Source organism: Bacteroides sp. MSK.18.37, assembly GCF_019129155.2.
Classification (GTDB): domain Bacteria; phylum Bacteroidota; class Bacteroidia; order Bacteroidales; family Bacteroidaceae; genus Bacteroides; species Bacteroides ovatus.
In genome coordinates this window covers 1,441,788-1,499,458 of record NZ_JAHOIB020000001.1, presented here as the reverse complement: position 1 = coordinate 1,499,458, position 57,671 = coordinate 1,441,788, and the positions used below count along the sequence as shown (strand labels likewise).

Below are 57,671 nucleotides of genomic sequence, written 5' to 3'. Positions count from 1 at the left end.
TGGAGTTGGTGCAGCTCATTCACGAAGAATTATTGAAATCGGCGGAACTGACAGGTATTTGGGAAAAGAAGCTTCGCGAAATTGAAAAGAAGACATACGATGCCCGCCAGTTTCTCGAAGAACTGAAACAGATGGTTTCGGAAATAGTGATGAGTGTACTTTCTGATAATACAAACCGACGCATTACTATTCAGGATGCAGTAGCTGCAAAGGCTGAAGAGAAAGAAAAGAAAGAAACTAAAAAGCGAGAACGTAAACCGAGTGCACCGAAAGAAAAGAAACCGAAAACAGAAAAAGCGGCAAGTGGAGTGAGTTCTAATTCGGCACCTTCTCCGGCTCCGGTTACTACTCCTGCTTCAACTCCTTCTGCTACAGGTGATGTAGATACGTTTGTAGGTCAGCCATGTCCGCTTTGTGGTAAGGGAATTATTATTAAAGGAAAAACCGCTTACGGATGTTCGGAATGGAGAAATGGATGTACTTTCCGGAAAAACTTCTAATAGAAAAGGGATAAGATAATTGGAAGTAAAAAGTCCGTCATATCACGAAGAGAGTGAGAGATGGAGGTGCTGCAATTAGCAGGTTAGATTTAATCTGCATTATATGAATGCGGTCTCTTTATTATGTTGTATTGAGATAAATTAAGTGCGTTTGCATTCCAGGCAAATTTCCTATCTTACTATTGCTTTTTACTGATTTATTTTGTATCTTTAGTGATTTTCATCCTTTCAGAGATAGATGGTCACCTTATAGAATGATTAATATCACCTTATAAAGTGACGTTAGTCATTCTATAAGGTGACCATTGTTCCGTTATAACGTGACGACTACTCGAGTGCATAAAAGATTCTAAGTTTCTGCATAGAAAATCTTAAATCTATGCACTGAATAATCTTAGATACAATAAAGGTTATGGAGATATTATTTGATGGAAGTAGAATATCTTACTCCATTTTTATACGAATTTTACTTCGTTCCATAGCTGTTATCTTGCGATTAATGTCTTCTTGTACTGGTGAATTTCATTTTATATACTGCCATACGATAACAAGGTAAAGTACACTGCTGAAAATAGTTAAGTGAAAAACTATTTGGTTCGTTGAAAAATACTATATTTGTACACAACTCTAAATATTCTATTTATGAAACACGACTGTCAACCAAATCCCATTGATACGGATTATATGGTATTGGTGCATGATATGGCACAATTATCAGAACAAATAGCTCGAAATATACACAATATGGGCAGGACTTGTATGTTTTGCCATCAATAAGTTATAAGCATGAACCGTTTTATAAACTACTACAAGAAGATATTCTCACAAGAGTATATGGATCGCACCATTTCGGGGGGTATCAAGTCTCAGCTCACCCTGCTACTCGTTACTATTGCTACGGTGCTGGCTATCTTTTTTATCATCGTGATGTTCTTTTCTATCCAACTGTATGGACATGAGGAATGGGGCGAAAGGCTCTGGGTGGTGTACAACAACTTTGTGGATCCTGGTAACCAAATGAACGAGACAGCTTGGTCCAGCAGGCTATTGCTGGGAATTGTTAGCTTTTCGGGATCCATTTTATTGGGTGGTGTGCTCATCTCTACCATTTCCAACATAATAGAGCGGCGTGTGGATGTGGTAAACACGGGGCGAATGACTTACCGCAACATAACTCAACACTATGTATTGATAGGCTTCAATGAACTAACTATCAATATGATACGCGAACTATATAACGAATGTCCTTCGGCACGTATCTTGCTGATGAGCGGTATAGAGGCGGCAACGGTACGCCATCGCATACAGTCTGCCTTGCCCGTCGAAATAGAGCGGCAAGTGCTTGTTTACTTTGGCAACATTGAGTCGATCGAAGAACTTCAGCGGTTGAACATAGCGAGCGCGAGTGAAGTGTATGTACTGGGTGATGAAGAACGTTGCGGACGCGATGCTAAAAATATAGCGATTGTGCATTTGGTGAGTGCTCTGCGTGGCAAATGTTCCGATGGCAAGGTGATGCCTGTATATGTGCAGTTCGACAGTATCCCTTCGTACTCTAACATACAGAAAATGAATCTGCCGCCGGAGGTGTTTTGCATTGAGGGGAAACCTAATATTTTTTTCCGTCCCTTTAACCTCCACGAGAATTTGGCCCGGCAACTATGGAGTCTCTATGCTGCCGATAGTGAAAGATATTATGATCCGCTAGACTATCGCCCCATAAGCATAACGCAACAACCTGATGGAAACTGGACTGCTACTAGTCAAGACTATGTGCATCTGGTTATTGTGGGATTCAATCGGATGGGACGCTCGTTGCTGCTTGAAGCACTACGTATCTGCCATTATGCCAATTACGATGACCGTCTGCCGACAGATGAGCGCATACGTACCCACATCACTTTAGTAGATCGAGAGATGGAATCACAGAAAGACTACTTCAAAGCTCAATTTCCTTATATAGAGAGTCAGATAGGCGATATTGAGGTAGAATATTGCCATGACGACATTTGTAGTACTGCTATGCGCACCCGTCTACAACAATGGGCACAAAATAAACACTGTATGCTTACAGTGGCTATTTGCGTGCATGATCCCGATTTGAGTCTCTCATTAGGACTCAACTTGCCGCATGAGGTTTATCAGCATCAATGTCGTGTACTTATCCGTCAGGATTTCAATAACGATTTGTCGTCGATAGTGGACGATGAGCAAGGGCGTTATCGTTATGTCAAGGTGTTTGGTATGGTAGATAGGGGGATGAAGAAAAATATCTTGCAGGATAAACTGGCTTTGTATGTGAATTACCTCTACGATTGCTGCTATACAGATGAAAGCCTCAAGCAGAAAGAGGTGTTGAAGAAGATGTATGAATCTTATGGCAACCACTCTGCCGATTTCATTTTGATGAATCATCAGGCACAGTTTCTGTGGAACAAATTGAGCGAGCCGTTACGTTGGGCTAACCGCTATCAACTGGATGCCTATAGTGTATTTTGTCGTACGCTAGGCTACGGTATTAAGCGGAGCGACCGTTCGCCGGCACGCATATCCGGATCTATGTTCAATGAGAATCTACCGTCTCAAGTTTTGTATCTACTGGTGCGCATGGAGAAATACCGATGGAATGCCGAACGTACGGTAGCTGGTTGGAGACGTGCCGAGGTGAAAGATAAGGTTTTCTTGCAACATCCTCTCATTATGCCTTTCAACGAATTGCTGCAAAAGTACCCCGAAGAGGTAGAGAAGGATGCCGACGTTATTCTTAATCTGCCTTATGTACTGGCATTGGGAGGATATGAACTCTATAAACTGGCCGATCAATAAGTCGACTTGACATTTGTATATAATAACAGTATTTAGAACAATGAGGAGCTAAAATAATACAGTGAATAATATGCTCCTCTTTTAATTTGGTAGTGACATTACCAACCGTAATCCGTAATCAATATCCCATCGTTGCGGGTTAACTCCGTAGCGGCTGGTGACTTTACAATATTTCTCGAAGGTATAATAACTACCTCCACGCAACACTTTATGCGTATCTTTTTCGCTTATAACCGGAGCGATGTTTCCGGTAAAAGGAACCTTTCTGTCATACCAGTCCATGCACCATTCATATACGTTTCCACTCATGTCATAAAGTCCCAGTTCGTTGGGCTTCTTCGTTCCTGTTTCTTTGGATACGTAAGTATTGTAATATTTTTCTCTAAACCAGGCAACCTGTTCTGCATTATTGCTGCCGGCATAGATGAAATTCTTGGTTTTTAGTCCCCCACGTGCTGCATATTCCCATTCTGCTTCGAAGGGGAGACGGAAGGGTAGACCGCTTAATTGAGAAAGTTTTTGGGTAAATCGTTGAGCGTTGAACCAATTGACTTGGTCTACCGGATAGTTACGTCTGTGTTGGTTAGAAGGATTTTCTCCCATAATGACATACCATTCATCCTGACTAACTTCATATCGGTTGATGAAAAAAGAGGCTACATCCACGGGATAGTTGTTGTTGTCTCCGAGATTGGCTGTACCACCTTCCACATAAACCATATTCCATAGTATATAGCGTATAACCTCTTTTTGTTCTTTATTTATTGTCGGCGACCAGTGCAAGGCTTTTTCCAATTTGGAGGGGAGAGTGTCAATAATACTTGCTTCTCTTCGACATTTATCGTGGTATCGTTGCCACATTTGTTGTTCTTGCGCTCTGCTTGATAATGCGATTCCTTGTAATAGAAAGCAAATGATTATAGTTTGTTTGGTGTACCCTTTTATCATGATAATTGTATGTTTATTTATTGGACGAACTAAAGTAGCAATGACTGCAATATTAACACTTAAATTTATTTAATATTTTTCGCTAAGAAATGATCTTTGTGATGATAACCCTCATACGTTGAAAACCCAAAATTTCTTCCTGCATTGAATAAATGCCTTTTTTTCATTAAAATCCTCTTTCTTTTAGGCAATAATCGTGGCGCGTTTGTTATTTATAAATAAGAAGATCAATTATTTAAATAGAATGAACATGAAGAAAAAATTAGCAGGAGTTGCATTGGTGTTGGCTGCCGTCTCTTTGATGAGTGTACAGCCTGTAGAAGCATGTACGCGTGCAGTGTATATAGGCCCTGACCAGATGGTGGTAACAGGACGTACAATGGACTGGAAGGAAGATATCATGACGAATATCTATGTATTTCCGCGTGGCATCCAACGTATGGGACATAACAAAGAGAAAACTGTGAACTGGACTTCCAAATATGGAAGTGTGATTGCTACAGGATATGATATAGGTACTTGTGACGGAATGAACGAGAAAGGATTAGTGGCTAGCCTGCTTTTCTTGCCGGAATCCATTTACTCTCTTCCCGGCGATACCCGTCCGGCAATGGGCATCAGCATTTGGACACAGTATGTGCTTGATAACTTTGCCACGGTACGCGAAGCGGTGGATGAATTGAAAAAGGAGACTTTCCGCATTGATGCTCCCCGTATGCCGAATGGAGGACCGGAGTCTACCTTACATCTGGCCATAACCGATGAAACAGGCAATACGGCTGTATTGGAATATCTGGATGGGAAATTAAGTATTCACGAAGGAAAAGAATACCGGGTGATGACAAATTCTCCTCGATATGAACAGCAGTTGGCCATTAATGATTACTGGAAGGAAATCGGTGGCTTACAGATGTTACCGGGAACCAACCGAGCAAGCGACCGTTTTGTACGGGCTTCATTCTACATTCATGCTATTCCACAAATTGCGGATGCAAAAATTGCAGTTCCCAGCGTATTGAGTGTGATGCGTAATGTTTCCGTGCCATTTGGTATTAATACACCGGAGAAGCCTTATATATCTTCTACCCGTTGGCGTTCCGTATCCGATCAGAAGAATAAGGTATATTATTTCGAATCTACCCTGACTCCGAATTTGTTTTGGCTGGATTTGAAGAAAATTGATTTTAGTCCGAAAGCCGGCATTAAGAAACTGTCTCTGACAAAGGGCGAAATTTATGCGGGTGATGCAGTGAAGGATTTGAAAGACAGCCAATCATTTACCTTCCTTTTTGAGACTCCGGTCATGTAATTTGTCGGTGTGGTAGATATATAAAAGAGTGGTGGATAAATGCTTGTAATCAAGCTTATCCACCACTCTTTTATATGTATCGTTTATAACTTGGTTGTTATTTATCCGCTTTATCGTCTGGCATATTCCTGATGAAACTCTATGACTGCCTCTATCCCTTTCCGGAAGATATCCAATGAGCAGTTCTCGTTCGGAGAATGGATCGCATTCGATTCGAGTCCAAATCCCATCAATACGGTTTTGATTCCCAATACCTGTTCGAAAGTAGAGATGATGGGAATACTTCCGCCACGGCGTACCGCCAACGGCTTTTTCCCGAAAGCGATCTCGAAACCTTTCTCTGCTGCCTGATAGGCAGGAAGTGAAATCGGGCACACATATCCTTGTCCCCCGTGCATGGGAGTCACTTTTACCTGTACTGTATCAGGCGCGATACTAAGAATATAATCTGCGAACATTTGCGAAATCTTATGGTGATCCTGATGCGGTACTAACCGGCAAGATACTTTAGCATAAGCCTTTGAAGGCAGTACGGTTTTAGAACCTTCTCCTGTATATCCGCCCCAAATGCCACATACGTCAAAAGACGGACGGCAACTGTTACGTTCCAATGTGCTATATCCTTTTTCTCCGAAAAGCTCTTTTACACCGATTGCTTCTTTGTATTTCTTTTCGTCAAAAGGAATATGGGCTATCATTTCCCGTTCGGTTTGCGGCACTTCTTCCACATCATCGTAGAATCCGGGAACAGTGATACGTCCGTCGGCATCCGTTACTTTGCTAATAATCTGGCAAAGCGCGTTGATCGGATTGGCTACCGCACCCCCGAAATGTCCGGAATGCAAGTCACGATTCGGTCCCGTCACTTCTATTTCCCAATAAGCCAGCCCGCGCAGACCAGTAGTCAATGAGGGCAGTTCAGCTCCTAGCATACTCGTATCCGACACCAGAATAACGTCTGCTTTCAGCAATTCTTTATGTTCTTCGCAGAAAGCTTCCAGACTGGGTGAACCTATTTCTTCTTCACCCTCGAAGATGAACTTCACATTATTCTTCAGTAATCCGTTTTTGACGAGATATTCAAATGCTTTCACCTGAATGAACGATTGTCCTTTGTCATCATCCGCTCCACGTGCCCAGATATGTCCGTCACGTATTTCCGGTTCAAACGGTTCGCTTTTCCAGAGTTCCAATGGTTCGGCCGGCATCACATCGTAATGAGCGTAGATTAATACAGTCTTTGCATCCGGGTTCACGATCTTTTGAGCGAAAACAACCGGATTGCCCTGTGAGGGCATTACCAATGCTTCGTCCACACCTGCTTCCAATAACAGTTGTGCCCAGCGTTCCGCACAAGCCAGCATATCGTCGTGGTGCTCTGGCAGAGCACTGATACTGGGAATGCGAATAAGGCTGAACAAGTCATCCATCATCTTTGGTTCGTGTGCCGCTATGTATTTCTGAATCTCGTTCATTAGAGTTGCGTCGTTTTATCCAGTAAGTAATAATCGAGTATGGTCATGGCAGCCATTGCTTCTACGATAGGTACGGCACGAGGTAATACACAAGCGTCATGACGTCCGCGTGCTTTCAGAGTGGTGTCGACGCCATCAATGTTGACAGTTTCCTGTTCCATCAGCAGCGTGGCAATCGGTTTGAACACTACACGGAAATAGATATCCTGACCATTACTCAATCCTCCCTGAATACCTCCGGAGTGATTGGTGTGCGTCTCGATCCGTCCGTTATTGTTATAGAAAACATCGTTCTGTTCGGAACCTTTCATTTTCAATCCCTTGAATCCTTCACCGTATTCGAATGCTTTGGCAGCGTTGATGCTTAACATGGCGTTACCCAGGGCAGCATGAAGTTTACCGAAAACAGGTTGTCCCAATCCGATGGGGCATCCCTTAATGACACAGGTCAGTGTACCTCCGATGGTATCGCCTTCACCTTTTACCTTATATATAAGGTCTGCCATTTCTTTTGCTTTTTCAGGGTCCGGACAACGTACATCGTTGGTTTCTATCAGGTCGAAATTATAGTCCGAGTAAGTACCCTCCAGTTTGATAGGACCTACCTGCGAGGTATAGGCAGTGATGTTGACTCCCAATTGGCGGAGTGCCAGCTTAGCCAATGCGCCGGCTACCACGCGCGAAATCGTTTCGCGTGCGGAAGAACGTCCGCCGCCACGGTGGTCACGGATTCCGTACTTCACTGTGTACGTGTAATCAGCGTGTGAAGGACGATATACATTTTTCAGATTGTTGTAGTCATTGGAGTGTTGGTTTTCATTCCAAACGATAAAACCAATAGGGCATCCGGTGGATTTCCCCTCAAAAATACCTGAAAGAAACTCAACTTTATCAGCTTCTTTACGTGCAGTGGTAAGAATGGATTGTCCCGGACGGCGACGATTAAGTTCTTGTTGTACAAATTCTTCGTCGATGACAATTCCTGCCGGAAATCCGTCAATCACTCCTCCAACTCCTTTTCCATGAGACTCACCGAAACTTGTGAGCCGAAAGATATTGCCAAATGAATTAAACATAGTTGTGGCTTTTTTAAAATTACTATATGCAAATATAACAAAGTTTTCGATAAGAAAGTTGTGAACTCGAAATATCTTCGAAAAAGGAAGCATATTGAACCTTTTTTCTTCTTTTTAGTTTATAAGGGACGAATTTATTATAATAACTAAACCAAAGACGTATGAAAAAGAATCTATTGTATTTATTGGCATTGGTCTGCTCTCTTACTTTCTTTGCTGCTTGTAGCAGTGACGATGACGACAGTGATAACAAGGATAATGGGAATCCTCCTGAAGAGGAAGCTGTGATAACGGCTCCGGATGTAGTCGGAACGTATTGGGGAAATCTGGATATATCCATGATACCGGATGGTTCTGACCAGGAAATTGTCATAGGAGATGGAATAGAGAAGTTTATTACCCTATCGCAGGTCAGCAATACGGAAGTGAAGATTGAACTGAAGGAGTTTGAATTGTTCATCAATCAACAGATTCTGAAGTTTGGAGATATTGTTGTTGATAAGTGTGAAGTGAAGAAAGGGGAAGGTGTGTCTACATTTACCGGACAGCAAGACCTTACGTTTGAGGGAAATGCCGCTGCTTTGGGTACTTGTCCTGTAACTGTTACAGGAACGGTAGAAGATGGAAATGCAGACATGACCATTAACGTGAAAGTGCCTACATTGCAACAGACTGTAAAGGTGACCTACTCCGGAGTGAAACAGGTGGCAGAGTCTGGTGGAAATTAATTTCTTGTTCACCACAGATTACACAGATTATTTATATTGATAGTCTATGACTTATAAATCAATCTGTGTTAATCTGTGTAATCTGTGGTGAGACTTAAAATGCGTACCCAAAACCTATATTCAAATAGATAGGATACATTGCAAAAGTGATTGTATTAAAATCGCTTTTAAATATATCGTTCAATCCCCAGGTGAGATCAGCATACACATTGAGGTGCTTGAAAGCTCGCCATCCGGCTCCCACCTGTAATCCCCACTGGAAATGTCTCAAGTCGTCCGAGAAATCGTAGGTTGCAATTTTGTCGTCGGTAAATTCTACTTTCGGACCGGTGGGATCATCTTCCCGCAAATATCCTTCGTACACATGACCTGAAAATTCTCTTGAAAGCAGATACGAGAAATAAGGTCCGGCTTTGATGTTCCATCGGTTACTTAGTTTGTAGGTAGCCATTAGAGGTATAGTTAGTCCGGCGGTATGTACTTTGGTTTTCACTCCGCCCGTCCATACTCCGCTGATTCTTTCACCTCCTTGTCCGAGAATTTCCATATTGTAATTTTTTACGGTGGCTTCGGTGGTCATTGCTTTGTTTTCGAGCCGGAGTCCGACTATGATCCCGAGTTTGTTCTGAACGGCAATCCATTTGGTTACTTCGCCCCCTATGCTGATGGCCAGTGTCGGGTTATATCCGTCAATCGAACGGATTTCTACCGGAAGGGGAAGCGGGGCTGTGCCGCCAATGCTGAAACCTGCTTTGATTTCATATTCCAGTCCGTGAAGGGCGGAACGGATCAGTGTTTCATTTCGGTCTACCTGTGAATAGCCGGGGAGAGCTATTCCTATACAGGCTAGTAAACTGAATATATACGGATAGATTCTTATCATTATGATTGTTATAAAGTTATTTAATTCCGTTCGTTTGATAATGTGCACGTTTTGTATGAGTACATTGCTTGAGCGCATTATCAGCGTATTGCTATGGGAAATTCTTCTTCGAAATCCCGCTAATTTTCCGAGCGATAGATTAACTCTGCCTCGTCGATCAGTAATGTACTTCCGATTGCTCCGTTAAAATGATCTCCTTCCAGGCTTGAGGTGAACACGATGGCTATATTATATTTCCCATCCCTTAGCTTCTCCTTATCAATGAATTTTCCGGGGAGAGTGATGAAAGGAAGTTTAAAGTAAGTCCATTCGTTCGTTTCTTTGGCATTATTAATCCGTGCTGTTGAAATCAGGTTCGGACTGGTGAATGCATTCGTTCCGTCAAGAGTAGGAACAGATTCGCTGGTTTCGTACATGATGGCATATATGTCACAGATGTCCCGTTTCCCGTTCACTGGCTTTCCTCCTTCTGTAAACTGATCTCCCGCTTTGTATTTATAATAACCTGCCAGATAAGTGGGTACATGCCGGAAAGGGAGGCCGAATTTGGTTGCTTTCAGAGGATTGCTCATAGCGTTATTCACATCGAAAGAGCCGATAAACAGATTTCCTGCCGCAATAGGCATTCCTGCTATCTGGCCGAAGAATCCGGTACTGCGTGTCACTAAGGAGAGGCATTTGCCGGCTTTTCCGTCTGTTATTTGGAAAGTGGGATAATCATCGGCTGTTTTAGCTACTCCGGTCATGGCATAACCCGCATTTCCGCTGGCCCATTCCATGACGACCTTATCTCCTTCGCGTTCCACAAATATATAGTACTTCTTTCCGCCCAGTGTATCTTCGAAATTATAGTTCGTGGCAAGTTCCGTGTCGATCACTGATACGGTATACATTTTCTTCCAAACACCATCGGCAGCTGTGACAGTATATTCCTGTGGGGTATTGAAGTTTCGTTCCGTGCCGCTAAGCGGACTGATCGCAGCTCCCGGAGTCAGTGTAAATTCAGGCTTGAGTTCTGAAATATCAGTTCCCGGACCAACAAAGATAGTTATGGAATTATTGTTAATAATAGGACTGGTTGTCATGGCTACTCCCGGTAGTATACAACTTAATATGTCTGCTTCTGCATTGAGAGCTTCTTCGCGGATACATGAAGAGGAAACAATAGCTAGTAGCAAATAAACAACTATGTGTTTTGCTTTCATTTTTCTATCAATTCTTTCTGTTAAAGTTTGGTGTATGGGAGGTTTTATAACAATATGAGATTTTATTTGTTCATTATAGAATGTTGGAAAAGAAAGAATTTCCTATTTTTGTGGAACCAAAACTTATAAGTCCATGACTGAATCAGAAAGAAGGCAAATTATAGAATTGATTAAGAAGGAGGTCATTCCGGCTATCGGATGTACGGAACCTATCGCAGTAGCGCTTTGTGTAGCTAAAGCTGCCGAAACACTGGGAGCGAAACCGGAAAAGATAGAAGTCCTGTTAAGTGCTAATATATTAAAGAATGCCATGGGAGTCGGAATACCGGGAACGGGTATGGTCGGGCTTCCCATAGCGGTTGCTTTGGGTGCGTTGATTGGCAAATCAGATTATCAGTTGGAGGTATTGAGGGATTGTACGCCGGAAGCGGTGGAGCAGGGAAAACAATTCATCGCAGAAAAACGGATTTGTATTTCTCTAAAAGAAGATATTACGGAAAAGCTGTATATCGAAGTGATTTGTAAAACGGAAGATAAAACGGCTAAAGCCATCATTGCCGGTGGACATACTACCTTTATATATATAGCCAAAAATGAACAAACGTTGCTCGACAAGCAACAGACAGTCAGCGAGGAAGAGGAAGAGGCTTCGCCCGAACTAAACTTGCGTAAAGTATATGACTTTGCACTGACTGCTCCGCTGGATGAAATCCGTTTCATCCTTGACACAGCCCATTTGAACAAAGCTGCTGCCGAGCAAGCCTTTAAAGGTAACTACGGACATTCTTTAGGGAAAATGCTTCGGGGAACTTATGAGCATAAAGTGATGGGGGATAGCGTGTTTTCTCATATCCTCTCTTATACGTCGGCTGCCTGTGACGCCCGTATGGCCGGTGCTATGATTCCTGTAATGAGTAATTCCGGCAGTGGTAATCAGGGGATATCCGCTACACTTCCTGTCGTTGTCTTTGCAGAAGAAAACGGAAAAAGTGAAGAAGAACTGATCCGTGCTTTAATGCTTAGCCATCTCACTGTTATATATATCAAACAAAGTTTGGGACGTTTGTCTGCTTTGTGTGGTTGTGTGGTAGCTGCCACAGGTTCCAGTTGTGGAATCACCTGGTTAATGGGAGGAAACTACAATCAGGTTGCTTTCGCTGTTCAAAACATGATTGCCAATTTGACAGGAATGATTTGTGACGGTGCAAAACCGAGTTGTGCCTTGAAGGTAACCACCGGAGTTTCGACAGCCGTACTGTCTGCCATGATGGCAATGGAAGACCGTTGTGTGACTTCCGTAGAAGGAATTATAGATGAAGATGTAGACCAAAGTATCCGTAACCTGACAAGAATCGGCTCGCAAGCCATGAACGAAACGGATAAAATGGTACTTGACATCATGACGCACAAAGGATGCTGATTTTAAGTATTAAGTATCAAGTATTAAGTATTAGGCATTAAGTATTAGCCGGAATGACGGCATAAAAAAAGTATTAAGTATTAAAACTCCGGTTATATCCGCACGGAATTAATACTTAATACTTTATACTTAATACTTCAATTAATGACAGTGTCCGCCTTCGCAACCGCAGTCGTCGCCACAGCCATCACCGCAGCTGTCGCATCCGCAACCGCAACCACCTTCGCCACTCATCATTTTCACCAATTCCTGGATTTCTTCGTTAGTAGCAGGACGGCTTTCCAGTATTTCACCTTCGAAAATCAGGTCGGCACCAGCCAACGGGTGATTGAGGTCAACTACTACAACATCCGGTTTGATTTCTACTACGCTGGCATTTACGCGCTGACCGTCGCCAGTCATCAAAGGTACGATGTTACCTTCTTTAATACGTTCGCTATCAAACTTGCCATCTATTTCAAAAATATTTTTGGGGAGGTCAATAACGTGTTGTTCGTCATATTGTCCGTAAGCCTTATCTGCCGGAATGGTAAAATCAAATTTATCACCTTTAGAAAGAGCAGTTATCTGATTTTCGAAATCTTCGAGTGTTGTTCCTAATCCTGAAATGAATTGAAAGGGATGTTCTGCTTTTGCTTCTTCGAACAACTCTTTTTCACCATCTTCCATTGTATATAGTTTGTATGCAACGGTAATGTACTTGTTTTCTACTGTTTCCATCTGATCTTTTTTGTTTCTGATTAATAATTCCCGTAAATACGGGTCTACAAAGATACGAATTATTTGCTTGTACTCCGGTATAGGGAGGGTAAATTTCAGATTATTAAGTGCTTTTGTCAGAAAAAGAAAGTGAGGCGCGCAGTTAGATAATAGTTGTAAATTCAACCTTTAAGTGATAAAATAGAGAAATAATACCTCTCTTTTCTTACAATTATTCGCTTTTAAGTGATTTTTTTCTTCGATTTGTTTGGATATAATAAAAAAGCCCTTACCTTTGCAGCACGAAAATAAAGAAAAGAAGATATGAATATGTTACATACATCTATTAACCTAGCAGTCCTGCATATTATTCGCGTCGTGGTGGTCCCATCAAGAGCGTGAGAAAGGTTTTTGTGTTGTATGTGTTCGTACCATAAAAGATAGAATTTAGAGCCTTTCTCACTTGTGTGAGGAAGGCTCTTTAATTAAAAGATAGATTGAAATGAAAAAGCAATTACGCAGTTCGTTTAGTACACAAGGCCGTCGGATGGCGGGAGCCCGTGCATTGTGGGCAGCCAACGGCATGAAGAAGAATCAGATGGGTAAACCCATTATCGCTATCGTCAATTCGTTCACACAGTTTGTCCCGGGGCATGTACACCTACATGAAATCGGTCAGCTGGTGAAGGCAGAGATTGAGAAGCTAGGATGCTTCGCTGCGGAATTCAATACAATAGCTATCGACGACGGTATAGCAATGGGACATGACGGTATGCTTTATTCGCTTCCTTCACGTGACATCATTGCAGACAGCGTAGAATATATGGTCAATGCGCACAAGGCAGATGCAATGGTATGCATCAGCAATTGCGATAAGATCACTCCCGGAATGTTGATGGCGGCTATGCGTCTGAATATCCCTGCCGTATTTGTATCGGGTGGTCCGATGGAAGCGGGAGAATGGAATGGCCAGCACCTGGATTTGATCGATGCGATGATTAAATCGGCCGACGAAAGTGTTAGCGATCAGGAAGTAGCGAATATCGAGCAAAATGCTTGTCCTACTTGCGGATGCTGCTCCGGTATGTTTACCGCCAACTCGATGAACTGCCTGAATGAAGCAATCGGACTGGCTCTTCCCGGCAACGGAACCATTGTAGCGACACACGAAAACCGTACGCAACTTTTCAAAGACGCTGCGGAACTGATCGTGAAAAATGCAAAATTATATTATGAAGAAGGAGACGAAAGTGTACTTCCCCGTAGCATCGCTACCCGTCAGGCTTTCCTGAACGCCATGACGCTGGATATAGCAATGGGGGGATCTACCAATACGGTTCTTCACTTGTTGGCTGTTGCTCACGAAGCAGAGGTAGACTTCAAGATGGATGATATCGACATGCTTTCCCGCAAGGCTCCTTGCCTCTGCAAGGTGGCTCCCAATACACAGAAATATCATATTCAGGATGTAAACCGTGCCGGTGGTATCATTGCCATTATGGACGAACTGGCAAAGGGCGGTTTGATAGATACATCCGTTCGCCGGGTAGACGGAATGTCACTGGCAGAAGCTATTAATGAATATTCAATCACCAGCCCGAATGTGAGCGAAAAAGCAATTAAGAAATATTCGAGCGCAGCCGGAAATAAATTCAATCTCGTACTTGGTTCACAAGGTATGTACTATAAGGAACTGGATAAGGACCGTGCAAACGGATGTATCCGTGACTTGGAACATGCTTACAGTAAAGACGGCGGACTGGCCGTATTGAAAGGCAATATTGCTCAAGACGGTTGTGTAGTAAAAACAGCAGGTGTAGACGAAAGTATCTGGAAGTTTACCGGACCTGCCAAAGTATTTGATTCGCAAGAAGCAGCCTGTGAAGGCATCCTCGGAGGTCGAGTCGTCAGTGGAGACGTCGTCGTCATCACGCACGAAGGTCCGAAGGGTGGTCCCGGTATGCAGGAAATGCTTTATCCTACCTCTTATATAAAATCCCGTCATCTCGGAAAAGAATGTGCTTTGATTACCGACGGACGTTTCAGCGGTGGAACTTCCGGATTGAGTATCGGACATATTTCTCCTGAAGCGGCAGCTGGAGGCAATATCGGAAAAATTGTAGACGGAGACATTATCGAAATCGATATTCCGGCCCGGAAGATTAACGTGCGACTGACGGATGAAGAACTGGCGGCCCGTCCGATGACTCCTGTCACTCGTGACCGTTATGTACCGAAGAGCCTGAAGGCGTATGCCAGCATGGTAAGCTCTGCCGATAAGGGAGCAGTGAGAATTATATAATATAGTTGGTGATAGTTGATAGGTAATAGTTAGCTGCGCAGCACTTAGCGCAATGATTGTAAACCATTCATTTTCAACTGTCATTTCTCAACTATCATTTATCATTTATCAACTATCAACTAATATGAAAGATTTAATAACAGGTGCAGAGGCTTTGATGCGCTCCTTGGAACATCAGGGAGTGACTACCATCTTTGGTTACCCCGGTGGTTCTATTATGCCGGTATTCGATGCCTTGTACGATCATCAAAATATATTGAACCATATCTTGGTTCGTCACGAACAGGGAGCTGCCCATGCCGCACAGGGTTATGCCCGTGTATCGGGTGATGTAGGTGTTTGCCTGGTGACGAGCGGTCCCGGAGCAACCAATACGGTAACAGGCATTGCAGATGCGATGATCGATAGTACGCCTATCGTGGTGATTGCCGGACAGGTAGGAACAGGCTTTCTTGGGACGGATGCTTTTCAGGAAGTTGACTTGGTAGGTATCACCCAGCCAATCACTAAATGGAGTTATCAGATTCGCCGTGCGGAAGATGTAGCCTGGGCGGTAGCACGTGCGTTTTACATTGCTCGTAGTGGTCGTCCGGGGCCGGTGGTACTGGACTTTGCCAAAAATGCGCAAGTAGAGAAAACGAAATACGAACCGACGAAAGTCGATTTTATCCGTAGTTATGTTCCTGTTCCCGATACGGACGAGGAGACTGTACAGGCTGCTGCCGAACTGATTAATAACGCTGAACGTCCGCTTGTATTGGTTGGACAAGGTGTTGAACTGGGAAATGCACAGAGCGAATTGCGCGAGTTTATCGAAAAAGCGGATATGCCTGCGGGTTGTACGCTGCTCGGGCTTTCGGCTTTGCCGACAGAACATCCGTTGAATAAAGGTATGTTGGGTATGCACGGCAATCTGGGACCGAATATCAATACCAATAAATGTGATGTGCTGATTGCTGTCGGTATGCGTTTTGACGACCGTGTGACCGGTAATTTGGCTACTTATGCCAAACAGGCAAAAGTGATTCATTTTGATATCGATCCTGCGGAAGTTAATAAGAATGTAAAGGTAGATGTAGCTGTATTGGGAGATTGCAAGGAAACACTGGCTTCTGTGACGAAACTCCTGAAAAAGAACACTCATACCGAATGGATTGATAGCTTCAAAGAATATGAGAAAGTAGAGGAGGAAAAAGTAATCCGTCCTGAACTTCATCCTGCCACAAACTCGTTGAGTATGGGGGAAGTGGTACGTGCGGTTAGTGATGCTACTCACCATGAAGCTGTTTTGGTAACAGATGTAGGTCAAAATCAGATGATATCTGCACGCTACTTTAAATATACGAAAGAACGCAGTATCATTACTTCTGGAGGACTTGGAACAATGGGCTTCGGGCTTCCCGCAGCTATTGGGGCAACTTTCGGAGCACCGGAACGTACCGTATGCGTATTTATGGGAGATGGCGGACTGCAAATGAATATTCAGGAACTGGGTACGATTATGGAGCAGAAGGCTCCGGTGAAGATTATCTGCCTGAACAATAATTATCTCGGAAACGTACGTCAGTGGCAAGCTATGTTTTTCAACCGTCGCTATTCGTTTACCCCGATGTTGAATCCGGATTATATGAAAGTGGCCTCGGCTTATGATATTCCTTCCAAGCGTGTTTTCACTCGTGAAGAACTGAAGGAAGCTATTGCTGAAATGCTGGCAACGGATGGTCCGTTCCTGCTCGAAGCTTGCGTGGTGGAAGAAGGCAATGTTTTGCCGATGACTCCTCCGGGGGGGTCGGTAAACCAGATGTTGCTGGAGTGCTAGGAGAAGTTGAGAATGGAGAGTTGAGAGTTCGCATTTAAAAAATTGGAGTTATGAGTGATAAAACGTTATATACAATCATTGTTCATTCGGAGAATATAGCTGGATTGCTGAATCAGGTAACTGCTGTATTTACCCGTCGGCAAATAAATATTGAGAGTCTGAATGTATCTGCTTCTTCTATTAAAGGTGTACATAAGTATACAATAACAGCCTGGACTGATAAGGACATCATTGAGAAGGTAGTGAAACAGATCGAAAAGAAGATCGACGTGATTCAGGCACATTATTTCACAGAGGATGAGATTTATTTCCACGAGATTGCATTATATAAGGTGTCTACTCCTGCTTTTCAGGAGAATCCGGAAGCATCCAAGCTGATTCGTAGATACAATGCACGTATAGTGGAAGTCAATCCGGTATTTTCTATTGTCGAGAAAAATGGAATGAGCGAAGATATAACTTCGCTCTATGGTGAACTGAAGGCTTTGAATTGTGTTTTGCAGTTTGTTCGTTCAGGACGTGTAGCGATTACTACCAGCTGTTTTGAACGGGTGAATGAGTTTCTCGATGGACGGGAAGCTATGTATAACCAAAGTAAAAACCAATAAGAATAATGAGTGAAGAAAATAGAATAGGGACTTATCAGTTTGTGGCAGAACCGTTCCATGTTGACTTCAACGGACGTCTGACTATGGGGGTACTGGGAAATCATCTACTGAATTGTGCAGGTTTTCACGCCAATGACCGTGGTTTTGGTATTGCAACGCTGAATGAGGACAATTATACATGGGTGCTTTCACGTCTGGCTATTGAGTTGGATGAAATGCCTTATCAGTATGAGAATTTCTCGGTTCAGACGTGGGTGGAAAATGTCTACCGTTTGTTTACGGACCGTAATTTTGCTATTATTGATAAGGATGGGAAGAAGATTGGCTACGCACGTTCCGTATGGGCAATGATTAATCTTAATACCCGCAAGCCTGCCGACTTGTTGACTTTGCATGGGGGAAGTATCGTAAACTATGTCTGTGATGAGCCTTGTCCGATTGAAAAGCCTTCACGTATCAAAGTGACAAGCGATCAGTCGATAGCTACCCTGACGGCAAAGTACAGTGATATAGATATCAATGGTCATGTAAACAGCATCCGTTACATCGAACATATCCTTGATTTGTTCCCGATTGAATTGTATAAGACCAAACGTATCCGTCGTTTTGAAATGGCGTATGTGGCGGAAAGCTATTTTGGTGATGAACTCTCTTTCTTCTGCGATGAAGTGAATGCAAACGAGTTTCACGTAGAAGTGAAGAAGAATGGCAACGAAGTTGTTTGCCGCTCGAAAGTGATATTTGAATAAATGTGAGAATATAAAATCAATTAATAACAGATGGCGTAAGTCATCAAAAACTAAAAACAAAAAGAAAATGGCACAGTTGAATTTTGGAGGTACTACTGAAACTGTAGTAATCCGTGACGAATTTCCATTGGAAAAAGCTCGTGAAGTATTGAAAAATGAAACAATCGCTGTAATCGGTTATGGCGTACAGGGTCCTGGACAGGCACTGAACTTGCGTGATAACGGTTTCAATGTAATCGTTGGTCAACGTGAAGGAAAAACATACGATAAGGCAGTAGCAGACGGATGGGTTCCGGGTGAAACTTTGTTCGGTATCGAAGAAGCTTGTGAGAGAGGTACTATTGTAATGTGTCTGTTGTCTGACGCAGCAGTAATGTCAGTATGGCCTACTATCAAGCCTTACCTGACTGCTGGAAAAGCTCTTTATTTCTCACACGGTTTTGCTATCACTTGGAACGACCGTACAGGTGTAGTTCCTCCTGCTGATATCGACGTTATCATGGTTGCTCCTAAAGGTTCGGGTACATCTTTGCGTACTATGTTCCTCGAAGGACGCGGCTTGAACTCTTCTTATGCTATCTATCAGGATGCTACAGGCAAGGCTTACGAAAGAACCATCGCACTGGGTATTGGTATCGGTTCCGGTTATCTGTTCGAAACAACTTTCCAACGTGAGGCTACTTCTGACCTGACAGGTGAACGTGGTTCATTGATGGGGGCTATCCAAGGTTTGTTGCTGGCACAGTACGAAGTATTGCGTGAAAACGGTCATAGTCCTTCTGAAGCATTCAATGAAACAGTGGAAGAACTGACACAGTCATTGATGCCGTTGTTCGCAAAGAACGGTATGGACTGGATGTACGCTAACTGCTCTACTACTGCTCAACGTGGTGCTCTCGATTGGATGGGCCCATTCCACGATGCTATCAAACCGGTAGTTGAAAAGTTGTATAACAGTGTGAAGACTGGTAACGAAGCACAGATTTCTATCGACAGTAATTCACAACCTGATTATCGTGAAAAGTTAAACGAGGAGCTCCGTCAATTACGCGAAAGCGAAATGTGGCAGACTGCTGTAACTGTTCGTAAACTTCGTCCGGAGAATAATTAATTAGACCAGATTATACAAGTTTTAAAAGAAGGAGAGGGCTTTTTGCTTTCTCCTTTTTTATTAATAAGATATTTAAAAATGGGTAGGTGAAGCTTGCAGAAACTTTTTTTTGAAAAATATATCAATAATGTGATTAAAATATGCAAGTTTATGTTTATATTTGCACTATCAAATAAAATGAACGAGAAGTATGATGTGTTTTAACTTACCCCAGAGAATGATTAACATTGCTAAATTAGCATGTGTTATCAGTGTTGTTTCTGTTGCTTTCTCAAGCTGTTTACAGAAAGATGTATATGATCCTGCTAATTCAGGAGATAAAGAAGAAGTTACTTTAGATAACTATTTCGACTTTGCCACTACTAAAAATATTCAATTGAATATTGATTATGGAAAGGAATGTCCTAGGGCTTATTTTGAAGTTTATGCTGAAAATCCGCTTTCTTATGTGGCAGAAGGCGGTCAGATTATAAAGAAAGCAGGGGTGTCACACATTGCAACCGGATTTACAGATATACAAGGACGTTATATCAAACCGGCTTCTTTCCCGACAGCAGTTTCAGAAGTTTATATTTATTCTCCGGATTTTGGTGTGCCGACTTTGTATAAAACTAAAGTTGTCGGTTCGGATGTCAGCGCAAAAATAACCTTTGAGAATGCTCTTGATGTTACTCCTGTGGATTCATCAACGAGAAGTGCACAAACAAGGGCTGCGGTGAAATTTATTACAGATGTAATCCCGAACGTATTAGGAACTTGGAATGCAAATTCAGGTAAGCCTGACTATTTGGATGCTTCTAAGAAGATCAACGTGGATGCAACTCTCAAGAGTTATATAACGACATATTTTCCGGAAGGAAAGAATAACGTAGGACCTTTAGTTACTGATAATGCTGATATTCTGATAAAAGAAGATGCAAATGTCGTTATTAACTATTTTGGGGGAGACACAGGGGCGAAAAGTGTATTTGCTTATTATTGCTATCCGAAAGATGCTTCTATTGATAAAATAAGGAAGGCAACAAAGCATGCATGTGTCATATTTCCTAACGCACATGGAAATAGTTTAGGTTATTATAGTGGGGTTGCGGTTAATTTAAAATATATAAATGAGACTGGTAATTTCCCTCAAAAGGACCCGGAACGTATTCCGGCAAATACAAAGATTGGTTTCTTGATATGGAATAATGGCTGGGTAAATGCCAAGGCTAATGGGAATATGTTCTACTCAACCAAATCTTTGAATAGTGACAAAATTTCTCACACTGCAATTTTTGCAGCAAAAAATAAAGCAGGTGATAGAGTGAATGTTATCACTATGGAAGACTGGAAAAACGGTGAAAATGACTATAATGATGTTGCTTTCGTTATCTCTTCTAATCCTATTGCTGCTATTGAAGTTCCGGATGTTCCTAATCCGGGTGATCGACAAGGAACAGAAATGTATTCTGGAGTGCTTGGCTTTGAAGATAACTGGCCGGAACAAGGAGATTATGACTTGAATGATGTAGTCATGAAATATCAGTCAAGCGTTGATTATAATATAGATAATAAGGTTCTTAATATTATTGATAAGTTCACCTTGGCTTGGACGGGAGCTAATTATAAGAACTCGTTTGCTTATGAAGTTCCTTTCGATTTGAGTAAAGCTTCTAAAGTAACGGTTAATGGTAGTGAAGCTTCTTCCTATTCAGGTAATGTGATAACATTATTCAAGGATGCTAAAGCTGAATTGGGAGTATCCAATGTGAATGCGGAGGATATGATTAATCAGAATATTCAAGAGAAGACATATACGGTATCCATACAATTTAATAATCCTACTCTTGATAAATCAGTGGTGGTAGCTCCTTATAATCCTTTTATAAAAGTATTCAACTCTGCCACAGAAGTCCATCTGACAGATCATAAGCCGACGACTGGTGCGAATAATCGTTTCCCTTCCGGAGCTGATATTTCTCGTGGTGATGTAGATGGTACCTATTTCATTTGCAAAGATGGTTTTCCGTTTGCAATTCATGTAGATGCTCGTTTGGACGCTTCTATTTTGAATTTAGATCTTAAAAAGGAGAATCAGCGCATTGATAAAACATATCCTAAATTTGCAGAATGGGCAAAAACGCGCGATCCGCAAATAAAATGGTGGAAATAGTTGGAGTGCATTGGAATAATCGACTATCTTTGAGGGTGAAAAATTAAGAATAGTACTGATGTAAAATATTGTTTGTTTTGTTTGTGTTAAAAAAAGTGTGGTTTCGGGAGAAAGTGTGCTTTGTTAAAAGGAGGATTAAATATTTAATCCTCCTTTTTAATGAATAACATCAATCTTTTATAGAAAGGATGTTTGGTAAGGGTGGAGGCATCTCCTAATATAACAAGCTTCATTCGTGCCCTTGTAATCGCTACATTCATTCTTCGCAAATCATTCAGGAATCCAATCTGTCCATCCTCGTTGGCACGTACAAGACTGATGAAAATGACATCTCGCTCCTGTCCCTGAAAACCGTCTACCGTGTTTACGGTGATGAGGCTGCGGAAAGGACGTAAAAAGCTGCTCCCTTTGATCTTTCCCCTCAAATATTGCACTTGCGCCTTGTAGGGTGAAATCAGACCGAAATCAATTCTTTCATCCAGTATCCGTTCTTTGCCGATACGTTCGATGTAAGTTTCCAGTTCTTGCAGTAGTAGGTTGGCTTCCTGCTTATTGATGCGTCCGAAACTTTCGCCTACAAAGTCTTCGTGAAAGTCCATCTCTGAAGTGTCGATCCAGTTCATGGGAGTGTCGAAATCAAGAATCCCCCGATAGCGTACTTCCGGAGCAGCTTCCAGTTCTCCATGATAAAACCAGTCAGAGGGAAACTGCATGATGGCTTCATGCATTCTGTACTGTACTTTTAATAGAGAGACCGCGGAAGGTTTTTGCTGAACTACTTTTTCCATTAATGTATGATCCAATCCTCCACAGGAGGCTTCTATACATTTGATAGTCGGCGGAAGTTGACAATGATCTCCTGCAAGGATGACCCGGTCTGCTTTGCGGATAGCGATCCAGCAGGCAGCTTCGAGGGCTTGTGCAGCTTCGTCAATGAATAAAGTCGAAAAACGACGTCCGTTGAGCAGGCGGTGGTTGCTGCTGACTAGGGTAGAAGCAATCACGCGGGCACTGTCGAAAAGATCGGCATTGATTTGTATTTCCAACTCCGTGGCGCGGTCGCGGAGACGACTCATGCGATTACGCATTCCTTCCCGTTCAGAATAACTACCCCGGCGCATCCGGCTACCCATTTCGCGGATAGATTTACGGATTCCCCAAAGCTCCGGATAGGCAGGATGACTTTCGAACCGGCGTTCGTAGGTGGATGAAAGCATTTTGTCGTTGACTCGGGTTGGATTTCCAATGCGGAGCACGGGTACTCCCCGGTCTACCAGTTTCTCACAAATCCAGTCGACAGCCGTGTTGCTTTGCGCACAAACAAGCACTTGTGGTTCCCGGTGCAATGTTTCGTAAATCGCTTCGACAAGAGTCGTTGTCTTTCCGGTTCCCGGAGGACCGTGAACAATAGATACATCACGCGTACATAGCACCTTGTTGACTGCTGTTTCCTGTGTACTGTTCAGCCATGGGAAGCGGACAGGATATAATTCGCGGAATCCCGGCTTTTGGGTACCCAACAAAATGTCGCGCAGTTCCGCCAGGCGGTTGTCTTTGGCGCGTATCGTGTCTTCCAGTGCCTCGAACATGGCCCGGTACGATGTTTCGTCAAAATAAAGTTGTACTCCCAGTATACCGTCAGTTTGCAGTTCCGCTAAAGCTCCCGCTCCGGGGAGTACAACGACCATTCGTTCTTCGTCGGCAAAGCTGACAGTAGCGATGAAATTCATGTACTTCACTTTTCCTTCGAATGACTGGTGGAAAAAGCAAACAGGACGGCCGAACTCAAAGGAATGCTCTATTTCTTTATTTTCGGTCCGTGTAATATCTATTACAAGCTGATTCAGCGAATTGTAGTAACTTCGACCAAGAGAGACAGGATACCAGCAGAGACCGCGCTTCACTTTACGGGCAACGCCCATTGTTTCGGTCTGCCGCTTAAATTCTTCCTTCTCATATTCATACTCCATCCGCAGGAGGAGTTGCTGTTGCTGAAGGTCTATAATGGGACTTTTCGGATTATTACTCATAATAGGCGCAAAGGTAACAAATCTTCGTTCCGGGTAGAAAAAATATTTCATTTTGTTAAACATTACTCGAACGTCGTTCGTTATTTTAATAGATAGACTAAAAAAACAAAAAGCAATATGGTATATGATGTGACTATGTTAGAAGCTTTCTACGCTGCTTATAAAGGAAAGGTAGAACACGTACGGGCTATACTGAAACGCCCTTTGACGTTGGCCGAGAAAATTTTGTATGCTCATCTGTATGATGTAGCCGATTTGAAAGATTACAAACGGGGGGAGGATTATGTGAATTTCCGTCCCGACCGTGTGGCTATGCAGGATGCAACTGCGCAGATGGCTTTGCTTCAATTTATGAATGCAGGTAAGGATCAGGTGGCTGTGCCTTCGACAGTACATTGCGATCATTTGATACAGGCGTATAAAGGTGCAAAGGCGGATATTGCTACGGCAAGACTGACTAATGAAGAAGTATACGACTTCCTCCGTGATGTATCTTCCCGTTATGGCATCGGCTTCTGGAAACCGGGAGCAGGAATTATCCATCAGGTGGTGCTCGAAAACTATGCTTTCCCCGGCGGTATGATGGTGGGAACAGACTCTCATACGCCTAATGCAGGCGGACTGGGCATGGTGGCTATCGGTGTTGGTGGTGCGGATGCCGTGGATGTGATGACAGGAATGGAATGGGAGCTGAAAATGCCGAAGATTATCGGTGTCCGTCTGACCGGAAAACTAAGCGGTTGGACCTCTCCGAAAGATGTAATCCTGAAATTGGCCGGCATCCTTACCGTAAAAGGAGGAACGAATGCTATTATCGAATATTTTGGTCCCGGAACTGAATCCCTTTCTGCTACCGGGAAAGCTACCATTTGCAATATGGGTGCCGAAGTTGGAGCTACTACCTCTTTGTTCCCCTTTGACGGACGCATGGCTACTTATTTGAGAGCTACCGGAAGAGATTGTGTAGTCGATTGGGCTGAATCTGTTGGTGCAGACCTTCGTGCAGACGACATTGTGACCAACGAACCATCCAACTATTACGACCGTGTAATTGAAATAGACTTGTCAGAACTCGAACCTTATATAAACGGGCCATTTACACCGGATGCCGCTACTCCTATCTCTGAATTTGCAGAAAAAGTGTTATTGAACGGCTATCCCCGTAAAATGGAGGTGGGCTTGATAGGTTCATGTACCAATTCTTCTTATCAGGATTTGAGCCGTGCAGCTTCTTTGGCAAAGCAGGTGACAGAAAAGAATTTGAGCGTTGCTTCTCCGCTGATCGTCAATCCGGGTTCGGAGCAAATCCGGGCTACTGCCGAAAGAGACGGTATGATTGAGGCTTTTGAACGGCTGGGAGCCACGATTATGGCAAATGCTTGTGGACCTTGTATCGGTCAGTGGAAACGTGAGACGGACGATCCGACACGGAAAAACTCAATCGTCACCTCTTTTAACCGTAATTTTGCCAAACGTGCTGACGGTAATCCCAACACCTATGCGTTTGTAGCTTCTCCGGAACTAACGATGGCGTTAACGATAGCCGGTGATCTCTGTTTCAACCCGTTGAAAGACAGATTGGTGAATCATAACGGAGAAAAAGTGAAACTCTCCGAGCCTGTAGGAGATGAACTTCCTTTGAAAGGTTTTGAACAGGGAAATGAGGGATATATTGCCCCCCACGGAGCAAAAACGGAAATCAGGGTAAAACCGGATTCCCAACGTCTCCAGCTTCTGACTCCTTTCCCGGCATGGGACGGACAGGACTTGCTGAACATGCCTTTATTGATTAAAGCACAGGGAAAATGTACTACCGACCATATCTCTATGGCAGGTCCGTGGCTCCGCTTCCGTGGACATTTGGAGAATATTTCCGACAATATGCTGATGGGAGCTGTCAATGTTTTCAATGGTGAAACGAACCGTGTTTGGAATCGTTCGACAAATACTTATGGAACAGTTTCCGGTACGGCAAAGATGTATAAGTCCGAAGGTATTCCGTCTATTGTTGTTGCCGAAGAGAATTATGGAGAAGGTTCCAGCCGTGAACATGCAGCCATGGAACCACGCTTCCTCAATGTACGTGTCATTTTGGCTAAGAGTTTTGCCCGTATCCACGAAACAAACCTGAAAAAACAAGGAATGCTTGCTCTTACTTTTGTAGATAAAGCAGACTATGATAAAATTCGGGAACACGATCTTCTGTCCGTATCAGGCTTAGTCCATTTCGCACCGGGGCGCAATCTGACGATTATTCTTCATCACGAAGACGGAACGAAAGAAAGTTTTGAAGTGCAACATACCTATAATGAACAGCAGATAGCCTGGTTTCGTGCCGGTTCTGCCTTAAATGCAAGATAAAAAATGAGCAAAATAACCATGCAAACAGATGGTACGTTGTTGGTACCCGATGTGCCTACCGTACCTTATATTACCGGCGATGGAGTAGGAGCCGAAGTGACTCCTGCCATGCAAGCCGTAGTGGATGCAGCTATCCGGAAAGCATATAGTGGCAAACGTCGGATCGAATGGAAAGAAGTGTTGGCGGGAGAACGTGCCTTCAACGCGACTGGTTCCTGGTTGCCGGATGAAACAATGGAAACTTTTCAGGAATACCTGGTAGGAATCAAAGGTCCGTTGACAACTCCTGTCGGAGGTGGAATCCGTTCGTTGAACGTAGCACTGCGTCAGACACTTGATTTATACGTCTGTCTTCGTCCGGTTCGTTGGTATCAGGGAGTACAGTCGCCTGTCAAATCACCGGAGAAAGTGAACATGTGTGTGTTCCGTGAAAATACGGAAGATATTTATGCAGGTATCGAATGGGAAGCCGGAACTCCGGAAGCTGAAAAGTTCTATCAATTCCTGAAAGACGAAATGGGCGTGACAAAAGTCCGTTTCCCGGAAACCTCTTCTTTCGGTGTGAAACCTGTATCACGTGAGGGCACGGAGCGTCTTGTGCGTGCTGCCTGCCAGTATGCGCTCGACCATCATTTGCCTTCCGTAACGCTGGTGCATAAAGGGAATATCATGAAGTTTACCGAAGGTGGTTTCAAAAAATGGGGCTACGAACTGGCGCAACGTGAATTTGGCGATGCTTTGGCAGATGGCAGACTGGTGATAAAAGATTGCATTGCGGATGCTTTCTTACAAAATACACTCCTGATTCCCGAAGAATATTCCGTGATAGCCACCTTAAACCTCAACGGAGACTACGTTTCCGACCAACTGGCGGCCATGGTAGGCGGTATCGGCATTGCTCCGGGAGCAAATATCAACTACCAGACAGGTCATGCCATCTTTGAAGCGACTCACGGAACAGCTCCCAATATTGCGGGAAAAGATGTAGTGAACCCTTGTTCTATAATCCTTTCGGCAGTAATGATGCTCGAATATTTTGACTGGAAAGAAGCGGCTGCTCTGATAGAGAAAGCCTTGGAACAAAGCTTCCTGGACGCTCGTGCTACACACGATTTAGCCCGTTTTATGCCGAATGGAACCTCCCTCTCTACTTCCGCTTTCACTCGTGAGATCGTGGAAAGAATTGAAAAACAAAAGTAACGAATAAAAAACGAAGAAAGATGAAAAAAGAGTACTTGATTTACAAGCTTTCCGAGGAAATGAAGGAAGCTACCCGGATTGATACAGAATTGTTCTCCAAGTTTGATGTGAAGCGCGGATTGCGTAATGAAGACGGCACAGGTGTATTGGTAGGTTTAACCAGAATCGGTAATGTAGTAGGATATGAACGTGTTCCGGGTGGTGGGTTGAAACCCATACCGGGAAAACTGTTCTATCGCGGTTATGATGTAGAAGATATTTCTCACGCTATAATCAAAGAGAAACGCTTTGGCTTCGAAGAAGTGGCTTACCTATTGCTTTCCGGACGTCTGCCGGATAAAGAAGAATTGCTTTCTTTTCGTGAGTTGATTAACGACAATATGCCGTTGGAACAGAAAACGAAAATGAACATCATCGAGTTGGAAGGAAACAACATCATGAATATTCTTTCTCGCAGTGTATTGGAAATGTATCGTTTTGACGCAAATGCGGATGATACCTCCCGGGATAACCTGATGCGTCAGAGTATTGAACTGATTTCAAAGTTCCCCACTATCATCGCTTATGCTTATAATATGCTTCGTCATGCTACTTTCGGACGTTCTCTGCATATCCGCCATCCGCAGGAAAAGCTCTCTATTGCCGAGAATTTCCTGTATATGCTGAAAAAAGACTATACCGAACTGGATGCACGCACCCTCGACCTATTGCTGATTCTTCAGGCAGAGCACGGTGGTGGTAATAACTCCACTTTCACCGTTCGCGTAACTTCTTCTACCGGAACAGATACTTATTCGGCCATCGCCGCAGGTATCGGTTCGCTGAAAGGCCCGCTTCATGGAGGTGCCAATATTCAGGTAGCCGACATGTTCCAGCACCTGAAGGAAAATATCAAAGACTGGACAAGTGTAGATGAGATAGACACTTACTACACCCGAATGTTGAACAAAGAAGTGTATAACAAAACCGGATTGATCTATGGTATCGGACATGCCGTTTATACCATCTCCGACCCTCGTGCTCTTCTATTGAAAGAACTGGCTCGCGACCTTGCCCGTGAAAAAGGCAGAGAAAGCGAATTTGCTTTTCTTGAACTGTTGGAAGAACGTGCCATCGCTACTTTCGGACGGGTTAAAAACAACGGAAAGACAGTGTCCAGCAATATCGACTTCTATTCGGGCTTCGTGTATGAAATGATCGGTTTGCCGCAGGAAATCTTCACCCCATTGTTTGCCATGGCACGTATCGTAGGCTGGTGTGCACACCGCAATGAAGAATTGACCTTCGATGGTAAACGGATTATCCGTCCGGCTTATAAAAATGTACTTGATGATTTGGCTTATATCCCAATTAAGAAACGCTGATAAGAACAAATCCTTTTATTGAATAGATAAGTAATCCCGGATGTGTGCCCGATCATTTCAGAAGCGCATCCGGGAAATTTTACATTTTCTCCTTTTTTATGTTCGTAAAAGAATGTACTTCAGATTCTTTCTATTTTTTGTATCGTCGTTTATCTCATTTTTGTTATTTTTGCGTGTTACAAAATAGATCGGTATGAGTATAGATACTTTTAATCTGTTTCTGGGGGTGATGAGCCTGATTGCTTTGTTTGTTTTTATCGCCCTTTACTTTGTGAAAGCCGGATATGGTATTTTCCGCACAGCATCGTGGGGCGTAGCTATCTCCAATAAACTAGCCTGGATATTGATGGAAGCTCCGGTTTTCGTGGTGATGTGCGTGATGTGGATCTATTCCGAACGTCGGTTCGAGCCGGTGATTTTCACTTTCTTCCTCTTCTTTCAAATTCACTATTTTCAGCGTGCTTTCATCTTCCCTTTACTATTGAAAGGGAAAAGTAAGATGCCGCTGGCAATCATGTCGATGGGAGTTCTTTTTAATTTGCTGAATGGCTATATGCAAGGAAAATGGATTTTCTATCTTGCTCCCGAAACGATGTATCAAGCCGGTTGGTTCACTTCACCGTGGTTTATTATAGGCACACTGCTCTTTTTCGCAGGTATGCTGTTGAACTGGCAGTCGGATTATATCATCCGTCATTTGCGCAAACCGGGAGACACCCGGCATTATCTGCCTCAAAAAGGAATGTACCGTTATGTCACTTCCGCCAACTATTTCGGCGAGATAGTAGAATGGGCAGGTTGGGCGATACTCACTTGTTCACTTTCCGGCCTGGTCTTCCTTTGGTGGACGATTGCTAACCTTGTTCCCCGTGCCAACGCCATTTGGTGCCGTTACCGCGAAGAATTCGGAGACGCAGTGGGAGAACGGAAACGAGTGTTCCCTTTTCTTTATTAGGGGCGCTTTTCATCACGACTTACGTATGACTTAAATAAAATATCAACTACTATGGAATCTAAACTTTTTAGCCCGGTCACCTTTGGCCCTTTGACGCTGCGGAATCGAACGATTCGTTCGGCAGCTTTTGAGAGCATGTGTCCGGAGAATACTCCCACGCAGATGTTGCTGGATTACCATCGGTCGGTAGCTGCGGGGGGAGTGGGTATGACAACAGTGGCTTATGCTGCCGTGACACAAAGCGGACTTTCTTTCGACCGTCAGTTGTGGTTGCGTCCGTCCATTATTCCCCGTTTACACGAATTGACAAAAGCTGTGCACGATGAAGGTGCCGCAGTAGGTATACAAATCGGGCATTGTGGAAATATGTCCCATAAAAATATATGTGGTGTCACTCCTATATCCGCATCTTCAGGCTTCAATCTCTATTCTCCTACGTTTGTGCGTGGAATGGAAAAAGAGGAGTTGCCGGAAATGGCGAAAGCGTATGGAAATGCAGTCAATCTGGCGAGGAAAGCCGGGTTCGACGCCGTTGAAGTACATGCGGGGCACGGCTATTTGATTAGTCAATTCCTGTCTCCCTACACCAATCACCGGAAAGATGAATATGGCGGTTCGCTCGAAAACCGGATGCGTTTTATGGATATGGTGATGGAAGAAGTGATGAAAGCGGCGGGCAATGATATGGCAGTTTTCGTAAAAATGAATATGCGCGACGGCTTCAAAGGAGGAATGGAGATAGACGAATCCATACAAGTGGCCAAACGTCTGTTGGAACTTGGCGCTCATGGATTGGTGTTGAGTGGTGGTTTTGTCAGTAAAGCGCCGATGTATGTAATGAGAGGTGCCATGCCGATTCGTTCGATGTCTTACTATATGAATTGTTGGTGGCTGAAATACGGAGTCCGTATGTTTGGCAAATGGATGATACCCTCTGTACCCTTCAAAGAGGCCTATTTCCTTGAAGATGCACTGAAGTTCCGTGCGGCTCTTCCGGATGCGCCGTTGATTTATGTCGGTGGTCTTGTTTCCCGTCAGAAAATAGATGAAGTGCTCGATTCCGGTTTTGATGCCGTGCAGATGGCGAGAGCGTTACTCAACGAACCGGGATTCGTGAACCGGATGAAACAGGAGGAACAAGCACGCTGCAACTGTGGACACAGTAATTATTGCATAGGACGTATGTATACGATAGAAATGGCTTGTCATCAACATTTGAAAGAACAAATCCCTTCCTCTTTACAAAAGGAGATTGATAAACTGGAGAAAAAATGAGTGAAATGAAATGGGCAATCATCACCGGTGCGGACGGAGGAATGGGAACAGAAATAACACGTGCCGTAGCCAAAGCCGGTTATCGAATCATAATGGCTTGTTATCATCCGAAGAAAGCGGAGGTTGTTCGTGAACGTTTGAGCAAGGAAACCGGAAACCCGGATTTAGAGGTTATGGCTATTGACTTATCTTCCATGCAATCCGTAGTTGCTTTTGCCAGTCAGATCTTAGAAAGGAATCTTCCCATCTCTTTGTTGATGAATAATGCCGGAACGATGGAGACAGGTTTTCATACTACTTCCGAAGGATTCGAACGAACGGTAAGTGTGAATTATATGGGACCTTATCTGCTTACCCGGATATTAATTCCGTTGATGGTGCGTGGAGCGCGTATCGTAAATATGGTTTCCTGTACATACGCAATCGGCAAGCTCGACTTCCCAGATTTCTTTCATAGAGGGAAAACGGGAACGTTTTGGCGGATTCCTGTTTACAGTAACACGAAGTTGGCTTTATTATTGTTTACTTTCGAACTTTCCGAGCAACTTCGAGAGAAGGGAATTACCGTCAATGCTGCCGATCCGGGAATTGTTTCTACTGATATCATCACTATGCACAAGTGGTTCGATCCGTTGACGGATATTTTTTTCCGTCCTTTTATCCGTAAACCCAAGAAAGGGGCTTCTACGGCAATCGGTTTACTGTTGGACGAGAAGGAAGCCGGTGTGACAGGACAACTGTATGTCAATAACCACCGGAAAAACTTGTCTGATAAATACACGAATCATGTGCAAAAAGAGCAGTTGTGGGAGGTAACGGAACGTGCGTTGGCGAGTTGGCTGAAGTAGGGTTTCTTTTCTTTTTTTATTTAAATTATCCAGTATTTACTTATATATAGGTATTGTACATATCTATATACCTCATTTTTGTTGTCTTATTTTTACCAATAGATAGGGATTGTTTGGCATCCCTCTTTCTGCTTACCTTTGCATCGCTTTTAGAGCAATGAAAAGGTATAAAGTAAAAAGGTAAAAAGGAGATGAGTAATAAATATTTTTGGGTTTTTCTGGCATTCTTGTTTTCCGTATCCGTATATTCACAACATGGGCGTCACCGTAATAGTTTAATTTCGGGTAGAGTAATGTCCACGGAGAAAGAAGTGGTGGATTTTGCGACAGTTTATCTGAAAGGAACCAACCAAGGATGCTATACAGATGAAAAAGGTATATATCATTTGAAAACGACAGCAGGTGAATATACACTCGTCGTTTCGGCTATCGGTTATCAAACGGTAGAAAAGAAAGTTAAATTAGCCAAGGGAGAAAGAATAAAAGTAAACGTCACTATCGCACCGGCGGTAAAAGAACTGGGAGAGGTGCTGGTCACGACATCCGGAGTCGGTCGTGTGAATCAGTCTGCTTTTAATGCGGTAGCCATTGATGCGAAGAAATTGCATAATAGTACGCAGACTTTGGCAGGTGCACTGACTAAAGTGCCCGGTGTAAAACTCCGCGAATCAGGTGGAGTGGGGGCGGATATGCAATTGTATATCGATGGCTTTAGCGGGAAACATGTGAAAATCTTCATTGACGGCATACCACAGGAGGGAGCCGGTGCCGCATTCGATTTGAACAATGTTCCTATTAATTTTGCCGACCGTATAGAAGTCTATAAAGGAGTGGTTCCTGTAGGATTCGGAACCGATGCTATTGGGGGAGTGGTTAATATTGTCACCAACAAGCAACCCGGAAAGTGGTTTATGGACGCTTCCTATTCTTATGGGTCATTTAATACTCATAAATCATACGTGCGCTTCGGACAAACGTTCAAGAATGGTTTTATGTATGAGGTCAATGCTTTTCAGAATTTCTCGGATAATGATTATTATGTAGACACTTATGTACGCGAATTTGAGATTAAAGAAGATGGAAGCGTACGTTTTCCGCCACTTGACAAAAATAAGATTTATCATCTGAAACGTTTTAATGACCAGTATCATAATGAAGCCGTGATTGGAAAAATCGGCCTGGTAGGAAAGAAATGGGCAGACCGTTTGGCGTTGAGTTTCAATTATTCCCATTTCTATAAAGAGATACAAACAGGCGTTTATCAAGATGTCGTGTTCGGTGAAAAATTCCGCAAAGGACATTCGTTGGTCCCTTCTTTAGAATATTACAAAAAGAACTTATTGGTGAAAAACCTGGATCTGCTGTTGACTGCCAATTACAATCATAATATCACCAATAATGTCGATACCGCTTCGCGGGCTTACAACTGGCGTGGAGATTTTTATGAAAAAGGCAGCCGGGGAGAACAGTCTTACCAGAACAGTGAATCTAAAAATAAAAACTGGAATGGGACGCTGAAGATGAATTACCATATCGGACAGGCGCATACGTTTACTTTCAGTCATGTAATCAGTGATTTTGAACGTACGAGCCGCTCTACCATCGGTGCTTCTTCCAAATTCACGGACTTTTCTATTCCTAAAATCACCCGTAAAAACGTCAGCGGGCTTTCTTACCGTCTGATGCCGTCGGACAGATGGAATGTGTCGGCATTTGCCAAATATTATCGGCAATACAACAAGGGACCGGTATCGCAGAATACGGATGGAATAGGCAATTATATCAATCTGTCTAATACGGCAAGCGCTCTTGGATATGGAGCGGCAGGTACCTATTTTATATGGAAAGATCTTCAGGTGAAACTTTCGTACGAAAAGGCTTTCCGTCTGCCGACCACGGACGAACTCTTTGGAGATGAAGACCTTGAAGCTGGTAAGATGAATCTGAAACCGGAGAAAAGTGATAATGTCAATTTGAGTTTCAGCTATAATCATCAGTTTGGCAAGCATGGATTGTATGCCGAGGCCGGTTTGATATATCGGGATACGAAAGATTATATAAAAAGAGGACTGGACGTATTGGGAGGAACAAGCTACGGATATTATGAGAACCACGGTCACGTAAGGACCAAAGGGTATAATTTGTCATTGCTTTATAGCTTCTCGCGTTGGTTTGATATAGGAGGAACATTCAATAGCATCGATACTCGTGATTACGAAAAGTTTTTGGCGGGTTCCTCTTTGCAAGAAAGCATGCACTATAAAGTGCGTATGCCGAATCTGCCCTATCGTTATGCTAATATCAATGCAAATTTTTATTGGAATGACCTGTTTGTCAAAGGAAATGTATTGAGCATCGGCTATGATAGCTACTGGCAGCACGATTTTCCTCTTTACTGGGAGAATCTCGGAGATAAAGATTCAAAGAATATGGTGCCGGAACAGTTTTCTCATAATCTGTCTTTGTCCTACACCATGAAGAATGGACGTTATAATGTATCATTTGAATGTCGGAATTTCACCGATGCCCAACTGTTTGACAATTTTAGTCTGCAAAAAGCGGGGCGCGCATTCTATGGAAAGTTCAGAGTGTTTTTCGGTAAATAATAAGAGTCAGTTTTTAGTATCAATCAATAATAAAGAATATATGAAGAAGTTTTTATTACAGGCTTTTGCCGTAGCTTTTTGTTTGGGTAGCGGTGTGTTTGTGGCATCTTGCGACGATGATAATAATCCGGTGGATAACCCGCCAATTGATGGAGAAACAGCTTATGTGGTGGCTGCCACAACTGGTGAAGCAAGTTATTTGGTAGTAGCCAATTCTTTGGATGAAGGAACAGTGTCGACTCAAGGGAATGGAACCGAAGTGATTGGCGGTACCTATTGGGTATATAAAGGACTGGATTATGTGTTTGCTTTAGTTTATAATAAAGGTGGCGCAGGTACAGGAGCTTCCTATTATCTGGGGGCAGATGGTAAAATGAAAGAAAAGTACACATACACTTATAATCGTATCACGTCATACGGTACTTGGGGGGACAAAGTGGTGACTGTTTCCACCGGGGACTCGAAAATAACGGATGAGGATCAGAATGTGGCTCAAGCATTGTTGTTCAACTATTTGGATGCGACCGATGGCAGTCAGGAAGAGGGTACCTTGCTTGCCGAAAATTACTTGGGTAATGGTGAAAAAGTTTCATGGGCAGGTCTGGTTGAAGCTAACAATAAGATTTATACATCTGTCATCCCAATGGGAATGAGTAAGTACGGTATTAAAAAATGGCCGGAAGCTGTGACAGATCAGGAACTTGTGACTAAGACTGACGGTGGTAGCGGCAGCGGTGCATATACAGCCGGTGTCATTCCTTCTACACAATACCCGGATAATGCTTATGTGGCAATTTATAGTGGCACGAACTTCAATGAGACTCCGGTGATTGCCAAGACTGATAAAATAGGCTATGCATGCGGTCGTATGCGTTCACAATATTATCAGACCATTTGGGCCGCTGATAATGGTGATGTCTATGTGTTCTCTCCCGGATATGGACGTACGGCAGTTTCATCTTCAGATTTGAAGAAGGTAACAGGACAGAAGCCTTCGGGCGCAATGCGTATCAAAGCAGGCGCAACAGATTTCGATCCGGATTACTATGTGAACTTTGAAGAGATAGGCACTAAACATCCTATTTTCCGTTGCTGGCACATCTCTGAAGATTACTTCCTGCTTCAATTGTATAAAAAGGGAGCGGAAGATATGATTAATGGTGGTACAAGTGCAGATGTTAGCGAATTAGCTGTTTTCAAGGCGGAAGATCAGACGATTATGCCTGTTACAGGTCTGCCGGCTGACGGAAAGTTTGGTGGCGAGCCTTATGGAGAAAAAGGGTATGCTTATATGGCTGTCACTGTGACTACGGGCGAGAAACCGGCCTTCTATAAAATAGACGCAAAAACAGGCAAGGCAGTCAAAGGTTTAACGGTAGAGGCTGACGCTATCACTACGGTAGGTAAGATGGAATATCTTTCAAAATAATACAGTCGGTTAAATAGAGAATCTTTTGTAGATAAAAGCCTGCCGAGCGGAAAGCTTTGCAGGCTTTTTCAAGAAATAGGATTGAAAACATGAAAAAAATATTCAGAAAGATACATTTGTGGCTTTCCGTCCCTTTCGGACTGATAATAACTCTTGTCTGCTTCTCCGGTGCCATGCTGGTATTTGAAAATGAGGCGAATGAGTGGTTTCGACGCGATCTTTACTACGTAGAAACGGTAAAGGAGTCTCCTCTTCCTATGGATAAGTTGCTTGAAAAAGTGGCGACGACATTGCCTGACAGTGTATCGGTGACCGGTGTCAGCATATCTTCTGATCCCGGACGTGCGTATCAGGTTAGTCTTTCCAAACCACGTCGTGCATCTTTGTATGTAGACCAGTATACGGGCGAAGTAAAAGGAAAAAGCGAGCGTAGCGGCTTTTTTATGTTTATGTTCCGAATGCATCGCTGGCTTCTGGATAGTATGAATCCGGGAAATGAAGGAATCTTTTGGGGCAAAATGATTGTAGGTGTCAGTACGCTTTTACTTGTTTTTGTACTGATTTCGGGAATTGTCATTTGGTGGCCGCGTACACGTAAAGCATTGAAGAATAGCCTGAAAATAACAGCAACAAAAGGTTGGAGAAGGTTTTGGTATGACTTGCATGTGGCAGGCGGAATGTATGCTCTGATCTTTCTACTGGCTATGGCACTGACGGGATTGACCTGGTCTTTTCCGTGGTATCGGACGGCTTTCTATAAGGTCTTCGGGGTGGAAGTACAGCAACGTGCCGCCCAAGGACATGAACAGAAAAGTGATGCTCAAAAGAGGGATACCAAACTGGCAGCCCATCGAGAAAAGAAAAGAGAAGGAAATGAGGTTCGAAAGGGTGAAAGAGGCGGACGTCCGGAAAACAATCACAGTGATATGTACTCGGTAACTTCACCATTCGTTTATTGGCAGGAGATTTATGATAAACTAGGACGTCAGAATCCGGAGTATAAGCAAATCAGTATTTCTTCTGGTACGGCAAGCGTGTCTTTCAACCGTTTCGGGAATCAGCGGGCATCTGACCGTTATTCTTTCAATACGGATAATGGTGAATTTACAGAAACAAGTCTTTATCAACATCAAGACAAGTCGGGAAAGATTCGTGGTTGGATTTATTCTGTGCATGTTGGTAACTGGGGAGGAATGTTTACTCGCATACTTACCTTTATTGCTGCCTTATTGGGGGCTGCACTACCACTGACTGGATATTATTTATGGATAAAAAGACTCATAAAGGTACGGAAATGAATGAAATTTTTTCCTACTATAAAGTTGAAAAACATAAAAACATCTGCCACCTGCAACGAAACGCGTGTAATACACTAGTTAATAGATAGTTGTAACGTTGCAGATACCTGTGGCAGATAGGTTGCAGATAAAGTATCTGCAACACGTTATATAATCAAAGAAAAAGCCTTGATTCCTTTATCCAAAGCTATGGGATAATTGGGGTGACTCTATGGAGAATTTGTGGTATCTCTACGGGGAACGACAGTATCCTTACGTAGAAACTGTAGTGTCCCGCCTTAGAAACTCTCGTTTCCTGCCGTGGAAATTGTAATTTCTAATGCCGGAAACGACAGTTCCCCGCCTGGAAACGGGAAGTTAATGTATACAATAAACTTTTGCACCCATGGAGAATTGGCTTTGCAAGGCTTATACTGTGTGGCAGATACTTTGATCTGCAACCTATCTGCAACAGTATCTGCAACGTTACAACTATCTATTAACTAGTGAATTACACGCGTTTGGTTGCAGGTGGCAGATGTTTTCATGTTTTTTCAACTTTATAGTAGGAGGATTACGCATCAAAATTAGGGTCGCAACCGTAAGTCATAAAACAAATTCACCTCTGTGTCCTCCGTGTCCTCTGTGGTGAAAAGAAGCATTGAATAAATGAAAGAAGAGCGGTGAATGATAAGGAAATCTCCCGTTCATCCACCGCTCTTTATCTTATATTATATACTGATATAAGCTGAACTCCTAAAAATAAAAAGATTAGATTGAAAGCTCTTTCAATACAGTGACAAGATCTCTCTTGATTGGTTTGTCATTCTTAATAGCCTTGCTGAACGGTACGTAAACGATTTCATCATGTTCGATTCCGATCATTACGTTACGTTGATCTTCCATAATAGCATCGATAGCAGCAGCACCGAGGCGGCTTGCCAGGATACGGTCGTGGGCAGTCGGGCTACCACCACGTTGCAAGTGACCTAAGATCGTCACACGTACATCGTATTGCGGGTATTCGTTTTTCACACGTTCGGCATAATGCATGGCTCCTCCGGTCAGTTCGCTTTCGGCTACCAATACAATACTACTGTTTTTTGATTTACGGAATCCGTTCTTGATAAACTCTTCCAGTTGGTCGACTTCCGTACTGAATTCCGGAATAATAGCAGCTTCCGCTCCCGAAGCGATTGCTCCGTTCAGTGCAAGGAAACCGGCATCACGTCCCATCACTTCTACAAAGAACAAACGTTCGTGTGAAGTGGCCGTGTCGCGAATCTTATCCACAGCGTCCAATATCGTATTTAATGCAGTGTCATATCCGATGGTAGTATCTGTACCGTAAAGGTCATTATCAATAGTTCCCGGCAGTCCGATACATGGAACATCAAATTCCTGTGCAAAGATGCGTGCACCTGTCAGTGAACCGTCTCCACCAATGATAACCAAGGCATCAATGCCTTCTTTTTTCATATTATCATAAGCCAACTGGCGACCTTCCGGAGTCGTGAACTCTTTACAACGGGCTGTTTTCAGGATAGTACCACCCAACTGGATGATATTACTCACATTCTGACTCTTAAATTCCTTGATTTCACCCGTGACCAGACCTTTATAGCCTCTGTATATACCTTTGACTTGCAATCCATTGTAGATAGCTGCACGTGTCACTGCACGTATAGCAGCGTTCATTCCCGGAGCATCACCTCCGGAGGTCAAAATTCCGATACACTTAACTGTTCCCATATAACAATCTCTCATTAATTAGTTTGACGCGGCAAATGTACAATAAAAAGTTGAAAGCAGTGGTTATGAAGTTTTTTTTCGTATGAAGAAAACATTAAAAATGTTCAAATTGCCCTTTCTTGCTTTCTTTTATTCATTCGTGTTACTTTGCCGTTTTTTCTTATGTTGCTTTGCTATTATTCTTTATATGAATAAAGCAATTATTCTTTGATAAGCGTCCGAATGTGATTGTAAATCTTCTCCATCAACCATTTCGGAGTAGAAGTCGCCCCACATACACCAATCGATTTTACGTTTTGAAGAAGAGAAGGATCGATTTCTTTCTCGTTATCTATCAAATGCGAATTAGCGTTCACCTTCAAACATTCTTCAAACAGCATTTTTCCGTTCGAACTCTTTTTGCCGCTGACGAAGAAGATCAAATCGTGTGTAGCCGCAAACTCCCGGAGCTTAGGCATACGGTTGGCAACCTGACGGCAGATCGTATCATAATATTCGAAAGTTGCCTCCGGTGAAATATGTTGTTTGAAGTATTCTACGATTTCCTGAAATTCGTCCAGTGACTTGGTTGTCTGTGAGAAAAGGCGGATACTTTTATTTAAATCCAACTTTTTGGCTTCTTCTGCCTTTTCGATGACAATTGCTTTTCCATCTGTTTGACCCACCAATCCCAGCACTTCAGCATGACCGCTTTTGCCGTATATGACAATTTGTTTTTCTTTGTCACTGTCTGCCAGATACCCTTGTCTGATACGTTTTTGCAAACGTAATACTACCGGACAGGTCGCATCGATAATTTCTATATTATTTTCACGGGCAATCATGTAAGTTTCCGGTGGCTCTCCGTGTGCGCGAAGCAATACTTTGGCATTCTTCAGTTGTTTGAATTCTTCCCGGTTGATCGTGATTAATCCCATCGTTTTAAGCCTTTCCACTTCCCGGCTATTGTGTACAATATCTCCGAGACAATAGAGAGTCTCTCCCTTTGCCAACTCCTCTTCTGCCTTATGAATGGCTGTCACCACACCAAAGCAGAAGCCGGAATCTTCGTCTATCTCTACCTTGATCATAAAGCAAATTATTTACTTACCTTATTAAATTGTCCGAAAAGCCATTCCTTTTGCTCTTCAATCGATAAGTGGGTGTTATCCAGAAGCAGAGCATCTTCAGCTTTGCGAAGTGGACTTACTTCCCGGTTCTGGTCGATATAATCCCGTTGTTTCACGTTTTCCAGAATTTCGTCGAAGCTGGCTTCCTGTCCTTTTGCTTTCAGCTCGTCATAACGGCGTTGAGCACGGATTTCGGGAGTGGCGGTTACAAATATTTTCAGTTCCGCATCCGGGAAAACGGTAGTTCCTATATCCCGGCCATCCATGACGATGCCCTTTTCCTTTCCCATTGCTTGTTGCTGCGCCACCATTTCTTCACGTACGAAGTCAAGCGTACTGATAGGGCTCACTTTGGAAGAAACCTCCATTGAACGGATTTTATTCTCCACATTCACGCCGTTCAGATACGTGTCGGGACGTCCGGTTTCCTTATTCAGCTGGAAAGATATACGAATGTTCTTGATTTCTTTTTTCAGTTTCTCCGTATCGATCACGTCTCCGTTGAAAATCCCGTTCTCTATACTATATAAAGTGACCGCACGATACATGGCTCCACTGTCAATGTAAATGTAACCCACTTCGCGGGCAAGATCTTTGGCCATTGTACTTTTTCCACAAGAGGAAAAACCATCGATTGCAATTGTTATCTTTTTCATATTCAGTTCATCTGATTTGTTCGCCAAAGATACGGTAAATTTGAAAATCAACCATAAGTTTGCCGTTAAAAGGAGCAAGACAAGTACGAAAGAATTAAAAAAGTTAAAAAGCCGGATAAAAAGAGGCAAAGAGGGGAACGAATACATGAAAATGTACTATATTTGCCCGGAGACACATGAAAGGACACTTTTTTTTAATCATTATATTAATAAATTTATGGAAGTTAAAAAATCACCCAAGGCAGACCTGGAAGGCAAGAAGTCTACATGGTTGCTCGTTGGTTACGTGGTAGTTCTAGCTTTCATGTTCGTGGCGTTCGAATGGACCCAGCGTGACGTGAAGATAGATACAAGCCAGGCAGTAGCCGATGTCGTGTTTGAAGAGGAAATTATTCCTATTACCGAAACCCCTGAACAAGCAGCTCCACCACCACCTGAAGCTCCAAAGGTAGCAGAATTGCTGGAGATTGTGGATGATAAAGCTGATATTGAGGAAACAACAACTATTATCAATGAAGATAATCAAGCTCGTGTAGAAGTAAAATATGTGCCTGTACAAGTGGTTGAAGAAGAACCGGAAGAACAGACTATTTTCGAGGTTGTAGAAAATATGCCGGACTTCCCGGGCGGACAAGCAGCTTTGATGCAGTATCTGGCAAAAAATATTAAATATCCGACTATCGCACAGGAAAACGGAACTCAAGGACGTGTTATCGTACAGTTCGTTGTTAACAGAGACGGTAGTATCGTAGATGCGAAGGTTGTACGTAGCGTCGACCCGTATCTGGATAAAGAAGCCCTCCGTGTGATTAATACCATGCCGAAGTGGAAACCAGGTATGCAGCGCGGAAAACCGGTACGTGTTAAATTTACAGTTCCTGTGATGTTTAGATTGCAGTAATTTGTAACACTATAAATGGAGAGGCTGCTTTCGGCAGCCTCTTTTTATTCATTAATTTTTTTATTCATCATGTTTACAGCTTCTCAATTACTCGATAAGATAAATAATCATATTTCTGAAATCCAGTTTACCCGGACGCCGAAAGGACTTTATGAACCGATTGAATATATCCTTTCTCTGGGTGGGAAGCGGATACGTCCTGTATTAATGTTGATGGGATATAACTTGTATCGGGAGGATGTTGCGTCTATATACGATCCTGCCACTGCGATTGAAGTTTACCACAATCACACCTTGTTGCATGATGATTTGATGGATCGTTCGGATGTGCGCAGAGGGAAACCTACCGTGCACAAGGTCTGGAATGATAATACTGCTGTACTTTCGGGAGATGCTATGTTGATTCTGGCATTTCGGTATATGACGGGTTGTCCACCGGAACACCTGAAAGAAGTGATGGATTTATTCAGTTTGACTACACTCGAAATCTGTGAAGGACAGCAACTGGATATGGAATTTGAATCTCGCTGTGACGTTACAGAAGACGAATACATTGAAATGATTCGTTTGAAAACAGCCGTGTTGCTTGCGGGTAGTCTTAAAATAGGTGCAATTCTGGCAGGAGCGACTGCTGAAGATGCAGAAAATCTATATAATTTTGGAATGCATATTGGAGTAGCATTCCAGTTACAGGATGATTTGTTGGATGTATATGGTGATCCGGAAGTGTTCGGGAAGAAGATAGGTGGAGACATCCTCTGCAATAAAAAAACATATATGCTTATCAAAGCACTGAACCGTGCGGATGAAAAGCAGCATGCTGAATTGAATCGTTGGTTGAATGCGGAGGCTTTTCAACCTTCTGAAAAAATCGAAGCGGTAACTGAAATCTATAATCAGTTGAATATCCGCAATATTTGTGAAAGCAAAATGCGTGAATATTATACGTTCGCTATGGAAAGTCTGGCGGCGGTAGCTGTTGCGGAAGACAGAAAAAAAGAACTGAAGAATCTGGTGAAACTATTAATGTATCGTGAAATGTAGTTAAGTATCGGAGATATGCCTTATAGACGACTACCAAATACTGATCAAGCAAGAGTTCGGGCGCTGAAAGCGGCTGTCGAAAAGGGAGAGATGTATAATGTGCGTGACTTGGCTATTACATTGAAGACATTATTTGAAGCGCGTAACTTTTTGCATCGGTTTGAGGCAGCGCAAATTTATTATACCCAGTGCTACGATAATCAGTCGCGTGCCAGCCGTAAACACCAGATGAATGTGAAGACTGCCCGGCTGTATATCTCTCATTTTATTCAGGTGCTCAATTTGGCAGTGCTTCGTGATGAAATCAAGGTGGCACATAAAGAGTTATATGGCTTGCCTGCTTCCAATACCGTACCGGACCTGTTGAGTGAAGCCTCTCTGGTAGAGTGGGGGAAGAAAATAATCGAAGGCGAACAATTAAGGACCACTCAAGGTGGCATACCTATTTATAATCCGACTATTGCACGCGTAAAAGTGCATTATGATATTTTTCTGGAAAGCTATGAACGGCAGAAGAACTATCAGGCATTAACCAATCGTAGTCTTGATGAACTGGCGTCTATGCGTGACCGTGCCGATGAATTGATTCTGGATATCTGGAATCAGGTAGAAGCCAAATACCAGGATGTCACTCCCAATGATACCCGATTAGAAAAATGCCGCGACTATGGACTGATATATTATTATCGCTCCAGCGAAAAAATAAAAGAAGAAAAAGAAATATCATGTTGATCGATACTCATTCTCATCTTTTTGTAGAAGAATTTACCGAAGACCTGCCTTTGGTGATGGAACGTGCGCAGAAAGCGGGAGTTTCCTATATTTTTATGCCCAATATAGACAGTACGACCATTGATGCTATGTTGTCGGTTTGTAGGGATTATCCGGGATTTTGCTATCCGATGATCGGACTGCACCCTACTTCTGTCAATGAATCGTATGAACAGGAATTAGCGATTGTTCACAAATACTTGTCGACTTCCCGTGAGTTTGTGGCTATCGGAGAAATAGGTCTTGATCTTTATTGGGACAAGACTTTTCTGAAAGAGCAAATCTTGGTTTTTGAAAAGCAAATAGAGTGGGCGCTGGAATATGGTCTTCCCATTGTAATCCATTCAAGAGAAGCGTTTGAATATATATATAAGGTAATGGAACCCTATAAAAATACCTCTTTGACTGGCATTTTTCATAGTTTTACCGGGACATCGGAAGAAGCGGCGAAATTGTTGGAATTTGAAGGATTTATGTTAGGTATCAATGGAGTTGTAACTTTCAAGAAATCGACTTTGCCGGAGGCATTGACGACTGTTCCTTTAGAGCGCATTGTGCTCGAAACCGATTCTCCCTATTTGGCTCCCGTGCCGAACCGGGGAAAGAGAAATGAAAGTGCCAATGTGAGAGACACACTCATGAAGGTGGCTGATATTTATCAGAGGGATCCGGAGTATGTGGCACAGGTCACTTCTGTGAATGCGTTAAAAGTGTTCGGAATCCGCAAATAAGGTTCGAAAGGTTTTAAATTATATTAATTTGCAGTATTTATTCAAGATAAAAGGGGGAGAATGCTTCTTGAAAAGAAAAAAAAGAATACATTTGTAGCTGAAAATGCTGAAAACACAGAGGGAGAGATGCTCGAGTGGTTGAAGAGGCACGCCTGGAAAGCGTGTATACGCCAAAAGCGTATCCGGGGTTCGAATCCCCGTCTCTCCGCAGAAATGAAAGAGAGATGAGAAGTAAATACAATAATAATAATCAATTAATTAATCTTAAAAATTAGACACACAATGAAAAAGTTATTTGCAATTGTTGCTGTGATTGGGGCCTTCACTTTTGGCTCAATTCAACTTGCTCAGGCTCAAGACGCTCCTGCAGCAGAACAAACTGAACAACAAGCTGCTCCTGCCGCTGAAGCTACTACAGCTACTGCTCCTGCTGCAGAAGAGGGTGGTATTCACAAGGAAATCAAAGTTAAATTCATCGAAGGTACTGCATCTTTCATGAGTTTGGTAGCTATCGCTTTGGTGATCGGTTTGGCTTTCTGTATTGAACGTATCATTTATTTGAGTTTGGCTGAAATCAACACAAAAAAATTCATGGCATCTATCGAAGCTGCTTTGGAAAAAGGTGATGTTGAAGCTGCTAAAGACATTGCTCGTAACACCAGAGGCCCGGTTGCTTCTATCTACTACCAAGGTTTGATGAGAATCGATCAAGGTATTGACGTAGTTGAGAAGTCAGTTGTATCTTATGGTGGTGTACAGGCAGGTTACCTTGAAAAAGGATGTTCTTGGATCACACTGTTTATCGCAATGGCTCCGTCACTCGGATTCTTGGGTACTGTAATCGGTATGGTGCAGGCATTTGATAAAATCCAGCAGGTAGGTGATATCTCTCCGACGGTTGTTGCAGGTGGTATGAAAGTTGCCTTGATTACAACTATCTTCGGTTTGATTGTAGCATTGATCCTTCAGGTATTCTACAACTACGTACTTTCTAAAATTGAGGCTCTTACAAGTGAAATGGAAGATTCTTCTATCTCTTTGCTTGATATGGTAATCAAATATAACTTGAAATACAAAAAATAATCTAAAATGAGTAAGTTAACATATAGAATATCGTATTACGCACTGTATGCGATGTTTGCTATTATTCTGATCGTTATTGGCTTGTTCTTCTTAGGAGGAGATGCCTCGGGCGATGCCTTAATTCCGGGAGTAGATCCCGAAATGTGGCAACCGGCTCAAACAGACGCCTTACTCTATCTGATGTACGTTTTGTTTGGCTTAGCCATTGCAGCCACTGTTATTGCTGCTGTATTCCAATTTGGTGCAGCTTTGAAGGATAACCCGGCAAATGCCATCAAGTCTTTACTTGGTTTGGTTCTTTTAGCTGTTGTTCTTATTGTAGCTTGGGCAATGGGTGATGGTACACCAATGCAGATTCCTGGCTATAGTGGTACAGACAATGTTCCTTTTTGGCTGAAAGTAACTGATATGTTCCTTTATTCTATTTACATATTGTTGTTTGTGACAGTTGTTGCAATCATTGCGAGTGGTATAAAGAAAAAATTGTCGTAATCAATTGAGGATACTCGATTAAATAAGTTATTAAAATGGCAAAAGGAAAAAGAAAAGTTCCTGATATAAACTCAAGTTCTACGGCGGATATTGCTTTCTTGTTGCTGATCTTCTTCTTGATTACAACATCAATGGATACGGACCGTGGTTTGGCAAGACTTTTGCCTCCACCACCCGAAGATGAAAAGAATGAGAATACCGATAAAATTAAAGAACGTAACATCCTGCAGGTTTATCTGAATAAAGATGATGCTTTGATGTGCGGGAATGATTATATTGGTGTTGATCAGTTGAGGCAGAAAGCCAAAGAGTTTATTGCTAACATCAATAACGCTGAGAATATGCCGGAAAAGACACAAAAAAATGTCGATTTCTTTGGTACTACTCTTGTTAATGATAAGCATGTAATTTCTTTGCAGAATGACCGCGGGTCTTCTTATCAGGCATATATAAGTGTGCAGAACGAATTGGTAGCTGCATACAATGAATTGAGAGATGAGTTAGCTCAAGAAAAGTTTGGGGTTACTTACGCTGAACTGAATGATGCACAGCAGAAAGCTGTTCGTGAAGTTTATCCGCAACGAATTTCTGAAGCAGAACCTAAAAAATACGGAGAAAAAAAGAAGTAAGTAATGGGAAAATTTAATAAGACTGGTAAACGTGAAATGCCGGCATTGAATACTTCTTCGTTGCCTGACCTTATCTTTACCTTGTTGTTCTTCTTTATGATTGTAACAACGATGCGTGAGGTAACATTAAAGGTGCAGTTTACACTTCCGCAAGGTACTGAACTCGAAAAACTGGAGAAGAAATCACTGGTAACATTCATTTATGTAGGGGAACCTACACAAGAATATCGCGCGAAAATGGGTACTGAAAGTCGTATTCAGTTGAATGACAGTTATGCTGAAGTGGGTGAAGTACAAGACTTCATTTTTCAGGAACGTGCGAGTATGAATGAAGGCGATGCTGCTAAGATGACTGTGTCTCTGAAAGTAGATCAGAAGACAAAGATGGGTATTGTTACTGATGTAAAAAATGCTCTTAGAAAATCTTATGCTTTGAAGATTAACTATTCGGCTACGAAACGTGGTGAGAAGTAATTAGTTAATTCAATATATATAAAAAGGGCGTTCAATTCAAATTGAACGCCCTTTTTATATATACGTAGCTGGAGTAAGGTTTTCCATTTGTGAAACTAATTTCGAGCTGCTACCTAATTTAATTAGTTGTCTTTTACTCCATATACTTCTTTATGTATTCTCTTTTTGATTGTTTCAAAATCCTTTTCACAATCCAATTCTCCGTGTACCATTAAATACATGGGCAGAAAATCATCTCCGGGCTTGTAAGGAGGTTGGCTATAGTCTTTTTCCCACAGCGTAAAGCCTTGACGTTGATAAAAGCTGATACGTCGTTTTGCCATTTCCTCTATCGGACGTTCTACTTCCAATACGATCGGGCGTTTCAAATAATTGCATAAGTATTCCAGCGTGCGTTTTCCATAGCCTCCATTTCGCAGGGCAGGATTGGTTGCAAAGTGTTCTACATAGTAGAAACTGTCAAAATCCCAATAGGTAATGAAGCCGACTGGCAGGTCATCATCAAAGATGATGTTATTATGAAAGTTGCCCGTACGATCAGTGTACTCGCGCAGTTGTTCCAACTGACGGTACTCTTCCGGTGGAAACGAATCAATTAGAAGCTCTTCCATGAATTTGTAATGTTGCAGATCCGACGTACTAATTGGTTGAAGTCTAATCATGAGGTTTGGGTTTTAAGTTTGACAATAATATAATTGTATTCCATTAAGGAACATAAAATTCAATCATTCGACGGATGGCACGTTGACAAACCGGACAAAACTCCGGATATTCGTTTGTTTTCATGCGACAGTCATAAGCCGGACGATAAATGCCTTTGGCAGAGTAGCCACCTCCTTCATATACTCCTACGGGATATTTCTTTTTTTCAGCAATAGGGGTCGGGATCGGGGTACCTGACGGAAGCATATCTTTCCATTTGGAAGCGAAGTTCACCCGTGTTGAAATATTTTGTTCCCACGGTTCGACATCCAGCGGATAAGTATCTGTCATCACATCATCATCATAGAAATATTCGTCGGCCAGTCCACCGAAACTGTGTCCGAACTCGTGCACGACTACCGGCTTGAACATCGGGTGATGGGCCGTGGTCAGCGTATACGAATTGTATATTCCTCCACCACCATATACATCCGTGTTAGCCAGGATAATGATATGTTCGTAGGGGATGCCTGCCAATGCATTATGGATAGACTTTACCCGGCTGGTAGTCAGATAACGGTCCGAGTAAAAAGTATCGAAATGGGAGTGAACCGCCGTTTGTTTCCACTGATTTTTGCGGGGAACACTGACACCACTGTCCGTAGAAGGACTGGCTACGGCAACAATATTAAATTTACCCTTCATGGAGCGGAACGGCTCATACGAAAACAAACTTTCGCAGGTACGTTGGGCATCCTGGTAGAAAATATCCATTTCTTTTTCTGTGTATCCTTCTGCAAGGATGGCAACATCTATGCAGTCTTTTTCGTTACCACTTTGAAGCATATACCGATGCGGAGTGACATGTGATACCCCCCGTTTATGAATCAATATATCATCCGGACGCACGATATGTTTATAGGTAGCCAATCTTTTTTTTCGCGGAGAATATAAAGTGACTTCTACCTCCACAGGCTGTTTAGGATAAGGAAGAAGGAAAGTATTCTCAAATCCTTTGGCTGTTTCTTTAGCTTCGTCTGTGGACAGCCACTCTTGAAACAAAGAAGAGAATGACGTTTTGTAGATACACTGTTTGCTGGCAAGGTCTTTCACTATAATTTGTCCGTTGCCTTCCAATGGAAGTTCCGAAAGATGATGTTGACGTCCTGCCCAGGTAGGAAGTTGTGATAGCTCATCCAGATAAATAGCCTGTTGTGTAGCATCCCCGGTAAAGATATAATCCACTCGCAATGTTTTGTTCTGAAAATAATCAGCAAAATTCTGTGCATAACTTCCTATAGAAGTACAGAAACACAGAATAATACAGCAAATATGTTTCATATTAATGGTATATTTATGTTTTTCGCAAAGGTACGAACTATTGTTGACTTATCCGCTTTCTGCAAATAAAAGTAATAGATTATAGTATTTGTTGTCGAAAAATCGCTAACTTTGCATAAAAGATTCATTGATAAAAACAATTTGATTCAAAAATGGGACATCATCAATTAGATGCTTTAGATGAGCAAATTCTGAAACTGATTGCAGGGAATGCGCGTATTCCTTTTTTGGAAGTAGCACGAGCATGTAATGTTTCCGGCGCTGCAATCCATCAGCGTATTCAGAAGCTTACTAATTTAGGTATATTAAAAGGTTCGGAATATGTCATCGACCCCGAGAAAATCGGATATGAGACTTGCGCTTATATTGGTATATATCTGAAAGATCCCGAATCCTTTGATTCGGTAACAAAAGCTTTAGAAGCTATCCCCGAAGTGGTGGAATGTCATTTCACTACCGGAAAATACGATATGTTTATCAAAATTTACGCAAAGAATAACCATCACTTATTGAGTATTATTCACGATAAGTTACAACCATTGGGTTTGGCGCGTACCGAGACATTAATCTCCTTCCATGAAGCCATTAAGCGGCAGATGCCAATCATGGTCGACATAGAAGATGAAGATTAATCGTTATTTTCTCACGTAATCAACAAAAGCATAGGAGCAGAGATGTTTCTCATCCGCAGGATGAGCTTCTCTGCTTTTTTCTTGCCACATCTCTGGCGATACTTCTGGAAAATAGGCGTCGGCTTCGGGAGTCATATCATCTATTTCTGTCAGGCAAAGTTCGTCAGCGAAAGAAAGAGCCTGCTGATAAATACTTGCTCCTCCTATAATATAAATGTGTTCCTCCTCTTTACAACTTTGCAAAGCTGCTTCGAGTGAAGGGAAAACTTCCGCACCGGGACATTCTGTAGCCGGGTTGGAAGATAAAACGATGTTTCTGCGATTGGGTAATGCGCCTTTCGGTAGTGACTCGAAAGTTTTGCGTCCCATCAGTATGGTGTTTCCGGTAGTTAATGCTTTGAAACGTTTCAAATCATTGGGTAACCAGAAAAGAAGTTTGTTCTCGAAGCCGATAGCCATACGGCGGTCTACGGCAGCAATGATAGATATTTTACTCATAAAGTTACACGGCTACTGCTCCCGCAATATGCGGATGCGGGTCATAGTTCACTAATTCAAAGTCCTCAAATTTGAAGTCGAAGATACTTTTCACATCCGGATTGATCTTCATTTGTGGCAATGGACGAGGTTCACGTGATAATTGGAGCTTCACTTGTTCCAAGTGGTTCAGGTAGATATGCGCATCACCGAAGGTATGAACAAAATCTCCGGCTTTCAGTCCCGTCACTTGTGCCATCATTTGCAGCAATAATGCGTATGATGCAATATTAAAAGGAACACCCAGAAAAATATCTGCACTGCGTTGATACAGTTGCAGGCTCAACCGTCCGTCTGCTACATAAAACTGAAAGAAAGCATGGCAGGGAGGCAAATTCATATTATTCAAATCTGCTACGTTCCAGGCGCTTACAATGATACGGCGTGAATCCGGATTATGTTTGATTGTTTCCACCACTTCACTGATCTGGTCGATAAATCCACCGTTATAGTCAGGCCATGAACGCCATTGATAACCATAAACATGTCCTAAGTCGCCGTTCTCATCCGCCCATTCGTTCCAGATGCGCACTCCATGTTCCTGAAGATATTTCACATTAGTATCACCTTGCAGAAACCAAAGCAATTCGTATATGATTGATTTCAGATGTAGTTTCTTGGTTGTCAGGCACGGGAAACCGTCATCAAGATTAAAACGCATTTGGTGACCGAAAACGCTGATGGTTCCGGTTCCGGTACGGTCACTTTTTTCTGTACCTTCGGTTAGTACACGATTGAGTAAATCCAGGTATTGTTTCATAATGAATAAGTTGTGGTGAAAATGATTCTCCGCACAAAATTACAAAAATGGAGTGAATAAATTAGCAAACCAGCCGACGAACTTCTTCCACGGGGAGCGCTTTTTCCAGAATTCAGGCGTTAGTTGAGTGCAATGCTCGATATCGTTCCGGAACATTGTATTTAATTCACCCGTTATTTTGGTATCAAAGATAAAGGCATTTGTTTCGTAATCATAGCGCAAGCTGCGGCTGTTCAGGTTGGCAGTGCCAACTGTACAGAACAAATCATCCACCATCATTATTTTAGAGTGATGAAATCCACCGTTATACATATAGACAGTAGCTCCTCTTTTCATCAGTTTGTGCAACTTATAAAGTGCGGCATCCGGAGTAAACGGGATATCGGAGGCAGAAGAAACCATGATTGTAACATTTACGCCTCGGTCGATTGTCCGATTCAACGCCTTTTTGATAGAAGAAGTCGGTACAAAATAAGGATTGACGATATGAACATTCTTTTGGGCCGAATAGATGCTCATGGCATAAGCGTGGCTTAACATACGGCTATTCTTTTTCGGGGTACGGTCTACGATTGCTACCACAATATTCGTACTGTCCGTTTGTTCCTCATGTTGGGGGAAATAAGCGGCTCCACCTACATTCTGCTTGGTTTCCTTATTCCAGATCGTTAGGAATATCTCCTGCAGATCATTGACGGCATCCCCTTCAATGCGTGTGTGCATATCACGCCAGGTTCCGATTTTGGGTAGTCCGTTAATGTAGTAATCGGCGATATTCATACCACCGGTATAAGCCACTTTTCCATCGATGACAGCTATTTTCCGGTGATCGCGATGGGCGGCGTGATTGATATAAGGAAAAGTGAATGGATCGAACTTGACAATCTCGATTCCTTGTTCACGTATTTTCTTGAGATGTTTCTTTTTAAGTGGTTTGTTGTTCGACCAGTTTCCGAATGCATCGAACATAGCTCGTACTTCGACCCCTTCTTTCACTTTTTCGGCCAGCAGAGCAAATAAAGCATTGGCGATGGAGTCATTTCGGAAGTTGAAATATTCCAGATGGACGTGGTGTTTAGCTTCCCGGATGGCTTCAAACAAATCGATAAACTTCTCCCGTCCGCTTTTTAGCAGTTTTACCTTATTATTATCAGATATAGGGATTCCCGATTCTTGTAAATAGCGTAGCACAAGGGAATCGCTGGTTAATCCGATTGAGTCCCTGGGATGTATCATCAGACTGTCGATGATACCTGCCTGAACACTCAATATAGGCAGGAACAGAAATAAAATAAATATACGTAATTTCAAAACTCTTCTCACTCTTTTAGTTTACAGAAGAACAAAGATACGATATCTAAGTTTGGGCTCCTTTGCTAACAAGGGCAAATTTATCATTCTTTAACGAAATAACTTCTTTCCAGGAGTTAATTATGCCATCGAAGCAACCTTTCGTGTAGCCATGAATAATAGTACAACAGCTGCGATAATAATTGACTTCGGATCAAGGCTTGAAGTGCCATGATTAATCATACCGATAAATACTTCTCTTATGGTTCCCCAAGTTGCTTCCAATCCACCTAACCATACAAAAAGTGCGGCCGCCACAGTCATCACGAAAGCGCTCCAGATACGAGCCAGGCGATTACTACGATCGGGTAAGTGGTGCATGACACGGCGACTGAATCCGTTATCTGCTATTTCCTGCTTGTTTTCTGCGAAGAAATCGCGCAAGAGCTTATCATTGTCTATTTCTGTCATAACCGTTTTGTTTTAAATACGTTGCTAATTTTTCTTTCCCGCGTGACAGATGGCTTTTCACTGTCCCTGACGGTACTCCTACAATCCCTGCAATTTTGTCGATACTAATGTCCTCCATGTAGAACAACGTGATGCAGGTTCTTTCCACTTCTTTAAGCATTTTGAGCGACTGGTAGACATCCATTTTTTGCCCGATATTCTCCTGTTCGGTGCTGTTGATGGCGTCTATTTCTCTTGTATCCAAGTCGGCTGTCTCTTTCCGGCTGCGAATATAATCATAAAAAACATTATAAGCAATACGATACAGCCACGTAGAGAAACTTGACAAGTTCCGGAAAGAGGCAATGTTCGTATAAGCTTTGATAAATGTATCTTGCGCAAGGTCGTCACTCAATTCGCTGTCGCCGCAAGTCAGGTTCAGGAAGAATCGTCGGATGGGCGACTGATACTCCTTCACCAACTGGTCAAAGGCCCTGGTGTTCTTGAACACCACGACCTGTGCGACTAACGATATATCATTGAGTTGGCTCATTTATTCTCGTCGTTCTTTTCTTCGTTTACTCCTTTGTCTTTCTCTTCGGATTCGGAAGGGATGATTTCGAAACTATCGGTTCTAACGTTATTCGGGTTCTTTTTTTCATCCTTATTACCCGTATGCATCCGGGTAGCATTTGTGTCTTGAGTCTGTTGTTTGCTACCGATAATCCATTGTCCGATACCCATGAATGTAACGAGTAAGCCGATAGCTCCAATTCCGAATTCGCCGGTGATTGCCCAGAGGAAGATGAAAAGACCGATACCCGTAAAGGTGTTCTTGATGCCTTGTGAACGCGAATCGACTGTTTTGTTTTCGCGGATAAACTCTGCCGGAAGCGGTTGGCCGGCAGCAAGTGCCTGTTCGGCAAGGCGATAACGTGCTTTCCGGTTTTTATAACGGAAGAAGAAGATTACAAATAGAATGAATACCGGAAATCCGAATACAGCAATGATTGCAATGATTGCTACCAGAATACCTCCGCCGGCACTAACATTGTGGAAGGGGAAATCGCTGTCATCCGAATCGAATGTGAAGCTGGCTTTGCCATGAGTGGTGCTAACATTACTTGAGTTTGCATTTACGTCTGCAGAATCAGCATCTGCTGTGTCTACACCAATCACTGTGACAGCAGTATTGTTCGTATTTGCTTTATTGTCTTTGGTCACAGTTACTTTTACTTTCCCGATGGAATCACGAACAACGGTGGTCTGGGCAACAGCCAGTGTGCAAGTGGTCAGTACAACCATCAATGCTAATAGAAAATTTTTCATATCAATAGTTTTTTAATTTATTTCTTTATCTGTTAGACGTAGTTAATATCATAGAAAGTTGCAAAGAGACGAAATATTTTTGATATTTGCGGAAATTAATAAACGAAAGATGGAATTACCTGCTTCTTTTATAGACTACACCCGCGCTCTATTGGGCGATGAAGAATACGACAAACTGGCTGTTGCCCTCCAACAGGAACCACCGGTTAGCATCCGGTTGAATCAATTGAAAATCAATCATTCTTTATCGGATAAAGTACCTTGGTCTTCCGAAGGATTCTATTTGGAGGAGCGTCTCACTTTCACGTTCGATCCCTTATTCCATGCAGGCTGTTATTATGTTCAGGAAGCTTCTTCCATGTTTGTGGAGCAGGTACTCCGGCAATATATCACGGGACCGGTGAAGATGTTGGATCTTTGTGCGGCTCCCGGTGGAAAATCGACTCATGCCCGTAGTGTACTTCCCGAAGGGAGCCTGTTGGTAGCCAATGAGGTAATCCGGAATCGTTCGCAGATTCTTGCTGAAAACCTGACGAAGTGGGGACATCCGGATGTGGTAGTGACCAATAATGATCCGGCAGATTTTTCGGCTTTACTCTCTTTCTTTGATGTGATTCTTACAGATGTTCCCTGTTCCGGTGAAGGTATGTTCCGTAAAGACCCGGTAGCTGTGGAAGAGTGGAGCCCCGAGAATGTGGAAATCTGTTGGCAGCGCCAGCGACGGATTATTGCAGATATCTGGGATGCGTTGAAGCCCGGAGGTATTCTTATATATAGTACGTGTACATTTAATACAAAAGAGGATGAAGAGAATGCACGTTGGGTTCAACAAGAGTATGGGGGCGAACCATTAACTGTGCAGGTGCAGGAGAATTGGAATATAACAGGAGATCTTTTGTCAGATAAAGGGGATCATTCTAAATCTTCTATTCCCGTTTATCATTTTTTCCCTCATAAGACGAAAGGTGAAGGCTTTTTTCTGGTGGCTTTTCGTAAGTCGGAAACGGAAGAAGAGATTCCGGTATCTTCTTTCGCGAAAGAGAAAGTTTTCAAGAAGAAGGATAAGAAAGGAACAGCAGCATCTTCTCCTGTATCGAAAGAATATCTGAATATGGCTAAAAGTTGGTTGAATGATGAAAATTCGGACAAGTATATTTTATTGGCGGAAGGAACAAATATCCGAGCTTTCTCACAGTACTATACTAATGAATTGGCGACGATGAAACAAAGCCTGAAAATCGTGTCGGCAGGGATTGAAATAGGCGAAGTGAAAGGAAAGGATTTGATCCCTAACCATGCGTTGGCAATGTGTACCTCACTTTTATGCCGGGAAGCATTCGCTACGGAAGAAATAAGTTATGAACAGGCCATCACATATTTACGAAAAGAGGCCATTACCTTACCGGTAACAGCCCCTCGTGGATATGTTTTGCTTACTTATCGGCATATTCCTCTCGGATTTGTGAAGAACATCGGCAATCGTGCCAATAATCTTTATCCGCAAGAATGGCGCATCCGTAGTGGATACTTACCGGAAAATATACGCATCTTATCAGAATACGTTACTGATTAAGGCAGTATTCCCGCAGGTATTTCCTGTTGGGAAAGACTAAAGCTAAGCTGTCTGCCTTTTCCGATTTCTGTGCCTTCAGCTATTTCTTCCAGCGTGTAGGAAGGAGGAGGTGTAGGTGATGTCCGCGTTTCTCCAATGGGCGGAGTGTTCCAGTTCAGATTTAGGCTTTTATTCAACCGATGAAATAAGTACGAGTTTCCCCATATTATGAATTTATGATCGGAAACAGGTGTTGCCATATCTTCCGAAAAAGTGAGGGTTAGTGTCATTTTCTTATCGTCTCCTTCTTCTTTTTCCAGTTTGTAACTTCCTTGGGTTATTAATTCAAGTCCGGATGAAAAGGCGGTCTGTTCTCCTTGTTTGAAAAAATAAGCATCCCGTGCGTGGTTGTTAATCAGAAAAATGTCGGAAATACCGGGTAGAAGATTCGCATCTCCGTTGGGTAAGTTAGACAAGTAGCTGCGTAGCAACTCCATATTTTCGTAATTATCGACCACCTTGATTGGTAAAGTGCAGGTTTCTTGTGTGGCGTTGTCTGTTACTGTCAGATAAGTCGTTCCGGTGAGGATACCGGTTACATAAATCATACGTCCGGCAGGTACTCCACTCCAGCCAGTTTCAGTTCCGGCACTTGCGATGCGTGTGTCTTTCACTGCAAGTGAGTAGTCACCATTTCCGCTTTCCAGGCCGAGGTAACGTCTGCCACCCATAGGTACTTCGTATTCACTGTTGTAAAAACGCAGTGGATTGTCGTCATCATCTTTACAGCCACTTAGTAGCGTAAGGATGCAGCATAACATGAATAAATAGAAATGTTTAGGTCTCATAATTCAGATTTTATGTTCGTTGCAAATGTAATGTATTGTTTTGAAATATCCAGTCGGAATTTGAAGAAAAAGAGAGGAGATATATTTAGGCACGAATTACACGGATTAACACTGTTGCTTTATAGTTATGACAATACTAAAGACCGTGAATTCTGTGTAATCCGTGCCTAATTTATTATATAAACATACTTATATAACTTAAAAATAGAAATTAGTATGTTCAGCGTAACCCATACCTAAAGGGTTTTTATGTACTATTTATAGCTTGCTTTTGTAAATCCGTGCCATTGCCTTTTGGTACTGATTTTCCAATTGCAGATAATTTTGATGACTTTGATAGATCACCGATACTTCAACGAAGTACTCGATCATACTAATTTGTCCACCTGTCAAAGCTTGTTTCAGCAATGCCAAATCTTGTTGAGACTGGAAAGTCTTGCTATATTCTTCCATTGAAGCATGCAGCGTTTTCGCTTCCCGGTAAAGTTGTGCCAATTCAGATTCCACTTGCAGTGTAGCATTATCCTTTTGCAAGTCGATGTTGAGTGCCTGCGCTTTAGCAATTTTCACCTTATTCCGATTTTCGAAAAGCGGGAAGGAAAAGCCCACCACTACACCGTTGAAAGGCACACCAGTCTCTGTATTCCGACGGTAGCCGAGTTCCAGCTTCGGCAGCCACTGGGATTTATTGACAGCAATCTGTTTATGGGCAACGAGGCTCTCGTTGCCTAGTGCCATTAAGGTACGGTCTGTAGCCATGACTTCTGATTTCAACATTTGGTAATCGCTTGGGAACGGTATAGCCGGATATTGATTTTCTTCGAAAACCACCGGAATATTACCATTCAGCGTATTCAGTTCCTGCTGCTTATTGCGAAGTGCCGTTTCGTTCAGAGACGCTTCCGTTTTGACATTCAACAGTTCCAAGTTGATTTTATTGGTTTCGAGAGCATTTGCATCCCCTGTTTGGAGACGTTTGGCGTACATTTTAGCAAGTTCTTCCGCATTGCGGAGACGTTCCTCCAAAATATGCTTTTGCTGACGAAGCATGATAATGTCCAGGCAAAGTTCTTTTGCCTGTAACAGTTTCTCCTGACGAAAAACATCCGACTGACTGTCAAGAGTTCCGGCTTTCAGACGGTTTAACTTGTTACGTGTGGCGTATAAACTAGGGAAATCAAAACTTTGTGAAACAACCAGCTCACCGATTGTTTCGCTTTTATCTTTTGCTCCCCATAGATGCGCGTAAGAGAGAGTAGGATCAGGCAAGTTATTATCCGTTTTGGCTTCCAGCTTCTGCGAGGTAATCAGTTGCTTGTTTGCCTGCAACTCCTTATTGTTCGTTTCGATATTCTTCAATACCTGTTCAATTCCGTTTTGGGCTTGCACTTCACCTATGGTTAAGAAAAGAAGTGCAGCGCTTATGGTCATGATTTGTTTCATTTCTAATTTCTTTATTTATTACAAGCTATTGTTGATAGATACTTTATGAT

50 protein-coding genes and 1 tRNA gene (1 of these 51 only partly in view) are annotated in these 57,671 nt (G+C 42.7%); 31 read left to right on the top strand and 20 right to left on the bottom strand.

The annotated features are described in order from the left end of the window. Both KSX81_RS06310 and KSX81_RS06305 read left to right on the top strand, forming a co-directional pair. Positions 1-500: the 3' portion of a DNA topoisomerase 3 gene (locus tag KSX81_RS06310; protein ID WP_004306716.1), read on the top strand. It extends 1,675 nt beyond the left edge of the window; the window shows 500 of its 2,175 coding nt (coding positions 1,676-2,175); its start codon lies beyond the left edge, outside the window; its stop codon occupies positions 498-500. Positions 501-1,286: 786 nt separating this feature from the next. Continuing rightward, positions 1,287-3,326 carry a hypothetical protein gene (locus KSX81_RS06305; protein ID WP_061448596.1) on the top strand — a complete coding sequence of 680 codons (2,040 nt, stop codon included), beginning with the start codon at positions 1,287-1,289 and terminating at the stop codon, positions 3,324-3,326. 81 nt (positions 3,327-3,407) lie between these two features. Here KSX81_RS06305 and KSX81_RS06300 read toward each other — a convergent pair whose 3' ends face one another. Beyond that, complete coding sequence (locus tag KSX81_RS06300) at positions 3,408-4,274, bottom strand: formylglycine-generating enzyme family protein (protein ID WP_061448597.1); 867 nt, start codon at positions 4,272-4,274, stop codon at positions 3,408-3,410. A gap of 250 nt (positions 4,275-4,524) precedes the next feature. On the opposite strand from KSX81_RS06300, the gene KSX81_RS06295 reads away from it, so the two are divergent. Further along, the gene (locus KSX81_RS06295) at positions 4,525-5,583 is read left to right on the top strand and encodes a linear amide C-N hydrolase (RefSeq protein WP_128858030.1); all 1,059 of its coding nucleotides are present in this window, start codon (positions 4,525-4,527) and stop codon (positions 5,581-5,583) included. A 110-nt stretch (positions 5,584-5,693) separates the two neighbouring features. On the opposite strand, the gene KSX81_RS06290 is transcribed toward KSX81_RS06295, so the two are convergent. Together KSX81_RS06290 and aroC are read right to left on the bottom strand one after the other, a co-directional pair. After that, positions 5,694-7,058, bottom strand: a complete 1,365-nt coding sequence (locus tag KSX81_RS06290; protein WP_004299465.1) for a dipeptidase — start codon at positions 7,056-7,058, stop codon at positions 5,694-5,696. Then, positions 7,058-8,134: a chorismate synthase gene (gene aroC, locus KSX81_RS06285; RefSeq protein ID WP_004321863.1), complete on the bottom strand. Its 1,077-nt coding sequence runs from the start codon at positions 8,132-8,134 to the stop codon at positions 7,058-7,060. The genes KSX81_RS06290 and aroC overlap by 1 nt, the downstream gene beginning before the upstream one ends. Positions 8,135-8,295: 161 nt before the next feature. Here aroC and KSX81_RS06280 point away from each other — a divergent pair, with 161 nt between their 5' ends. Then, positions 8,296-8,862 (top strand): calycin-like domain-containing protein, encoded by a 567-nt coding sequence (locus tag KSX81_RS06280; protein ID WP_004299469.1) that lies wholly within the window; start codon positions 8,296-8,298, stop codon positions 8,860-8,862. A 94-nt stretch (positions 8,863-8,956) separates the two neighbouring features. Here the strand turns inward: KSX81_RS06280 and KSX81_RS06275 are convergent, their stop codons facing one another. After that, positions 8,957-9,745: a porin family protein gene (locus KSX81_RS06275; RefSeq protein WP_004321862.1), complete on the bottom strand. Its 789-nt coding sequence runs from the start codon at positions 9,743-9,745 to the stop codon at positions 8,957-8,959. A 119-nt stretch (positions 9,746-9,864) separates the two neighbouring features. Next, positions 9,865-10,950: a PCMD domain-containing protein gene (locus KSX81_RS06270; RefSeq protein WP_004299471.1), complete on the bottom strand. Its 1,086-nt coding sequence runs from the start codon at positions 10,948-10,950 to the stop codon at positions 9,865-9,867. A gap of 133 nt (positions 10,951-11,083) precedes the next feature. Here KSX81_RS06270 and KSX81_RS06265 point away from each other — a divergent pair, with 133 nt between their 5' ends. Continuing rightward, a complete protein-coding gene (locus KSX81_RS06265; RefSeq protein WP_004299472.1) occupies positions 11,084-12,370 on the top strand; it encodes a serine dehydratase subunit alpha family protein in 1,287 nt (428 codons plus the stop codon). Positions 12,371-12,511: 141 nt separating this feature from the next. Here the strand turns inward: KSX81_RS06265 and KSX81_RS06260 are convergent, their stop codons facing one another. Continuing rightward, positions 12,512-13,090 carry a peptidylprolyl isomerase gene (locus KSX81_RS06260; protein ID WP_004313581.1) on the bottom strand — a complete coding sequence of 193 codons (579 nt, stop codon included), beginning with the start codon at positions 13,088-13,090 and terminating at the stop codon, positions 12,512-12,514. Positions 13,091-13,571: 481 nt separating this feature from the next. Here KSX81_RS06260 and ilvD point away from each other — a divergent pair, with 481 nt between their 5' ends. The 6 genes from ilvD to KSX81_RS06230 all read left to right on the top strand — a co-directional run bounded on the left by ilvD (position 13,572) and on the right by KSX81_RS06230 (position 21,810). Further along, positions 13,572-15,371, top strand: a complete 1,800-nt coding sequence (gene ilvD, locus KSX81_RS06255) for a dihydroxy-acid dehydratase (protein WP_004312414.1) — start codon at positions 13,572-13,574, stop codon at positions 15,369-15,371. Positions 15,372-15,495: 124 nt separating this feature from the next. Next, entirely contained in the window at positions 15,496-17,190 is a 1,695-nt protein-coding gene (gene ilvB / locus KSX81_RS06250) for a biosynthetic-type acetolactate synthase large subunit (RefSeq protein WP_004299475.1), read from the top strand. A 50-nt stretch (positions 17,191-17,240) separates the two neighbouring features. After that, the gene (gene ilvN / locus KSX81_RS06245; protein ID WP_004299476.1) at positions 17,241-17,798 is read left to right on the top strand and encodes an acetolactate synthase small subunit; all 558 of its coding nucleotides are present in this window, start codon (positions 17,241-17,243) and stop codon (positions 17,796-17,798) included. A 5-nt stretch (positions 17,799-17,803) separates the two neighbouring features. Then, positions 17,804-18,547 (top strand): acyl-[acyl-carrier-protein] thioesterase, encoded by a 744-nt coding sequence (locus KSX81_RS06240; protein WP_004299477.1) that lies wholly within the window; start codon positions 17,804-17,806, stop codon positions 18,545-18,547. Positions 18,548-18,614: 67 nt separating this feature from the next. Further along, the gene (gene ilvC, locus KSX81_RS06235; protein ID WP_004321861.1) at positions 18,615-19,658 is read left to right on the top strand and encodes a ketol-acid reductoisomerase; all 1,044 of its coding nucleotides are present in this window, start codon (positions 18,615-18,617) and stop codon (positions 19,656-19,658) included. Between the two features lie 190 nt (positions 19,659-19,848). Beyond that, complete coding sequence (locus KSX81_RS06230; protein ID WP_052587952.1) at positions 19,849-21,810, top strand: LruC domain-containing protein; 1,962 nt, start codon at positions 19,849-19,851, stop codon at positions 21,808-21,810. A 143-nt stretch (positions 21,811-21,953) separates the two neighbouring features. On the opposite strand, the gene KSX81_RS06225 is transcribed toward KSX81_RS06230, so the two are convergent. Next, complete coding sequence (locus tag KSX81_RS06225; protein ID WP_229096053.1) at positions 21,954-23,891, bottom strand: AAA domain-containing protein; 1,938 nt, start codon at positions 23,889-23,891, stop codon at positions 21,954-21,956. A gap of 66 nt (positions 23,892-23,957) precedes the next feature. Here KSX81_RS06225 and KSX81_RS06220 point away from each other — a divergent pair, with 66 nt between their 5' ends. The 9 genes from KSX81_RS06220 to KSX81_RS06180 all read left to right on the top strand — a co-directional run bounded on the left by KSX81_RS06220 (position 23,958) and on the right by KSX81_RS06180 (position 37,176). Further along, positions 23,958-26,201, top strand: a complete 2,244-nt coding sequence (locus KSX81_RS06220) for an aconitate hydratase (RefSeq protein WP_004299483.1) — start codon at positions 23,958-23,960, stop codon at positions 26,199-26,201. A 3-nt stretch (positions 26,202-26,204) separates the two neighbouring features. Further along, entirely contained in the window at positions 26,205-27,401 is a 1,197-nt protein-coding gene (icd, locus tag KSX81_RS06215) for an NADP-dependent isocitrate dehydrogenase (protein ID WP_004299484.1), read from the top strand. Between the two features lie 20 nt (positions 27,402-27,421). Next, a complete protein-coding gene (locus KSX81_RS06210) occupies positions 27,422-28,765 on the top strand; it encodes a citrate/2-methylcitrate synthase (RefSeq protein ID WP_004299485.1) in 1,344 nt (447 codons plus the stop codon). Between the two features lie 193 nt (positions 28,766-28,958). Next, the gene (locus KSX81_RS06205) at positions 28,959-29,720 is read left to right on the top strand and encodes a DUF1295 domain-containing protein (RefSeq protein WP_004299486.1); all 762 of its coding nucleotides are present in this window, start codon (positions 28,959-28,961) and stop codon (positions 29,718-29,720) included. Between the two features lie 51 nt (positions 29,721-29,771). Beyond that, positions 29,772-30,995: an NADH:flavin oxidoreductase gene (locus KSX81_RS06200; RefSeq protein ID WP_004299487.1), complete on the top strand. Its 1,224-nt coding sequence runs from the start codon at positions 29,772-29,774 to the stop codon at positions 30,993-30,995. Then, positions 30,992-31,843 (top strand): SDR family oxidoreductase, encoded by an 852-nt coding sequence (locus KSX81_RS06195; protein WP_004299488.1) that lies wholly within the window; start codon positions 30,992-30,994, stop codon positions 31,841-31,843. Before KSX81_RS06200 ends, KSX81_RS06195 begins: the two co-directional genes overlap by 4 nt. 191 nt (positions 31,844-32,034) lie before the next feature. After that, positions 32,035-34,449, top strand: coding sequence for a TonB-dependent receptor (locus KSX81_RS06190; RefSeq protein WP_138274536.1), 2,415 nt, complete (start codon positions 32,035-32,037; stop codon positions 34,447-34,449). Between the two features lie 40 nt (positions 34,450-34,489). Then, on the top strand, positions 34,490-35,878 hold the full coding sequence (locus KSX81_RS06185; RefSeq protein WP_052587887.1) for a DUF4374 domain-containing protein: 1,389 nt from the start codon (positions 34,490-34,492) through the stop codon (positions 35,876-35,878). 89 nt (positions 35,879-35,967) lie between these two features. Then, positions 35,968-37,176: a PepSY-associated TM helix domain-containing protein gene (locus KSX81_RS06180; RefSeq protein ID WP_004297602.1), complete on the top strand. Its 1,209-nt coding sequence runs from the start codon at positions 35,968-35,970 to the stop codon at positions 37,174-37,176. Between the two features lie 750 nt (positions 37,177-37,926). Here the strand turns inward: KSX81_RS06180 and pfkA are convergent. From pfkA to cmk, 3 genes are all read right to left on the bottom strand, one after another. Next, a complete protein-coding gene (pfkA, locus tag KSX81_RS06175) occupies positions 37,927-38,907 on the bottom strand; it encodes a 6-phosphofructokinase (RefSeq protein ID WP_004297914.1) in 981 nt (326 codons plus the stop codon). 200 nt (positions 38,908-39,107) lie between these two features. After that, positions 39,108-39,977 (bottom strand): 4-hydroxy-3-methylbut-2-enyl diphosphate reductase, encoded by an 870-nt coding sequence (locus KSX81_RS06170; protein WP_004297918.1) that lies wholly within the window; start codon positions 39,975-39,977, stop codon positions 39,108-39,110. A gap of 8 nt (positions 39,978-39,985) precedes the next feature. Then, positions 39,986-40,672, bottom strand: coding sequence for a (d)CMP kinase (gene cmk / locus KSX81_RS06165; protein WP_085931522.1), 687 nt, complete (start codon positions 40,670-40,672; stop codon positions 39,986-39,988). Positions 40,673-40,889: 217 nt separating this feature from the next. Between cmk and KSX81_RS06160 the strand changes: the two genes are divergently transcribed. From KSX81_RS06160 to KSX81_RS06120, 9 genes are all read left to right on the top strand, one after another. Then, entirely contained in the window at positions 40,890-41,573 is a 684-nt protein-coding gene (locus tag KSX81_RS06160; protein ID WP_004306792.1) for an energy transducer TonB, read from the top strand. 69 nt (positions 41,574-41,642) lie between these two features. Next, entirely contained in the window at positions 41,643-42,617 is a 975-nt protein-coding gene (locus tag KSX81_RS06155) for a polyprenyl synthetase family protein (protein ID WP_004306794.1), read from the top strand. 15 nt (positions 42,618-42,632) lie between these two features. Continuing rightward, positions 42,633-43,349 (top strand): hypothetical protein, encoded by a 717-nt coding sequence (locus KSX81_RS06150; protein WP_004297925.1) that lies wholly within the window; start codon positions 42,633-42,635, stop codon positions 43,347-43,349. Continuing rightward, positions 43,343-44,119, top strand: coding sequence for a TatD family hydrolase (locus tag KSX81_RS06145; protein ID WP_004327306.1), 777 nt, complete (start codon positions 43,343-43,345; stop codon positions 44,117-44,119). The genes KSX81_RS06150 and KSX81_RS06145 overlap by 7 nt, the downstream gene beginning before the upstream one ends. Before the next feature lie 120 nt (positions 44,120-44,239). Further along, positions 44,240-44,327 (top strand) — tRNA-Ser (locus tag KSX81_RS06140). Between the two features lie 74 nt (positions 44,328-44,401). Then, positions 44,402-45,202, top strand: coding sequence for a MotA/TolQ/ExbB proton channel family protein (locus tag KSX81_RS06135; protein ID WP_004297928.1), 801 nt, complete (start codon positions 44,402-44,404; stop codon positions 45,200-45,202). Between the two features lie 6 nt (positions 45,203-45,208). Further along, the gene (locus KSX81_RS06130) at positions 45,209-45,694 is read left to right on the top strand and encodes a hypothetical protein (protein ID WP_004297929.1); all 486 of its coding nucleotides are present in this window, start codon (positions 45,209-45,211) and stop codon (positions 45,692-45,694) included. Between the two features lie 35 nt (positions 45,695-45,729). Then, positions 45,730-46,323 carry an ExbD/TolR family protein gene (locus tag KSX81_RS06125; RefSeq protein WP_004297930.1) on the top strand — a complete coding sequence of 198 codons (594 nt, stop codon included), beginning with the start codon at positions 45,730-45,732 and terminating at the stop codon, positions 46,321-46,323. Positions 46,324-46,326: 3 nt separating this feature from the next. After that, a complete protein-coding gene (locus KSX81_RS06120) occupies positions 46,327-46,797 on the top strand; it encodes an ExbD/TolR family protein (protein WP_004297931.1) in 471 nt (156 codons plus the stop codon). Between the two features lie 122 nt (positions 46,798-46,919). Here KSX81_RS06120 and KSX81_RS06115 read toward each other — a convergent pair whose 3' ends face one another. Continuing rightward, on the bottom strand, positions 46,920-47,459 hold the full coding sequence (locus KSX81_RS06115; RefSeq protein WP_008650303.1) for a GNAT family N-acetyltransferase: 540 nt from the start codon (positions 47,457-47,459) through the stop codon (positions 46,920-46,922). 43 nt (positions 47,460-47,502) lie between these two features. Beyond that, positions 47,503-48,780, bottom strand: a complete 1,278-nt coding sequence (locus tag KSX81_RS06110) for an IgA Peptidase M64 (protein ID WP_004311693.1) — start codon at positions 48,778-48,780, stop codon at positions 47,503-47,505. Between the two features lie 152 nt (positions 48,781-48,932). On the opposite strand from KSX81_RS06110, the gene KSX81_RS06105 reads away from it, so the two are divergent. Continuing rightward, positions 48,933-49,412, top strand: coding sequence for an Lrp/AsnC family transcriptional regulator (locus tag KSX81_RS06105; RefSeq protein WP_004297952.1), 480 nt, complete (start codon positions 48,933-48,935; stop codon positions 49,410-49,412). Between the two features lie 3 nt (positions 49,413-49,415). On the opposite strand, the gene KSX81_RS06100 is transcribed toward KSX81_RS06105, so the two are convergent. The 6 genes from KSX81_RS06100 to KSX81_RS06075 form a co-directional block, all read right to left on the bottom strand. After that, positions 49,416-49,910, bottom strand: coding sequence for a dihydrofolate reductase (locus KSX81_RS06100; RefSeq protein ID WP_004311692.1), 495 nt, complete (start codon positions 49,908-49,910; stop codon positions 49,416-49,418). Between the two features lie 4 nt (positions 49,911-49,914). Further along, positions 49,915-50,709 carry a thymidylate synthase gene (locus KSX81_RS06095; RefSeq protein ID WP_004311691.1) on the bottom strand — a complete coding sequence of 265 codons (795 nt, stop codon included), beginning with the start codon at positions 50,707-50,709 and terminating at the stop codon, positions 49,915-49,917. A gap of 39 nt (positions 50,710-50,748) precedes the next feature. Continuing rightward, positions 50,749-52,020, bottom strand: a complete 1,272-nt coding sequence (cls, locus tag KSX81_RS06090; RefSeq protein WP_004311690.1) for a cardiolipin synthase — start codon at positions 52,018-52,020, stop codon at positions 50,749-50,751. A 120-nt stretch (positions 52,021-52,140) separates the two neighbouring features. Further along, positions 52,141-52,470 carry a DUF5056 domain-containing protein gene (locus KSX81_RS06085; protein ID WP_004297958.1) on the bottom strand — a complete coding sequence of 110 codons (330 nt, stop codon included), beginning with the start codon at positions 52,468-52,470 and terminating at the stop codon, positions 52,141-52,143. Further along, a complete protein-coding gene (locus KSX81_RS06080; protein ID WP_004297960.1) occupies positions 52,451-53,002 on the bottom strand; it encodes an RNA polymerase sigma factor in 552 nt (183 codons plus the stop codon). Before KSX81_RS06080 ends, KSX81_RS06085 begins: the two co-directional genes overlap by 20 nt. Beyond that, the gene (locus tag KSX81_RS06075) at positions 52,999-53,778 is read right to left on the bottom strand and encodes a DUF6249 domain-containing protein (RefSeq protein ID WP_004297962.1); all 780 of its coding nucleotides are present in this window, start codon (positions 53,776-53,778) and stop codon (positions 52,999-53,001) included. The genes KSX81_RS06080 and KSX81_RS06075 overlap by 4 nt, the downstream gene beginning before the upstream one ends. 109 nt (positions 53,779-53,887) lie before the next feature. Here KSX81_RS06075 and KSX81_RS06070 point away from each other — a divergent pair, with 109 nt between their 5' ends. Next, a complete protein-coding gene (locus KSX81_RS06070; RefSeq protein WP_217725922.1) occupies positions 53,888-55,351 on the top strand; it encodes a methyltransferase RsmF C-terminal domain-like protein in 1,464 nt (487 codons plus the stop codon). Here KSX81_RS06070 and KSX81_RS06065 read toward each other — a convergent pair. Next, entirely contained in the window at positions 55,348-56,178 is an 831-nt protein-coding gene (locus tag KSX81_RS06065; protein ID WP_217725923.1) for a hypothetical protein, read from the bottom strand. The two genes, KSX81_RS06070 and KSX81_RS06065, sit on opposite strands and share 4 nt — an antisense overlap. Positions 56,179-56,436: 258 nt before the next feature. After that, the gene (locus KSX81_RS06060; protein ID WP_217725924.1) at positions 56,437-57,621 is read right to left on the bottom strand and encodes a TolC family protein; all 1,185 of its coding nucleotides are present in this window, start codon (positions 57,619-57,621) and stop codon (positions 56,437-56,439) included. Positions 57,622-57,671: the final 50 nt, after the last annotated feature.

Bases quoted from the DNA above. Each gene is read 5' to 3' on its own strand.
- KSX81_RS06305 (WP_061448596.1), top strand. From the start codon at position 1,287: ATGAACCGTTTTATAAACTACTACAAGAAGATATTCTCACAAGAGTAT.
- KSX81_RS06300 (WP_061448597.1), bottom strand. From the start codon at position 4,274: ATGATAAAAGGGTACACCAAACAAACTATAATCATTTGCTTTCTATTA.
- KSX81_RS06295 (WP_128858030.1), top strand. From the start codon at position 4,525: ATGAAGAAAAAATTAGCAGGAGTTGCATTGGTGTTGGCTGCCGTCTCT.
- KSX81_RS06290 (WP_004299465.1), bottom strand. From the start codon at position 7,058: ATGAACGAGATTCAGAAATACATAGCGGCACACGAACCAAAGATGATG.
- aroC (WP_004321863.1), bottom strand. From the start codon at position 8,134: ATGTTTAATTCATTTGGCAATATCTTTCGGCTCACAAGTTTCGGTGAG.
- KSX81_RS06280 (WP_004299469.1), top strand. From the start codon at position 8,296: ATGAAAAAGAATCTATTGTATTTATTGGCATTGGTCTGCTCTCTTACT.
- KSX81_RS06275 (WP_004321862.1), bottom strand. From the start codon at position 9,745: ATGATAAGAATCTATCCGTATATATTCAGTTTACTAGCCTGTATAGGA.
- KSX81_RS06270 (WP_004299471.1), bottom strand. From the start codon at position 10,950: ATGAAAGCAAAACACATAGTTGTTTATTTGCTACTAGCTATTGTTTCC.
- KSX81_RS06265 (WP_004299472.1), top strand. From the start codon at position 11,084: ATGACTGAATCAGAAAGAAGGCAAATTATAGAATTGATTAAGAAGGAG.
- KSX81_RS06260 (WP_004313581.1), bottom strand. From the start codon at position 13,090: ATGGAAACAGTAGAAAACAAGTACATTACCGTTGCATACAAACTATAT.
- ilvD (WP_004312414.1), top strand. From the start codon at position 13,572: ATGAAAAAGCAATTACGCAGTTCGTTTAGTACACAAGGCCGTCGGATG.
- ilvB (WP_004299475.1), top strand. From the start codon at position 15,496: ATGAAAGATTTAATAACAGGTGCAGAGGCTTTGATGCGCTCCTTGGAA.
- ilvN (WP_004299476.1), top strand. From the start codon at position 17,241: ATGAGTGATAAAACGTTATATACAATCATTGTTCATTCGGAGAATATA.
- KSX81_RS06240 (WP_004299477.1), top strand. From the start codon at position 17,804: ATGAGTGAAGAAAATAGAATAGGGACTTATCAGTTTGTGGCAGAACCG.
- ilvC (WP_004321861.1), top strand. From the start codon at position 18,615: ATGGCACAGTTGAATTTTGGAGGTACTACTGAAACTGTAGTAATCCGT.
- KSX81_RS06230 (WP_052587952.1), top strand. From the start codon at position 19,849: ATGATGTGTTTTAACTTACCCCAGAGAATGATTAACATTGCTAAATTA.
- KSX81_RS06225 (WP_229096053.1), bottom strand. From the start codon at position 23,891: ATGAAATATTTTTTCTACCCGGAACGAAGATTTGTTACCTTTGCGCCT.
- KSX81_RS06220 (WP_004299483.1), top strand. From the start codon at position 23,958: ATGGTATATGATGTGACTATGTTAGAAGCTTTCTACGCTGCTTATAAA.
- icd (WP_004299484.1), top strand. From the start codon at position 26,205: ATGAGCAAAATAACCATGCAAACAGATGGTACGTTGTTGGTACCCGAT.
- KSX81_RS06210 (WP_004299485.1), top strand. From the start codon at position 27,422: ATGAAAAAAGAGTACTTGATTTACAAGCTTTCCGAGGAAATGAAGGAA.
- KSX81_RS06205 (WP_004299486.1), top strand. From the start codon at position 28,959: ATGAGTATAGATACTTTTAATCTGTTTCTGGGGGTGATGAGCCTGATT.
- KSX81_RS06200 (WP_004299487.1), top strand. From the start codon at position 29,772: ATGGAATCTAAACTTTTTAGCCCGGTCACCTTTGGCCCTTTGACGCTG.
- KSX81_RS06195 (WP_004299488.1), top strand. From the start codon at position 30,992: ATGAGTGAAATGAAATGGGCAATCATCACCGGTGCGGACGGAGGAATG.
- KSX81_RS06190 (WP_138274536.1), top strand. From the start codon at position 32,035: ATGAGTAATAAATATTTTTGGGTTTTTCTGGCATTCTTGTTTTCCGTA.
- KSX81_RS06185 (WP_052587887.1), top strand. From the start codon at position 34,490: ATGAAGAAGTTTTTATTACAGGCTTTTGCCGTAGCTTTTTGTTTGGGT.
- KSX81_RS06180 (WP_004297602.1), top strand. From the start codon at position 35,968: ATGAAAAAAATATTCAGAAAGATACATTTGTGGCTTTCCGTCCCTTTC.
- pfkA (WP_004297914.1), bottom strand. From the start codon at position 38,907: ATGGGAACAGTTAAGTGTATCGGAATTTTGACCTCCGGAGGTGATGCT.
- KSX81_RS06170 (WP_004297918.1), bottom strand. From the start codon at position 39,977: ATGATCAAGGTAGAGATAGACGAAGATTCCGGCTTCTGCTTTGGTGTG.
- cmk (WP_085931522.1), bottom strand. From the start codon at position 40,672: ATGAAAAAGATAACAATTGCAATCGATGGTTTTTCCTCTTGTGGAAAA.
- KSX81_RS06160 (WP_004306792.1), top strand. From the start codon at position 40,890: ATGGAAGTTAAAAAATCACCCAAGGCAGACCTGGAAGGCAAGAAGTCT.
- KSX81_RS06155 (WP_004306794.1), top strand. From the start codon at position 41,643: ATGTTTACAGCTTCTCAATTACTCGATAAGATAAATAATCATATTTCT.
- KSX81_RS06150 (WP_004297925.1), top strand. From the start codon at position 42,633: ATGCCTTATAGACGACTACCAAATACTGATCAAGCAAGAGTTCGGGCG.
- KSX81_RS06145 (WP_004327306.1), top strand. From the start codon at position 43,343: ATGTTGATCGATACTCATTCTCATCTTTTTGTAGAAGAATTTACCGAA.
- KSX81_RS06135 (WP_004297928.1), top strand. From the start codon at position 44,402: ATGAAAAAGTTATTTGCAATTGTTGCTGTGATTGGGGCCTTCACTTTT.
- KSX81_RS06130 (WP_004297929.1), top strand. From the start codon at position 45,209: ATGAGTAAGTTAACATATAGAATATCGTATTACGCACTGTATGCGATG.
- KSX81_RS06125 (WP_004297930.1), top strand. From the start codon at position 45,730: ATGGCAAAAGGAAAAAGAAAAGTTCCTGATATAAACTCAAGTTCTACG.
- KSX81_RS06120 (WP_004297931.1), top strand. From the start codon at position 46,327: ATGGGAAAATTTAATAAGACTGGTAAACGTGAAATGCCGGCATTGAAT.
- KSX81_RS06115 (WP_008650303.1), bottom strand. From the start codon at position 47,459: ATGATTAGACTTCAACCAATTAGTACGTCGGATCTGCAACATTACAAA.
- KSX81_RS06110 (WP_004311693.1), bottom strand. From the start codon at position 48,780: ATGAAACATATTTGCTGTATTATTCTGTGTTTCTGTACTTCTATAGGA.
- KSX81_RS06105 (WP_004297952.1), top strand. From the start codon at position 48,933: ATGGGACATCATCAATTAGATGCTTTAGATGAGCAAATTCTGAAACTG.
- KSX81_RS06100 (WP_004311692.1), bottom strand. From the start codon at position 49,910: ATGAGTAAAATATCTATCATTGCTGCCGTAGACCGCCGTATGGCTATC.
- KSX81_RS06095 (WP_004311691.1), bottom strand. From the start codon at position 50,709: ATGAAACAATACCTGGATTTACTCAATCGTGTACTAACCGAAGGTACA.
- KSX81_RS06085 (WP_004297958.1), bottom strand. From the start codon at position 52,470: ATGACAGAAATAGACAATGATAAGCTCTTGCGCGATTTCTTCGCAGAA.
- KSX81_RS06080 (WP_004297960.1), bottom strand. From the start codon at position 53,002: ATGAGCCAACTCAATGATATATCGTTAGTCGCACAGGTCGTGGTGTTC.
- KSX81_RS06075 (WP_004297962.1), bottom strand. From the start codon at position 53,778: ATGAAAAATTTTCTATTAGCATTGATGGTTGTACTGACCACTTGCACA.
- KSX81_RS06070 (WP_217725922.1), top strand. From the start codon at position 53,888: ATGGAATTACCTGCTTCTTTTATAGACTACACCCGCGCTCTATTGGGC.
- KSX81_RS06065 (WP_217725923.1), bottom strand. From the start codon at position 56,178: ATGAGACCTAAACATTTCTATTTATTCATGTTATGCTGCATCCTTACG.
- KSX81_RS06060 (WP_217725924.1), bottom strand. From the start codon at position 57,621: ATGAAACAAATCATGACCATAAGCGCTGCACTTCTTTTCTTAACCATA.